The sequence below is a fragment of the Vicinamibacterales bacterium genome, from assembly GCA_035699745.1.
Classification (GTDB): domain Bacteria; phylum Acidobacteriota; class Vicinamibacteria; order Vicinamibacterales; family 2-12-FULL-66-21; genus JAICSD01.
In genome coordinates, this window is the sequence record DASSPH010000044.1 from 1 (window position 1) to 55,964 (window position 55,964).

Below are 55,964 nucleotides of genomic sequence, written 5' to 3' on the forward strand. Positions count from 1 at the left end.
GGGGGTCAGGTCTGCAAACGGGCGCACCGGGGGTCAGGTCTGCAAACGGGCGCACCGGGGGTCAGGTCTGCAGACGGGCGCACCGGGGGTCAGGTCTGCAGACGGGCGGACCGGGGCTCAGGTCTGCAGACGGGCGCACCGGGGGTCAGGTCTGCAGATGGGCCCACCGGGGTCAGGTCTACAAGCGGGCGCACCAGGGAGGAGGCAGGTCTACAAACGGGCGCACCTGGGGGTCAGGTCTACAAAGCAGGCGGGGTCAGGTCTCGAAACGAAGGGGTCAGGGCTGGCTTTCAACCGCTGCAACGACGGTATCGCGCTGGGCGCCCGCCGCATTCGCGCGGACGAGGCGCCCGACGGAACGGGCGGACAGTCCGGCGCACTCCGCGATCTCCTTGATCGAGTACTCCGCGGCGAACGCGTCGATGATTCCGCCGTGCAGACCCGCTCCGCGCGTCAGCGCATCCGCCAGCAGCGTTACCAACGGGGGGGTCCCAATCCGCCGCTCGCGCGCGGGGACCTCTCGTGACGCGCGCCGAGCCTCCGCCGAGAACTGCCGCGCGAATTCGTCACTGCCGATGACGCGCCGATCGCTCCGGACCAGCGCCGCCATCTCCTCGTCGCCCTGGTCATCCACATACTCCAGGAGCCGCGCCAATGAAAGGCGCGTATCGGGATCGATCGCGGTGAGCAGCGACGGGACGTCAACGCACGTTGACGCCGTCCCGCAAAGCGCCGGGTAACTGCTCCATCGCCACCCTCCAGGGTGTGAGACAAGGTGCGCGCGCACGGGATTCAACAGTACGTAGCGGCAGAGACGGACGAGATAGGTGCAGGCCTCGACGATCTGCGCCTTGAAGCGCGCCTGGTAGACGTGTCCCACATGTCCGTGACGTCTGTTCCACCATTGTGCGTAGGTGCCGTTCAGTTGCCGGACGGCGCCCGACAGGTTCGGGCAGCGCGTTCGGAACACGGCGTGATAGTGCGTCGGCATCACGCAGTACAGCCAAAGATCCAGCCGGTAGTTCTCACGCACGTCCGACAGAATCGAGACAAACCGCGCGTAGTCGAGATCGTCGAGAAAGATGCGCATCTTGTTATTGCCGCGCGACATTACGTGGTAGATGAGGCCGGCACGCTGGATGCGGAGAGGTCGAGACATACCGTCCGTCAGTCCAGAATCGCGCCAAGTCGGCTGGCGCAAAATACGCCGCAAATCGAAGGACTCGTCAGCGTCAGCGGCGGAAGCGTCAACCGCAGTCACCCGAGCTGCGGCCCGTTCGCAGACCTGGCACCGATAAGCGCCCGTCCGCAGACCTGGCACCGATAAGCGCCCGTCCGCAGACCTGGCACCGATAAGCGCCCGTCCGCAGACCTGGCACCGGCAGGCGCCCGTTCGCAGACCTGGCACTGGTAGGCGCACGTTCGCAGACCTGGCACCACGGCACCACGGCAGCGGACGGCGCTACGACCGGTGGTAGTAGACGACGGGGCCTGCGTAGAATCCCTTCACGCAGAATGACCGTGAAACTGCTCTATGCCATGTCTTTGAGCCTCCTGTCGTTCGGCGCCGATGCCGAGGCTCAGACGCCGACCCGGTTTCAGGGACGCGTCGTCAGCGGCGCCGGCGAGAGCCCGGTCGCCGGCGCGACCGTATCGATCGTCGGCGTGAACGGGTCCGCGCAGACCGACACGGACGGCCGCTTCGACTGGGCGCCGGCGCCGGCCGTGCCGTTCCAGTTGATCATCGTGCTCCCCGACGGCGCCGTCGCGCAGCCGGTCATCGTCGACGCCCTGCAGGACGGGTCGACGACCATACGCATCAAATCGCTGGCCGACGAGGCCGTCACCGTGCTCGGCGCGGCGCCCAGCATCACGACCGCGCCGGCATCCGCGACCACCGTGCTGTCCGCAACCCAGGTGTCGCAGCGGAATCCTGAAAACCTGATGCAGGCGCTCGAAACGGTGCCCGGACTCAATCAGGTAGCCGAGGGGCACGCGTCGGTTCCCGCGGTGCGCGGGCTCGCGCGCGGCCGGACGTTGTTTCTCATCGACGGCGGCCGCGTGACCGCGGAACGGCGCGTCGGGCCGAGCGGAACCTTCCTGGACCCCTCAGTGATCGAAGGGATCGACATCGCTCGCGGGCCCGGCACCGTCGCCTACGGATCGGACGCGCTGGGGGGCGTCATCTCCGTGCGGACCCGGCAGGCCGCGCCGGGCACGCCGCTGCGGACGACGATCAGCGGCACGTTCGGCACCGGGATCCCCGAAGCGCGGGGCTCCGTGGAAGTCGCGAAGGGGTTCGCGCGGGGCGGGGTGCTGGTCCAGGCGCACGTCCGCAACGCCGAGGACTACGCCGGCCCGGAGACGGACGTCTTCAACTCCGGCTGGGAGGATCAGGGCTTTCTCGTCAATGCCCAGCACACCGTCGGCCGCGGCATCCTGTCCGGCGCCTGGCAGAGCGATTTCGGACGCGACTTCGAGCGGCCGCGCAACAACTCGCGGACGGTGCGCTTCTACTACCCGTTCGAGAACTCGCATCGCTTCACCGCGTCGTACAAGCTGCCCGACGTCGGCGGCTTCCGCCAGGTGGCCTTCACCGGATTTCTCGGCGGCTACGAGCAGCGCACCGATCAGGATCGGTTTCCGACGGCGACGACCGGCCGCAGCATCGAGCGCGCGGACGTGTCAGCCAACGACTTCCACGTCAAGGGCACCGCCGAGCGTCTGGCCGGAGGAGCGCGCATCGAATTCGGCGTCGACGTGAACGGCCGCTTCGGTCTCGAGGCGCTCGACATCACCCAGGCCTACGCCGTCGGCGGCGCGCTCACCACCGACACCACCACCGTCTCCGTCGAGAACGCGCGCCGCGTCGATGCCGGCCTGTACCTGCAAGCCGAAACGGCGCTCGGCCCGATGGCGCGCGTGTCCGGCGGCGTCCGGGCGGATCGGGTGACCACCCGCAACACCGGCGGCTCTTTCGGCGATCGGTCGACGGCGAACACCGCCGGGTCGGGGTTCGGCGCCGTGACGCTCGGACCCTACGAGGGATTCAGCGTCACCGCCCAGCTGTCGCGCGGCTTCCGCGATCCCGTCCTGTCGGACCGCTACTTCCGCGGTCCGTCGGGACGCGGATTCATCACCGGCAATCCGGATCTGGAGCCGGAAACGAGCCTGCAGTTCGATTTCGCGACCCGCTACACCGTCGCGCGCACGCAGGTCGCCGCGTACTTCTACGACTACCGCATCACCGATCTGATCGAGCGATATTCGACCCAGACCGATTTCTTCTTCTTCAGGAACCGCGGGCGCGCGCGGCTGCGCGGGTTCGAGGTCGAGGCGCGGTCCGAGGTCGGGCGCGGGTATTCGATCGAAGCCGGGGCGCAGATCGCGCGCGGACGGGCGCTCGACGACGACGCCAACCTCGATGACGTGTCGCCGGTGACGCTCAGCGGCGCGCTGCGCAAGGAGATCCAGGACCGCGGCTACGCCCAGCTCCGCATCGCCTGGTTCGCGGACGACACGCGGCCCGGGCCGAGCGAGATCGCCGCGCCCGGCGCCACCCTGCTGGACCTCGGCGGCGGCTGGCGGCTCGCCCCGCAAGTGGAGCTGCGGGGATACGCGCGCAACCTGCTGAACGAGACCTACTACGCCAGTCCGGATCCGCGCTTCGTGCCCGCGCCGGGCCGCTCCGCGAGCCTCAGCGCCGTCGTCAGGTTCTAGTCGCGCCCGTCACGTTCCGGCCGCGGACTCGCCGCCCACTGCAGCTTCTCGCGCAGCAGATCGAAATACGATCGCCGCGCCGACTTCACCATGCGCACCGGGCGCGGCGCGCGGCGGACGGTAATCAGATCGTTCTCGTGGAGCTCGAAGCCGCGCTGCCCGTCGAAGGTGACGAACACCTCGTCGCGCGCATCCATGATCGGCCGCACGTGCACCTGGGACGATCCGGGAATGACCACCGGACGATTGGTCAGGGTGTGCGGCGCAATCGGCGTCAGGACCATCGCGTCGACTGCGGGGTGCACGATCGGCCCGCCGGCGGCGAGGTTGTAGGCCGTCGATCCGGTCGGGCTCGCGATGATCAGCCCGTCGGCGCGGAAGCGCGTCACCGGCGCCTCGCCGACGGTGACCGAGATCTCGATGATGCGCGACAGCGCCCCTTTGGTGATGACGATGTCGTTGAGGACGGTGTGGTCGGCGAACACGCCGTGCTGCCGCACCGTCCGCGCCGTCAGCATGCTGCGCGGTTCGAGCGTGGCGCGTCCCTCGAGGGTCGCCTCGAGCGCGTCGTACAGCTCCGGCAGCGTGATCTCGGTGAGGAAACCGAGGCTGCCGTAGTTGACGCCGAGGATCGGCACGTCGACGTCGGCCGCCGCGACGCGCGCCGCCATGCCGATCAGCGTGCCGTCGCCGCCGAGCACGACGATCAGGTCGCACTCGCGCGGCAGGTTGTCGCGCGTCACCGTCGGGCGGTCCGGCGGCACGCCGGCAAGCAGCGCGGTCTCCTCCTCGAATACCGCCCGCACGTCGCGGGCCTCGAGCCACCCCGCCAGCTCGGCGATGACGCCTGACGCCGCGGTGAGCCCGCGCTTCGCCGTCAGGCCGACGCGGGTCATGGGGCAGGGACGCTCGGCGCTCACGGTCAATGCCGCCGGAGATGGAGGAAGAACTCGCGGTTCCCCTCCGTGCCGGTGATGGGCGACTCGGTCATGGCGATGCGGGTCAATCCTAGCGCATCCGCCGCCGCCGACACGTCCTCGACGACGCGCGAGTGCACGGCGGTGTCGCGCACCAGTCCGCCCCTGCCCACCTCCTCGCGGCCGGCCTCGAACTGCGGCTTCACCAGCACGACCAGGTCGGCGCCGCCGGCGAGCAGCGGGACGATCGCCGGCAGCACCTGGCGCACCGAGATGAACGACAGGTCCATCGTCACGATGTCGAAGGCTCGCGCGTCCTCGGGAAGCTGCGCCGGCGTGAGCAGCCGCGCGTTCACCCGCTCGAGCACCGCGACGCGCGGATCCGAGCGAAGACGCCAGTCGAGTTGTCCGTGGCCGACGTCCAGGGCGACGACCCGCCGCGCGCCGCGGCGGAGCAGCACGTCCGTGAAGCCGCCCGTCGATGCGCCGACGTCGAGCGCGAGACGGCCGCGGACGTCGAGGGCGAAGACGTCGAGCGCGTGCGCCAGCTTCACGCCGCCGCGGCCGACGTAGGGGTGGTCCGGTTCGATGAGCGTGATGTCGGCCGTGCCGTCCACCGGCGCGCCCGCCTTCGAGACGACGGCGCCGTTGACGCGCACCCGGCCGGCGAGGATCAGCGCCCGCGCGCGCTCGCGCGAGGCGGCGAGGCCGCGCGCGACCAGAGCGGCGTCGAGGCGCGAAGCGGCCTTCTTCACGACGTCAGTTGGTGCGGCTAATCACCCAGCGGGCGATCGCCGGCAGGTAGCTGTCGCGGAAATCCGCGGCATCCCGCCGCGCGTCGAGCGCGGCGATCGCGCGCTCCACGCAGTCGGCGGCCATTCGGCGGGACGGGTCGAGACCGTACAGAGCCGGGTAGGTCGGCTTGCCGGCGGCGGCGTCCTTGCCGGCGGTCTTGCCGAGCGCCTGGGACGCCCCTTCGACGTCGAGGATGTCGTCGACGATCTGAAACGCGAGCCCGAGCTCGGACGCGTAGCGCTCGATCGCCTGCACCTGCGCGGCCGTCGCGCCGGCCATGATCGCGCCCGCCGCCGCCGACGCGCGGATCAGGGCGCCCGTCTTGCGCGCGTGCATCGCGCGCAGCCCTTCCGCGTCGAACGACGATCCCGATCCCGCCGCCTCGAGATCGATGGCCTGGCCGCCGACCATCCCGCAGGGGCCGGCGGCGTCGGCGACGACGCGGATCGCGTGCAGTTTGCGCGCGGCGAGCGCCGGTTCGGCAGGCTCGCGGGCCATCAGCGCGAACGCTTCGGTGAGCAGTCCGTCGCCGGCGAGAATCGCCTGACCCTCGCCGAAGACGACGTGATTGGTCGGCCGTCCGCGCCGCAGGGTGTCGTCGTCCATTGCCGGCAGGTCGTCGTGCACGAGCGAGTAGGTGTGGATCAGTTCGAGGGCGCAGGCGGCGGGAAGGGACAAGGCGCGGGCCTCGTCCGCATGGAGCCCGTGCGCGCGGCCGGCGGCTTCCGCCGCGGCGAGCGCGAGGATCGGCCGCAGCCGCTTGCCGCCGGCGAAGAGGCTGTACCGCATCGCCTCGCCGACCCGCGCCGGACAGGCGGGCGCGGAGGGCAGGAACCGTTCGAGCGCCGCGTCGACGTCGTTGCGCCGCGCCTCGAGCCAGCCGCGCAGATCGCCGGCCGGGTTCGCCGCGTCGTGCGAAGGGGCGCTCACCGCGATCGGTCGTCGCCGGCAAGCGAGGCCGGCGCCGGCTTGATCTCGCCGCGGTCGTTCAGAATCTCGACGCGCCGCTCGGCTTCCTCCAGCTTGGCATGGCAGAAGCGGGAGAGCGCCACGCCGCGCTCGAACAGCGCCAGCGATTTCTCCAGCGCGAGGTCGCCGTCTTCGAGCGTCTTCACGATCGTCTCGAGCTCCGCGATCGCCGACTCGAAATCCTTGATTGTGGGGTCCATCGTGTCACTCCGGCGAACGCCGTTCGACGGTCGCCGCGATCTCGCCGCTCGCCAGCGTGATTTGCACCGTCTCGCCCGGACTGACGGACGCCGCGCTGCGGACGATCGCCGTCTTGTCGGCGTTCCAGCAGACAGCATAGCCCCGGCCGAGCACCGCGAGGGGGCTGAGATTCTCGAGCCGGCCGGCGAGCGCCCGGAAACGGGCGTCGGCGCGGTGGCGGTCGCGCCCCGCGGCGGCGGTCAATCTGCCGCGGCCGGCGGTCAGGCGCGCGCGCATGGACGCGAGGTGGCGGGCGAGATCGCGCTGCTCGAGGCGCTGCCGCAGCAGCCGGTACGACCGCGCGCGCCCGTCGAGCGAGGCGCGGACCGCATGCCGCAGCGCATGCGTCAGCTCGGCCGCGTGCCGGCCGCGCAGCGCCAGGCGGGCGTGGAATCCGGCCAGTCCGCGGCGGCTGCCGAGCACATGGACGGTGGTCCGGCGCCGCTGCAGGTCGGCTCTCGCCGCTGCGTCGAGCCGGCCGGTCAGCCGCTCGATCCGGCTGCAGAATTCATCCTTCGCCGCCACGACCATCTCGGCGGCGGCCGACGGCGTCGGCGCGCGCAGGTCGGCGACGAAATCCGCGATCGTCACGTCGGTCTCATGCCCCACCGCCGACACCACCGGAACCGGCGAGCGGACGATGGCGCGGGCCACGCGCTCTTCGTTGAAGGCCCAGAGATCCTCGATCGACCCGCCGCCGCGGCCGACGATGATCACGTCCACGCCGGGCTCACGCGCGATCATGCGCAGCGCCGTCGCCACGTCCGCCGCCGCGTCGTCCCCCTGCACCCGCGCCGGACGAATCAGCACGCTCGCGTTGGGGGCCCGGCGCCGCAGCACCTTGAGAATGTCGCGCAGCGCCGCGCCGTCGAGCGAGGTCACGATGCCGATGCGCCGGGGGAGCGCCGGCAGCGGCCGCTTGCGCGCGCGGTCGAAGAGCCCTTCGGCCTGCAGCTTTTTCTTCAATTGATCGAACGCGAGCTGCAGCGCGCCGAGCCCGTGCGGCTCCATGTGCTCGCAGACGATCTGGTATTCCCCCTTCGGCTCGTAGACGCTGAGCCGCCCGCGCGCGACGACGTGCAGGCCGTCTTCGGGCTTGAAGCGCAGGTAGCGCACGGCGGTCCGGAACATCACCGCCTTGATCTGCGCGGCGCCGTCCTTGAGGGTGAAATACATGTGGCCGGTATTCCACACCTTGCAGTTGGAGATCTCCCCTTCGATCCACACCTCGCCGAACGTGCTCTCGACGAGGGCGCGGATGCCGGAGGTCAACTCGCTGACGGTGTAGACGCGGCGGACCGGCGGCGGCGCCGCCTCGCGCACCGGTTCGTCTTCCTCCTCGAACGGGATGTCGAACAGGTCCATTACCGTCCCGCGGTCTGCGGCGCCAGCGCGTCGACGTCGGCGGTGGAGAGCGTCAGCCGCTGGATCGAGGTCGCGCGGCCGGTGGCGAGATCGGCGGTGACGATCACGCCGTTCAGGCGGCCCGGCCCGGTCGCCGACTCGAACTTCGCCGGCAGGCCGGTGACGAACCGCGACAGCGCGATCTCCGTGGTCACGCCGATGATCGAGTCGTGCGGCCCGGTCATGCCCGCGTCGGTGAGATAGGCGGTGCCCTTGGGGAGGATGCGCTCGTCGGCGGTCTGCACGTGCGTGTGGGTGCCGAAGACGCCGGTGACGCGGCCGTCGAGGTGCCAGCCCATGGCGATTTTCTCGGAGGTCGCCTCGGCGTGGAAGTCGACGATGATGACGCGCGCCTTGGCGCGGAGCGCGTCGATCTCCCGCAGCACGACGGCGAACGGATCGTCGAGCGGCTGCATGAAGATCCGCCCCATCACGTTGATGACGCCGATGGCTTCGCCGCTGCGGGTGCGGCCCAGATGGCTGCCGCGGCCGGGCGCGGCGGCGGGGAAGTTCGCCGGGCGCAGCAGCTTCGGCTGCCGCGGGATGTAGTCGAGCACTTCCTTCTTGTCCCAGACGTGGTTGCCGGTGGTCATCGCGTCGACGCCGTAGCCGAGGATCGTGTCGGCGATGTCGCCGGTGATCCCGAAGCCGGCGGCGGCGTTCTCGACGTTGGCGATGACGTAGTCCAGCGATTCGCGCTCGATCAGCGCGGGGATGGCGCGGCGCGCGATCTCGCGTCCGGGTTTGCCGAAGATGTCGCCGACGAACAGGATGCGCATGCTAGCGGATCGGGATGCGGATCTGTGCGCCGCGGCGTTCCTCGATCCGCGGCAGCGTGACGCGCAGCTCGCCGGCATTCAGCGTCGCCGCGGCCCGGCCGGCGTCGAAGGCGCCGTCGACGCGGATGGCGCGCGCGAAGCGCCCGAAGGCGCGCTCGGCCATGTGAAAGCCGGCGTCGGCGTGCTCGCAGGTGTGGGGCAGCTTCTGTCCGGCGATCAGCAGCACGCTGTCGGCGAAGACGATGTCGATGTCCGCGGCGCGGACGCCAGGCACGTCGAGGCGAATCTCGAGGCCGCCGGCGGTCTCGAGCACGTCCATCGGCGGCGTGCATTCCGCCGCGGCCCGGGTCTGCTCGAGCAGGCGACGGAGGTGGGAGGGCAGGTCGCGGCGTTCGACGTAGACGCGGGCCATCCGGCGATTTTAGCACTCGCGGCGGAAGGGCCCGAAAATCAGGGGATAATCGTGATATCTTGATATGAGTGTTAGACACGCATATTACGTGCTTGACAAGTGCTCATAGTGGTCGTATACTTGCGTTCGTGATGATTTCTCTCATGAGGAGGACCCCGATGACACTGGTTCGCTGGAATCCCGCTCGCGAGCTGGCGTCGATGGAAATCGACCGGCTCAACCACATGCTGAACGACTTCTACGGCGTGGGCCGTGCCTGGATGCCCGCGGTGGACATCTTCGAGACGAACGACCACGAGTACGTGCTGAAGGCCGAACTGCCCGACACGAAGCGTGAAGACATCAGCGTCACCTTCGAGAACGGCGTGCTGACGCTCACCGGCGAGCGGAAGGCGGAGTTCGACGCCAACCAGGGCACCTATCACCGCAGCGAGCGCGCCTACGGCCGCTTCAGCCGCTCGTTCACGCTGCCCGCGACGGTCGACGCCAATCGCATCAACGCGAGCTACAAGGATGGCGTGCTGACGATCCGCGTCCCGCAGCGCGAGGAAGCGAAGCCGAAGCAGATCACCGTCGACGTCGACGCGCGGTAACCGAGGTTCGAGCATCGAGCATCGAGGGGCGAGGATCGAGGATCGAGAATCGAGGATCGATCGCCCCTCGAACCTCGCCCCCGAACCTCGCTCCTCGTTCATCGGCCATATACTAGGCCCCATGACTGACGAGTCTCAGGGCGTAGACCCCGTCGCCGAGGCGGCGCCGGATCTGGCTCCGGTGATCACCAGCCGTTTTCTGTTCGTCGACGTCGCGGCGCAACGCGCCAAGCAGTTGCGCCGGGGCGCGCTGCCGCGCGTCGAGCGGCATCCCGCCGGACCGCACAAGCTCGAACGCCTCGCCATGGAGGAAGTCCGGCAGCAGGTCATTCAGTACACCGTGCCGCCCGGGTTCCTCGGCAAGGGCACCGTCTGACCTCATCCGGAACTTCTCGGACTCCCCGGGCGTAACTCGCTCCAGGGGAGTCTGCATGTCTGTCCTGCTCGCAGCCGCCGGGCTCGTCTTCACCGCCGCGGCGATCCTTGTCACCTTGGTCGTCGTGGGTTTCTTCGCGAAGCTCGTGCTGAAGCTGCTGCTGTTGCCGCTGCTGCTCGTGAAGTGGCTGGTGGTGTCGATCGTGATGCTGATCGTCGGGCCGATTCTCTTCGTCGTCGGCACGGTCCTGGCGGTGGTGTTCGGCGTCGTGCTCGCGGTTCCCCTGCTGCCGCTGGTTGCGGTCGCCGCGCTGATCTGGCTGCTCGTGCGGCCTCGGCGTCCGGCCGTGGCCTGACGCCCGGGCTCAGCCCACGGTCGGCGGACGCGGCATCGGCAGGCGCGATTCGATCGCCTGCGCCGCGCGGAACAGCGAGGGTTCGTCGAACGGGCGCGCCGTCAACTGCAGTCCCACCGGCAGCCGCTCCGGCGTCAGTCCGCACGGCACGCTGATCGCCGGCAGGCCGGCGAGATTCGCCGCCGCCGTGAACACGTCCGCCAGGTACATCTGCAGCGGGTCTTCCGTCCGTTCTCCCAACCTGAACGCCGTCGTCGGCGACGTCGGCAGCGCGACGGCGTCGACCTCGGCGAACGCGCGATCGTAGTCCTGCCGGATGAGCGCGCGCACCTGCTGCGCTTTCACGTAATACGCGTCGTAATACCCGGCGCTCAGCACGAAGGTGCCGATCATGATGCGCCGCTTCACCTCCGCGCCGAACCGCGCGCGGCTCCGATAGTAGACGTCGTGCAGCGTGGCGCTGTCGGCCCGGGTGCCGTAGCGGACGCCGTCGAAGCGCGCCAGGTTCGAGCTGGCTTCGGCATTGGCGACCAGGTAATAGACGGGGATGGCCAGCGACGCGTGCGGCAGCGTGACGTCCCGCACCACGGCGCCTGCCGCTTCCAGCGCGCGTACGCCGGCGTCGAACGCGCCGCGCACGCCCGGCTCGACCCCCTGCGCGAGCAGCGCGCTTGGGACGCCGACGCGCAGTCCGCTCAGATCGCCGTCCAGGCGCTCGGCATAGTCGGGCACCGGATTCGCGGCAGTGGTCGAGTCCCGCGGATCCGCGCCGGCGATGACGCCGAACAGCGCGGCGAGATCACGCGTCGAGCGCGCCATCGGACCGATCTGATCGAGCGACGAGCCGAAGGCGATGAGCCCGTAGCGTGAGACGCGGCCGTAGGTCGGTTTCAACCCGAGCACGCCGCAGAGCGCCGCCGGCTGGCGGATCGAGCCGCCGGTCTCGGATCCCAGCGCCAGCGGCACCATCCCTGCCGCGACCGCCACGGCGGACCCGCCGCTCGATCCGCCCGGAATGCGATCGTCCGCCCAGGGATTGCGCGTCGGTCCGAACGCGGAGTGCTCGGTCGACGAGCCCATCGCGAACTCGTCGCAGTTGGTCTTGCCGATCACCACGGCTCCGGCACGTTCCAGCCGCTCGACGACGGCGGCGGAGTACGGGGGCACGTAGCTCTCGAGCACGCGCGAGGCCGCGGTCGTGCGAACGCCGGCGGTGCAGATGTTGTCCTTGAGCGCGACCGGCACGCCCAGCAGCGGCGCGTTTGCCGGACGATCGCGGTCCAGCGCCTCCGCCCGAGCCAGCGCCCCGGCTTCATCCACGTGCAGGAACGCGTGCAGCCGTGCATCGGTTCGTGCGATTCTGGCCAGTGCGTCGCGGCAGACCTCAACCGCGGACAGGGTGCCGGCCGCGACAGCGGCGCGAATCTCGCAAGCGTTGTCCGGCAGGCTCACGAGCCGATCACCCGCGGCACCTTGAACAGGCCCGCGGCGCGGTCGGCGGCGGGGGCCTGGCTGAGGACGAGGTCACGGTCGAGCGATTGGACCGGGACGTCTTCGCGCATGCGCGGCGCGGCGGCCGCGGCGGGTGCCGCAGCCGGGGACGTGTCGACCTGCTGAACCTGGTCGGCATAGGCGAGAATCGCCGTCAGCTGCTGCGCGAAGCGCGCCGTTTCCTCGGCGGTCAGCTCGAGGCGCGCCAGCGTCGCGATCCGCTCGACGTCGGCGGAGGTGAGGATATCGGACATGCCCAGCAATTCTATCCGGCCCGCCGCGGTCGCGGGCACGTGGTATCCGGGCAGCGCGGGCGCGCTCGTGCGCGACGTCGATGAGTATGTCGCGGCAGCGGGCGCCGCGCCGCGCGGCACCGTCCACGGGATCATCGCGCCGCACGCCGGCCTGATGTTCTCGGGACCGGTCGGCGCTCATGCGTACAAGGCCGCCGCCGCCGCCGGCCCCTTCGACACCGTCGTCCTGCTGGGCCCGTCGCATTTCGTCGGCTTCGACGGGATCGCGGTGTATCCGTCCGGCGCGTTCGACACGCCAATCGGCCCGGCTCCCATCGACGCCGCCCTGGCGCAGGAGATCCTCGACGCGTCTCCGGTGGTGCAGGCGCTGCCGCAGGCGCACGGCCGCGAGCATTCGCTCGAGATGCAGCTGCCGTTCGTGCGAAGGCTGCTGCCGGACGCGGCCATCGTGCCGCTGCTGATGGCGTATCAGACCCGCGAGACGATCGAGGCCTGCGCCGACGTGCTGGCACGGATCGGCGCCGGCCGGCGCGTACTGCTCGTCGCCAGCACCGATCTCTCGCACTACCTGCCGGCGCGCGCCGCGATGGAACACGACGCGCGGGTGCAGGACTGCGTCCGCGCGTTCGATCCCGAGCGGCTCCTCGGTCTCTTCGAGCAGTATCCGGAAGGGGAGCGCGGGCGTTTCGTGGCCTGCGGCGGCGGACCGGCGATCGCCGTGATGCTGGCGGCGCGATCGCGCGGCGCGCGGGAGGGGCGCGTCCTGAAATACATGCACTCGGGGGAGATCTCCGGCGACAACAGCGGCGTCGTCGGCTATCTCGCCGCCGCCATGGGGACGTTCAGCGATGTTCACTGAGACGCAGCAGCGCACGCTCGTCGACATCGCGCGCGATGCGGTCCGCGCCGGTGTCGCCGGGCGCCAACCGGACGTGCCCGCAGGGACGGACTATCCCGAAGCGACCGGCGCATTCGTCACGCTGAAGAAGCGCGGCGAGCTGCGCGGCTGCATCGGCACCCTGGAGTGCCGGCGCCCGCTGGCGGAGGAAGTGGCGCGGGTGGCGGTGAGCGCCGCGCTGGAGGATCCGCGGTTTCCTCCGGTGCGTCCCTCGGAGCTCGACGAGCTGGACGTCGAGGTCTCGGTGCTCGGGCCGCTCGAGCCGATCGACCCGTCCGATCCGGCCGCGATCGAGATCGGCCGCCACGGCCTGGTCGTCGAATACGGCGCCCGGCGCGGACTGCTCCTGCCGCAGGTCGCGACGGAGTGGAACATGGATCGCGAGACCTTCCTCGCGCAGACCTGCAACAAGGCCGGTCTGCCGCGCGACTGCTGGCGGCGCGGCGCGACCGTCTACCGCTTCGCCGCCGTCGTCTTCGGCGGCTGAAGCAGGCGCCGCAGCGCGTCGAGGTTCATCCTGTCCAGCGGATCGACGTCGCTGGCGCGGCGCGTCGCCGCGGTGTCGACCTTGGGCGTCTCCAGCAGCATCGGCAGCTTCGCGAAGCGCGGATCGTTGAGGATGCGCCGGAAGGGGTCGAGGCCGAGGCAGCCCTTGCCGATGTGCTCGTGCCGATCGACCCGGCTGCCGCACGGCTTCTTCGAGTCGTTGAGGTGAAACGCTTTCAGGCGGGCGAGCCCGACGATGCGGCCGAACTGGCGGAAGGTCTCGTCGTATCCGGCGGCGCTGGTGATGTCGTAGCCGGCGGCAATGAGGTGACACGTGTCGAGACACACGCCGATGCGGCGCGAGCCGTGCAGCCGCTCGATGATCTCGGCGAGGTGCTCGAACCGGTGCCCGAGATTCGTCCCCTGACCAGCGGTGTGCTCGAGCAGGATGCGGGTGCGCGCGTCGGGACGCGCGTCGAGGATTCGCGCCAGGCCGTCGGCAATCAGCCGCAGCCCCTCGGCTTCCGTGCCGGAGGTGAAGGCCCCGGGGTGCATCACGAGGCCGTCGAGGCCGAGCGCCTCGGCGCGGTCGAGCTCGTCGCACAGCGACTCGATCGAGCGGGCGCGCAGCGCCGGATCGGCGGCGGCGAGATTGATCAAATAGCTGTTGTGCGCGACGACCGGCTTGATGCCCGTCTGCCGCACGCGCCGCTTGAACAGGGCGATCTCGTCGGGCGGCAGCGCCCGCGCCCGCCACTGGCCGGCCGACTTGGTGAAGATCTGCAGCGCCGTACAGCCGCTCGCCTCGGCTCGGTCGACCGCGCGGGGCAGGCCGCCGGCGATGGACAGGTGTGCGCCCAGACGCGGCATCGATAAATGCTACCCTGTGATTTCCATGCGCAAGATGCTTCCGGTCGCGCTCGCCGCGCTGGCGCTGTTCGCGGTGCGGCCGCTGCCGCTCCAGGCGTGGGGCTTCAACGGCCACCGCTTCATCACCGATCGCGCCATTGAACTGTTGCCTGCGGAGATTCGTCCGTTCTTCCAGGCGAACCGCGTGGCGCTCGTCGAGCACTCCATCGACCCCGACACCTACCGGACGATGGGCTTCACCGAGGAACCGCCGCGCCACTTCCTCGACATGGATGCGTACGGGCCGTTCCCGTTCGCCAACCTGCCGCGCGACTACAACGAAGCGGTCGCGGTTCGCGGCCGGGACTTCGTGATCAAGAACGGCACGGTGCCGTGGCGGACGGAAGAGGTCTACGGCATGCTGCGCACCGCGTTCAAGGACCTGCCGACCGCCCCCTACGCGCGCGACAACGTGAAGCTGTTCTCGTCCGTGCTGTCGCATTACGTCGGCGACTCGCATCAGCCGTTCCATGCCGCGGTCAACTACGACGGGCAATTGACGAACCAGCACGGCATCCACTCGCGCTTCGAGACCGAGCTTTTCGACCGCTACCGCGATCGCCTGCGAGTCACTCCCGCGCCCGCCGCGCCGGTGGCGGACGTGCGGGCCTTCATGTTCACCACGCTGAGCGACAGCTTTCAGCTGGTGGACGCGATCCTCGCGGCCGATCTCGCCGCCGTCAACGGACGCACCCACTACGACGACGGCTACTTCGCGCAGATGTTCGAGAAGACGGGGCCGATCATGGAGAAGCGCTTGTCCGGCGCCGTCACCGCCGTCGCCTCGCTGATCACGTCGGCGTGGATCGAGGCCGGCCGTCCGGCGCTCCCGGTCGCGGCGCCGCCGCGTGCGCCGCGTCCGATCAAGCGTTAGTGGACGTCTTTCTCATCCCCGTCGGGGCCGAGCGCTACGAGCTCTATTGCGAGGAGCCTGACGAGCCCGAAGAGGCCGCGGCCGACCAGGCCCCGGGATTCTTCCGTCGCACCTGGCTCCGCATCCGCCAGCAGCTCGACGAGGCCGAGCGCGCCCGCGACCGCGACCACGGCGCCGCTCCGCACGAGGACGCGCCGGCGGGGTTTCTCGCGCGCCTGAAGGCGCGAACGCTCCGCTGGGCCGCCGGGTGGATCGCCGAGCAGCGGCTGCTCTGGCAGTTGCGCGGGAAGGACGCCGCCTGCCTGGTGCATCCCGAGGATGTCCCCGAGCCGCAGGCGCGCGAGCTGCTCAAGCGATCGCTGCAGCGCGACTGGGAGCGGCATCGCTTCTGGCTCGTCATCGACAGCATCGGGCTGATCGGTTCCGCGGCGCTGGTGCTCGTGCCCGGCCCCAACGTGCTCGGCTACTACTTCCTGGTGCGGACCGTCGGTCACTACTTCTCGCTGCGAGGCGCGCGCCAGGGGCTGGCATGTGTGACCTGGTCGGTGCGCGCCGACCCCGATCTGGCGGCGCTGCGGGGGATGGCGGACGAACCGCCGGACGATCGCGAGGATCGGGTCCGCGCGATCGGCGAACGTCTCGGCCTCGAACGGTTCGCTCGCTTCTTCCAGCGATCGGCCATCAAATGAATCCCGCCGGTCCGCTATACTTCCGCCGTTGAAGCTCAGCGAGATCGCGTCGCGGCTCGAATGCCGGCTCGACGGCGATGGTGACGTCGAGATCCGCCGCATTGCCGCCCTCGAGGAGGCCGGGCCGGGGGATCTGACGTTCTTCGTCAATCCGAAGTACGCGGCGCACGTCCGCGGGACCCGGGCGTCCGCGGTGATTCTGGCGGATCGCGCCGACGCGTCGCCGCCGCCGGGCGTCGCGCTGCTGCGGACCGCGAACCCGTATCTGGCGTTCGCGCGCGCCGCGGAGATGTTCGCGCCGCCGCCGGCGATTCCTCCAGGCGTGCACCGGCTCGCCAGCATCGATCCGAGCGCGATCGTCGCGCCGGACGCGGCGATCGGCGCGTTCGTCACCGTCGGCGCGCGCGCCCGCATCGGCGCGCGCACCATGCTGTTTCCTCACGTCACCATCGGCGACGCGGCGGTGATTGGCGACGACTGCCTGCTGCACGCGCGCGTCTCGATTCGCGAGCGCGTCGTCCTCGGCGATCGCGTCGTCGTCCAGGATGGCGCGGTCATCGGCAGCGACGGATTCGGGTTCGCCCGGACCGAACAGGGCGCGCATCACAAGATCCCGCAGACCGGCGGCGTGGTCGTGGAAGACGACGTCGAGATCGGCGCCAATACGACCATCGATCGGCCGGCGGTCGGCGAGACCCGCATCGGCGCGGGTACGAAAATCGACAACCTGGTCCAGGTGGCCCACGGCGTGAAGCTGGGGAAGCAGGTGCTGCTCGCGGCGCAGGTCGGCATCGCCGGCAGCACCAGGATCGACGATCGCGTCACGCTCGCCGGACAGGTCGGTGTCGCCGGGCATCTCACGATCGGCGCCGGCGTCACGGCGACCGCGCAGACCGGCATTCCCAACTCGGTCGAGCCCGGGAAGCTGATCTCCGGCTACCCGGCGATCGACAACCGCGACTGGCTGAAGTCCTCGGCGGTCTTCCGGCGGCTGCCGGAATTGAAGAAGGCCGTCGCCGATCTGCAGCGCCGTCTCGACGCGCTCGAAGAGCGTCTTGGCGAATAGCCGCGGTCCGGCCGGACTTGGGATCCCAGCGTGGGATAATCCTCGGGATGTCTTTTCCGCACCGTTTCAGGCGCGTGTGCGCAGCCGCTGCGGCTGGGCTGACCATCCTGCTCGCGCCCGCCAGCCAGGCGGCCGTCCGGCCGCCGAAGCTCGATTACACGATGACGACGCTGGCCAATGGCATGAAGGTGGTGCTGCTGGAAGACCACTCGACGCCGATCGTGCACCTGCAGATGTGGTACCACGTCGGTTCGAAGAACGAGCGCCCCGGCCGGACCGGCTTCGCGCACCTGTTCGAGCACATGATGTTCAAGGGCTCCAAGAACGTCGAGCCCGAGGGGCATCCTTCGTACATCTCGAGCGTGGGCGGGCAGAGCAACGCCTTCACCAACGAGGACGCGACGGTGTTCTGGGAGACCGTGCCGGCGCAATACCTCCCCCTCGTCCTCTGGCTGGAGGCGGATCGGCTGGCGGCGCTGCGCATCGACGAGGCGGTGTTCAGGACCGAGCGCGAAGTGGTGAAGGAAGAGCGGCGGATGCGCATCGAGAACCAGCCCTACGGCCGGCTGCAGGAGATCCTCGCGGAGCACGCGTTCACCGCGCACCCGTACAAGCATCCGGTGATCGGCAGCATGAAGGATCTCGAAGCGGCGTCGATCGAGGACGTGCGCGAGTTCTTCCAGACCTACTACGTGCCGGCGAACGCCACCGCCGTCCTGGTCGGAGACTTCGACTCGAAGGAGGCGCTGGCGCTCGTCACGCAGTACCTCGGCCGGGTGCCGAAGTCCGACAGGCCCGTGCCCCGCGACATTCCCCGGGAACCGAAGCAGATCAAGGAGCGCCGCGTCACCGTCAACGAGGAATGGCCGCTGCCCGCCGTGATCGTGGCGCATCACATCACGCATGACGGGCATCCGGATTCCTATCCGCTGCACATCGCGTCGAAGATTCTCTCGGACGGGCAGAGCTCGCGCATTTACCGCAAGCTGGTATACGAGAAGGGGCTCGCGCTGGCCGCGTTCGGCGGCGGCAACATCATCGAGGATCCGAACCTGTTCTTCGCGGTCGCCATCGTGCAGCCGGGGAAGACGACCGACGAGACGGCCAGCGCGCTGATCGCCGAGCTCGATCGGCTGCGCGACGAGCCGATCTCGGCGAACGAACTCCAGCAGGCGAAGAACCAGTTCGCACGCGATTACATCCTCGGGCGCGAGTCGGTGCAGAGCAAGGCGGACCAGCTCGGGCACGCGGCGGTGATTCACGACGACATCAAGACCGCGGACGGAGAGTTCGACATCTTCCTCGGACTGACGGCCGCGGACGTGCAGCGCGTGGCGCGGACCTACTTCACCCCCGAGAACCGGATCGTGCTGACGATCCTGCCGAAGGGGTCGAACGGAGGCCGGCGGTGAGGGCGGGCGCCGCGCTCGTCGCCTCGCTCCTCGCGCTCAGCCCGTCGACCGCCCCGGCACAGACCCGCAGCTGGCCTTCGGAGCGTCCACCACGCCCGATTGCGGCGCGGGAGGTGAAGTTCCCGCCGTACGCGGTGAAGACGCTCGCCAACGGGCTGCAGGTCATCGCCGTGTCGCATCACGAGCAGCCGGCCGTCAGCGTCCGGCTGATCGTCCGCGCCGGCGCGGCGCAGGATCCGGCGGACAAGCCGGGCGTGGCGTTTCTCGCGGCCACGCTGCTCGACCAGGGGACGACGACGAAGACGGCGGAGCAGATCGCCAATGCGATCGATTCGATCGGCGGCGCCATGGGGACCGGGGCCGGCACCGATCTCAGCTTCATCAACGCGGTGGTGATGAAGGACAGCCTGAACTTCGCGCTCGACATGGTCGCCGACGTCGCGCAGCGGCCGGCGTTCGCGCCGGAGGAGATCGAGCGCCAGCGGCAGCAGTCGTTGTCGGGGATGCAGGTCAGCTACGAGGATCCCGAATTCCTCGCCAACGCCGTGTTCGACCGCCTGGTCTACGGCTTTCATCCCTACGGACGGCCGCAGTCGGGCACGCCGCAGAGCATTGCCGCGCTGACGCGCGAGGATCTGCTGGCCTTTCACCGGAAATGGTTCGGCGCCAACAACGCCATCCTGGCCATCGTCGGCGACGTGACCGCCGAGGAGGCGTTCGCCGGCGCCGAACGCGCGTTCGGCAAGTGGGTGAAGGCCGAGACCGAGGTGGTGAAGAGCGTCGCGCCGCCGCCGCCGACCCGCCGGCTCGTGATCATCGACCGGCCCGGGGCGGTGCAGACCGAGATCCGCGCCGGCAACCTCGCGATTCCGCGCAAGCACGACGACTTCATGGCGCTCGACCTCGCCTCCAAGGTGCTCGGCGGAGAAGGGGCGAACCGGCTCTTCCGCGTGCTGCGCACCGAGCGCGGGCTGACCTATGGCGCGTCCGCCGACTTCAACGCGTTGAAGCAGTCGGGCGACCTGGTGGCGCAGACCAACACCAGGTCGGAGACCACCGGCCAGACGCTGCGCCTGATCGTGGACGAGATCTGGAAGATTCAGCGCGACCGCGTCGGCGAGCGCGAGCTGGAAGGGGCGCAGGAGTATCTCACCGGTTCCTTCCCGCTCACCATCGAGACGCCCAGCCAGATCGCGCTGCAGGTGCTCAACGCGGTGTTCTTCGGACTGGACATGAACGACCTGCAGACCTACCGCGAGCGGGTTACCGCGGTGCGCGTGGAGGACGTCCAGCGCGTCGCGCGTGCCTACCTGCATCCCGACCGGCTGACGATCGTGCTGGTCGGCGACGCGGCGGCGATCACCAGGCAGCTTCCCGGCGTCGGCTTCGACACGTTCGAGGTCATTCCGCTCGCCGACCTGGATCTGGTGTCGCCCGACTTGCGCCGGAAGGCTGCGGCCGCCGGCGGGAAGGCGCCTGCGTCCGATCGAGGAGGCCTGCTGCAGGTCAGTCACGTCGGCAATCAGGCGGACGCCGCCAGGTTGCTGCTGAACAAAGCGGTGGCCGCCAAGGGCGGCCTGCAGAAGCTGAAGGCCGTCAAGACCGTCCGGGTCGAAGGCACGATGACCTACGCGACGGCGGCAAAGCCGTTGACCTTCAACTTCCTCAATTTCATCGAGTACCCGGGGCGCTTCCGCGTCGACGCCGACACCCCGGCGGGGCGGGTGACGCAGGTGTTTGCCGACGGCAAGTACTGGGTTCACGATTCGCAGCGCGGCGCCGAGGAGCTCGACGCGGGCGAGAGCGGACCGATCCGCGCGGCGGTCGAGCGTGACGTCGTCCGGGTGCTGATCGGCGCCGCGGAAGGGACGCTCATCGTCCGTGAAGTCGACGCCGAGGACCCGCAGTGGGGCGCGATCGAGATCAGCGGCGGCGGGATGGCGCCGCTGGTCGTGTCGATCAACCGCACCAACGGGTTGATCGAGAAGTCCCGCTACGACTCTGGCGCGGACGGCCGGAGCGAAGAGGTGTACAGCGACTACCGGAACGTCAGCGGCATCCAGGTGCCGTTCCACACGGTCGTGCGCCGCGGCCGCCTCTCGCCGATCGAGCGCGACATCAAGACCATCCGCTTCAACGTGCCGCTGGCGCCGGCGCTGTTTCACCGACCGGGCTAGCGCCGCGTGCCCGATCGCCTGCGCGTGATGATCTCGTGCGGCGAGCCCTCCGGCGATCTGTACGCCGGCGCGCTCGCGTCCGAGATTCTCGCCCTGGAGCCCGGCGCGGTCATCACCGGATTCGGCAGCGAGCGTCTCCGCGCCGCCGGCGCGTCGCTCATCCGCGACTTCCGCGGGCTGTCGGTGACCGGCCTGACCGAGGCGCTCCGCGTGATCCCGCGGTCGTGGCAGAACTACCGCGCGCTGGTCGGCGCCGCCGAGGCGGATCCGCCGGACGTCTTCGTGCCGATCGATTTCCCGGACTTCAACTTCTTCGTCGCGCGGGCGCTGCACAAGCGGGGCATTCCGGTGGTGTACTACATCAGCCCGCAGCTCTGGGCGTGGCGGCGCGGCCGGCTGAAGACGATGAAGCGCGTCGCCGACCGCGTGCTGGTGATCTTTCCCTTCGAGAAGCCGTTCTACGACGCCGCCGGCGTCCCCGCGACTTTCGTCGGTCACCCGCTGCTCGAGCTGACCGGACCTGCGGTCGCGCGCGAGGCGTTTCTGGGCGCGCACGGGCTCGATCCGGCGCGGCCGGTCGTCGCCCTGCTGCCCGGCAGCCGCCGCAACGAACTGCGCGCCATCCTGCCCGACATGACGCGGGCGGCGGCACTCGTGAACGCCAGGCTGCCCGGCGTCCAGTTCGTCATCGCCCGCGCGCCGCACCTGGACGACGATCTGTTCGAGCCGTTGAGCGATCTGATCGGCGTGGAGTCGGCGATTGTCGAAGGGCAGACCGATGCGGTGCTGGCCAGCGCCGACGTCGCGATCGTGGCGTCGGGGACGGTGACGGTGCAGGCGGCGCTCCACGGCTGCCCGATGGTGGTGGTGTATCGCGTCGGACCCCTGACGTATACGCTCGGGAAGCCGCTGGTGCACGTCGACACGTATGCGATGGTGAATCTCATCGCGGGCAGGCGCGTCGTACCCGAGCTGATCCAGGACGCGTTCACCCCGCAAGCGGTAGCATCCGAGGCGCTGCGCGTCCTCACGGATCCGGCGCATGCCGCGAAGGTGAAGGCGGATCTCGCGGCGGTGCGCGCCAGGCTCGGATCCGCGGGTGCGAGCCGCCGGGCGGCGGAAGCGGTCATCGAGGCGGCCAGGGCCGGCGCCGCGGCCCGCCGTCAATGACTGCTACACTGCCCTGATGCGTCGTCTTCTCATCGTTGCTGCGCTGCTGCTCGCGGCGCCCGCGGGGCTCCGCGCCACGGTCGTCATTCCCATCGAGTTCCGCGAGCTCGTGACCACCACGCCGATCATCGTGCACGGCCATGTCACCGACGTCCGCGCCGCGTTCGTCGACGGCCGCCGTTCCGTGGATACCTTCGTCACCGTCGCGGCCGACGAATACCTCAAGGGGGATCTCGGCGACTACGTCACGTTCCGCGTGCCCGGCGGCGAGCTCGGTCGCTACCGGACGATCTTCCTCGGCGCCCCCGAGTTTCGCGTCGGCGAAGAAGTCGTGCTGTTCCTGAAGACCCTTCCGGGACAGGCGCCGTTCGTTGCCGGTCTGAACCAGGGGGCCTATCGCATCGTCGAGAACGCGCAGACGCGGCAGCGCATGGTGACGTCGCCGGTGGTGATGTCGCGCGACGGCGTCGAGTCCGAGCCGGTGGTGCGCGGCGCCGCCGCCCGCCGGCCGATCGCCTACGAGGCCTTCCGCGACATCGTTCGCGGCGTGCTCGCGAAGGGCGCCGCGAAATGACCCGCCGTCCCGCCGCACTCCTGATCGCCGTCGCGCTGGCGGTCGCCGCCTTTTCGACCGATGCCCTCGCGTATCTGAAGCTCGGCGTCCGGCAGGGCGGGCGGCTCATCACCCTGAAGTTCAACACGCTGCCGGTCCGCTACTTCGTGACCAACCGCGACGTGCCCGGCGTGACCGCGGCGCAGCTGCGCGACGCCGCCGGACGCGCGTTCGCGGCGTGGGCGGCGGTGCCGAACGTGCGGCTCTCGTCGGAGTTCGTCGGGTTCACCGGCGCGGCCCCGCTCACCGGCGACAGCGCCAACGTGCTCGGGTTCACCGCCCGCCCCGACCTCGATCGCGTGCTCGGCTCGACGTCGTTCACGGTCGATTCGGTGAGCGGCGAGATCGTCGAGTCCGACATCTTCTTCAACTCGCTGTTCGCCTGGTCGGCGGCGAGCGGCGGCGAGCCCGGCCGGCAGGACATCGAGTCGATCGTGCTGCACGAGGTCGGCCACATGCTCGGCCTCGGCCATTCGATGCTCGGCGAAACCGAGTTGATCGGCACCGGCCGGCGCGTCATCTCGGCCGAAGCGGTGATGTTCCCGATTGCCTTCTCGGCCGGCGTCGTCAACCGCGCGCCGAGAGCCGACGACATGGCCGGCATCGCCGACATCTATGGCACGGACGTGTTCCGCACGTCGGCCGGCAGCATCGCCGGCCGCGTGACGAAGAACGGCACCGGCGTGCTCGGCGCGCACGTGGTCGCCTTCAGTCCCGCGACCGGCAAGCTGGTCGGCGGCTTCTCGCTCTCGCAGGACGGGTCGTTCGTCATCGGCGCGCTTGAAGCGGGGACGTACGTGCTCCGGGCGGAACCGCTGGACGATGGCGACGTGACGAGCTTTCTCGAATCGTCGCTGACGGTGGACGCCGATTTCAAGCCGGCGTTCTACGAGCGCCTGGTCACCGTGCCGCGCGGCGGCACGTCACGCAGTGTCGAGATCAAGGTGGTGGCGAAGTGAATCGGCTTCGCGCCATCGCCGCAGCCGCTCTTCTGTTCCCGGCATCGGCGGCGGCACAATCAGTGGAAATCAGCGGCGGCGTCGCATGGACGGGCGGCTACGAGGCGGGCAGCCGCAATGCGACGGAGACGGCGAACTCGAGCACGGGCGGCTCCCCGATCACGCTCTTCACGTCCAGTTCGCGGGTGAAATCCGTCGCCGGCGTGGATGCACGGGTGGGCGTGAACTTCGGATCGCGCGTCGGCGTCGAAGGGCTGTTCCAGTTCTTCCAGCCGGAGCTTCGGGTGACGCTGGGAAGCGACTTCGAGAACGCGCTGCCCGAGCAGGCGGTCGGCAGCGCTTCGACTTACCTGTTCGGCGGATCGCTGGTGTATCACTTCGGCTCCGGCCGGATCGTGCCGTTCCTGCTCGGCGGGGGCGCGTACCTGCGCCAGCTCGACGAGGACAACGCGCAAGTGACCACGGGCAATGAAGTGCACGGCGGCGGCGGTGTGAAGATCTGGCTCGGCTCGGGCGCGCCCCGGTTCGGCGTCCGCGTCGACGCGCAGGCATCGGTCCGCAGCACGAGTCCCGGATTCGAGAGCACACGCCGCGTCCTGCCTGCGGTCAACGCCGGATTGATTTACCGCTTCTAAATCTCCGTCCTCGAGGTGGTGTCATCGCCCGGCAGCGTCGGGTTGTCGCGGCTGCGATCCTTCCGTGCGCCGCTGCCGATGCCGCCGTTGTCGACCGTCGAGTTATCGGACGTGCGCTCCTCGTCGAGCCGCGTCGGATCCTGATGCCGCGGATGACGGTTGACGAGCGGCTCCTGCCGGCCGGGATCGGTCGGACGTCGTGTATCGGTCATGGCGTTACCCCGCGTGCGCGCCGGGCTTCGACTCGCCGCGCTCCGGAACGTCCTTCTGGTTTTCGACTTCTTCGTCGAGCGGACGGTTGGTGATGCCGGTCCTGCCGCGCTCCGTATAGTTGGTCTCCGGGCGCGGCGCCGGCGCGTCGTCGCGATCGCCTTCCGCCTTCTCCATGTTCGACGACCGCGTCGGGATGTCCTGGTCTGCCATGTGTGTGCCTCCGAGGGTCAACTTTCAAGTTGCGTACCGCTGCGATACAGTCCGGCTGATGGACCGTCCGGCTGGCGCCGCGTCGATTGCGCTGCGCGACGTGCGCGTGTCGCGCGGCGCGGCGGGCGTGGTGCTCGACCGGCTCACGCTCGAGATTGCCGCGGGCGAGACGGTGGCGCTGGTCGGCCGCAGCGGCGCCGGCAAGAGCACGATCCTCAAGACGATCAACGGATTGATCGTTCCCGAGTCCGGCTCCGTCACCGTCGAAGGGCGGAGCACGCGGGAGTGGAACCCGTTCGAGCTGCGGCGCCGCATTGGATACGTGCTGCAGGAAATCGCGCTGTTCCCGCACCTGACCGTCGAAGAGAACGTCGCGGTCGTGCCGCGGCTGCTCGGGTGGGACGCGGCGCGGATCGCGGAGCGCTGCGACGAGATGCTCCGTCTCGTCGGCCTGCCGCCCGAGACCTACGCGCGGCGGCCGGCGCTCGAGCTGTCGGGGGGACAACGCCAGCGCGTCGGCGTCGCCCGCGCGCTCGCCGCCGATCCGCCGATTCTGCTGATGGACGAACCGTTCGGCGCGCTCGACCCGGTGACGCGCGCGGAACTGCACGCGGAATTCCGCCGCATCCAGGCGGCGCTCGGCAGGACGGTGGTGATCGTCACGCACGACATGGCTGAGGCGTTCGCGCTGGCGACGCGCGTCGGCGTGCTGGACGCGGGCCGCATCGCCGAGATCGACGAGCCCCGCACGCTGGCCCGTTCCACCAATCCGCGCGTCACCCCGCTGCTCGCGCCGCTGCTCGAGGCGCGGGCGCTGCTGCCATGACGCTGCTGCGATTCCTCGCCGCCCATCGGGCCGAGTTCGTCGGCCTGCTGCTCCAGCACCTGGTCCTCGTCGGCGCCTCCACCGCCGCGGCCATTGCGATCGGCGTCCCGGTCGGCATCCTGGCGGCGCGGCGTCCGCGCCTGGGCGCGCCGGTGGTCTGGCTCGCCAACGTCGTGCAGACGATTCCGAGCCTCGCCATGTTCGGGTTCATGCTGCCGCTGCCGATCGTCGGCGGCCTCGGCGCCCGCGTCGCCATCGTCGTCCTGATCCTGTATGCGCTCCTGCCAATCGTGAGGACGACGGTGGCCGGAGTGCGCGGCGTGGAGCGCTCTCTCGTGGAGGCGGGCACCGCGCTGGGGATGACGCCGGGCCAGCTGCTGCGCCAGGTCGAGCTGCCGCTGGCGCTGCCGTCGATCGTGGCGGGCATCCGGGTTGCCGCCGTCATCGGCGTCGGCACCGCGACGATCGCCGCCGCTGTCGGCGCCGGCGGGCTCGGCGAATACATCTTCCGCGGTCTGTCGATGGTCGATCCCACGGTGATTCTGGCCGGCGCGGTGCCGGCGGCCGCGCTGGCCTTGATCGTCGACGGCCTGCTGCTCGCGGCCGAACGCGGCTTCAGCCGCCGCCGGGGACGATCCGTGCTCGCCATCGCGGCGACGGCGGCCGCAATCCTCGTCGCGGCTGCGGTCTGGGTCCGCGCCTCCAGCGCCGGCAGTGCCATTCGCGTCGGATCGAAGAACTTCACGGAACAGATCATTCTCGGCGAGCTGCTCGCGCAGGAGATCGAGCGGGACGGCACCCGGGTCGAACGTCGCCTGAATCTCGGCGGCACGTTCATCTGCGATCGCGCGCTTCGCTCCGGCGACATCGATCTCTACGTCGAGTACACCGGGACGGCGGATGCCGCCCTGTTCAAGCACGCCGTCGACACCGATCCCGCCCGCGTCCGCGAACGCGTCCGGCAGGCATATGCATCGGCCGGGGTGACGATGCTGCCGGCGCTCGGCTTCGAGAACACGTTCGCGATTCTGGTGCGCGGCGACGACGCGCGGCGGCTCGGCTTGCGCACGATCGACGACGCGGCGCCGCACGCGCCGCGGTGGCAGGCGGGCTTCGGCTACGAGTTCCTGCAGCGCGCCGACGGGTATCCGGGGCTCGCCGGGCGCTACGGCCTGCGGTTCGGCGCGCCGCCGCGAGCGATGGATCTCTCGCTGATCTACCGCGCGCTGGCCCAGCGTCAGGTGGATCTGGTGGCCGGCGACGCGACCAGCGGTCTGATCGCCGCCTACGACCTGGTCATGCTCGAGGACAACCGCCGCTACTTTCCGCCCTACGACGCGGTTCCGGTTGCGCGCAGCGCGACGCTGCTGCGGCACCCGGCGGTGCGCGCCGCGGTGGAGCGGCTTGCCGGGCGCATCTCCATGGCGGACATGCGACTCATGAATCAGGCGGTCGACGCCGGACGGCAGGACCCGGCGGCGGTGGCCCGGGCGTTCCTCGCGCGGCTTGAACGGGACCGTCGGAGTAAGGGATGATCCACAGATGGTCTCGCAGAACTCGTTCCAGACACGGTCGTCGCTGAACGTCGGCGGCCAGCGCTTCGCCTATTTCAGTCTGCCGGCGCTGGAGAAGGCCGGTTACAGCGGTCTGGCGCGGCTGCCGTACTCGCTGAAGATCCTCCTCGAGAACCTGCTCCGGCGCGAGGACGGCCGCTTCGTCGATCGCGACGACATCGCGACGCTCGCGGGCTGGGACGTCACCTCGAAGGCTGCCCGGGAGATCGCGTTCATGCCGGCGCGGGTCCTGCTGCAGGACTTCACCGGCGTGCCCGCGGTGGTCGACCTGGCGGCGATGCGCGACGGGGTCATCCGGCTCGGCGGCGATCCCGGGAAGGTGAACCCGCTGCAGCCCGTCGAGCTGGTCATCGACCATTCGGTGCAGGTCGATCACTTCGCCGAACGGAACGCGTTCGAGCTGAACGCCGAGCTGGAGTTCTCGCGCAACCGCGAGCGCTACACCTTCCTGCGATGGGGGCAGACGGCGTTCGACAACTTCAAGGTGGTGCCGCCCGACACCGGCATCGTCCACCAGGTGAACCTGGAGTATCTGGCGCGCGTGGTGTTCAGCGAGCAGGCGGACGGCGAGCGGCTGGCGTACCCCGACACGCTGGTCGGCACCGACTCGCACACCACGATGGTCAACGGGCTCGGCGTCGTCGGCTGGGGTGTCGGCGGGATCGAGGCGGAGGCGGCGATGCTCGGGCAGCCGATCTCCATGCTGATTCCCGAAGTGATCGGCTTTCGGCTGACCAACCGGCTGCCTGAAGGGGCGACGGCGACGGACCTGGTGCTGACGATTACCGAACGGCTGCGCAAGCTGGGAGTCGTCGGCAAGTTCGTCGAGTTCTACGGGCCGGGGCTGGAGTTCCTGACCATTGCCGATCGCGCGACGCTGGGCAACATGTCGCCGGAGTACGGCGCCACCATCGCGATCTGTCCGATCGACGACATGACGCTCGACTACCTGCGGCTCACCGCGCGCGACGAGTCGCGGGTGAAGCTGGTCGAGGCGTATGCGAAGGAGCAGGGGCTGTTCCGGACGCCGGCGTCGCCGGATCCCGTCTACACGCTCTCGACCGAGCTCGATCTGTCGACGATCGAGCCGAGCCTGGCCGGGCCGAAGCGGCCGCAGGACCGCGTGTCCCTCAACCAGGCGAAGGTGAAGTTCAACCAGGCGCTCGAAGTGATGCTCGCGGAGCGCAAGCCGAAGCCGGTGAAGGACAAGCCCGGCGAGGCGACGCAGCCGCACGAAACGATGGCGGTGGCCACAGCGGTCGCCGACGATTCTTCCGCGGTCCCGGGGATGGAAGGCTTGTCGCACGGCTCGGTGGTCATCGCGGCGATCACGAGCTGCACGAACACCTCGAACCCGAGCGTCATGATCGGCGCCGGGCTGCTGGCGCGGAATGCCGTGCGGCGCGGGCTCACGTCGAAGCCCTGGGTGAAGACGAGCCTTGCGCCCGGGTCGCTCGTCGTCACCGAGTATCTGCGCCACGCCGGGCTGCTCGAGCCGCTGGCGGAGCTTGGCTTCAATCTCGTGGGCTACGGCTGCACGACGTGCATCGGCAACAGCGGACCGCTGCCTGAGCCGACGTCGTCGATCGTCAAGGATCGCAATCTGGTGGTCGCCTCCGTGCTCTCGGGCAACCGTAATTTCGAGGGCCGGATCCAGTCGCAGGTGCGGGCCAACTACCTCGCGTCGCCGCCGCTCGTCGTCGCCTACGCGATCGCGGGAAAGATGCAGATCGATCTCACCTGCGAGCCGCTCGGGACCGACCCCGACGGGACGCCGGTGTATCTGCGCGACATCTGGCCGGCCGAGCGCGAGATCCAGGAAGCGATGCTGCAGTCGGTGCGGCGCGACATGTTCCGCGACCAGTACGCGCACGTGTTCGAAGGGGATCGCCGCTGGCAGTCGCTGCCGGTGCCGCAAGGGGAGCGGTTCAACTGGGACGAGTCGTCGACCTACATCCGCAACCCGCCGTTCTTCGAAGGGGTCACGCTGGATCCGGCGCCGCCGGCCGATCTGCGCGGCGCGCGCGTCCTCGCGCTGCTCGGCGACAGCGTCACCACGGATCACATCTCGCCGGCCGGATCGATCCCGGCCGACAGTCCGGCCGGGAAGTACCTGATCGCGCACGGCGTCGCCCCGCGCGACTTCAACTCGTACGGCGCGCGCCGCGGCAATCACGAGGTGATGATGCGCGGCACCTTCGCCAACATCCGCCTGCGCAACCAACTGGCTCCCGGCACGGAGGGAGGCTGGACCGTGACGCTGCCGGGGGACGAGGTGGCGACCATCTACGACGCGTCGGTGCGCTACCGCCAGGCCGGCGTGCCGCTGATGGTGATCGCGGGCAAGGAATACGGGTCCGGCTCGTCGCGCGACTGGGCGGCCAAGGGGACGCTGCTGCTCGGCGTGAAGGCCGTCCTCGCCGAAAGCTTCGAGCGCATCCACCGCAGCAACCTGGTGAACATGGGGGTGCTGCCGCTCGAGTTCAAGGCCGGACAGAACGCCTCGGCCCTGAAGCTCACCGGCCGCGAGTCGTACGACATCCTCGGGATCGTGACGATGACGCACGCGGGGACCGTCACGGTCCGCGCGACCGGTCCCGATGGCACCATCAACGAGTTCACCGCGACGGTGCGGATCGACACGCCCGAGGAACTGGTGGCGTACCGGAACGGCGGGATTCTGCCGTACGTCCTGCGCCAGCTCGTCGCGACGTAATCGGTTCGAACCGCGCTGCCGGTTTTGCCCCCTCCTATAATCGGAGAGTGACCTCCGCCGAGATCAAGTCGCGCGCCGCCGAGCTGGGGTTCGATCTCTGCGGCATCGCGGCGGCCACCGACTACAAGGAGCTCGGCTTCCTTCGCGAGTGGATCGCGCGCGGGTATGCGGGGGAGATGGGCTACCTGGCTCGTTCCGCCGAACGCCGTGCGGACGTCCGCGCGGTCGTGCCCTCGGCCGCGTCCGTCATCTCCCTGGGCACGGTCTACGACACCGACCGGCCGTACTCGACCGAGATCGCCGGCACATCCGCCGCCCTGATCGCGCGCTACGCCTGGGGCGAGGACTATCACGACGTCATCCAGCAGAGGATGGATGCGCTGCTCGCGTGGATGCGAGAGCGCGCGGGGAGCGCGTTCGAGGCGCGGGCCTACGTCGACACCGGCCCCGTGCAGGAGCGCGTCTACGCGCAGTACGCCGGGCTGGGATGGATCGGGAAGAACACCTGTCTGATCAATCCGGAACTGGGGTCGTGGCTCTTCCTCTCGGAGATCATCTGCAGCCTGGACCTCGAGCCCGACGCGCCTGCACTCGACCAGTGCGGCAGCTGCACGCTGTGCATCGATTCGTGCCCCACGGACGCGATCGCTGCGCCCTACGTCGTCGACGCGACGCGGTGCCTCTCCTATCTCACGATCGAGCTGAAAGGGGAGATTCCGATCGATCAGCGCGAGTCGCTGGGCAATCACGCCTACGGATGTGACGTGTGCCAGGAGGTGTGTCCGTGGAACGCGCAGCCGGCGGGCGAGGACGCCGCCGGCAGTCCGTGGCTGCCGCGTGCGGCGTTCGACGGGCGCTCGCTCGCCGGGCTGTGGCGCACGCCCGATGCGGAGTTGCGCGCCGCGATGAAGAAGAGCGCGATGACCCGGGCGGGGGTCCGCCGACTGCGGCGGAACGTGGCGGTCTGTGCCGGCGCGTCGGGCGACGCCGATGCGCTCACGGCGCTGCGCGAAGTGCGCGAGCCGACCTGCGACGATCCGATGGTGGCGGAGCACATCCACTGGGCGCTGGAGCTGGCGGATGGCTAAGAGGCCCGCCGCGCCGACGCCTCCCGCGAAGGTGGGGCCGCCGGTGTCCGAGATGATTCCGCCGCGGCCGACGATCGACAAGGTCCGCCAGACGGCCAGGGGATGCCGCGCGTGCCACCTGTATCGCAACGCGACCCAGACGGTGTTCGGCGAGGGGCCGCGCAAGGCCGAGGTGATGCTGGTCGGGGAGCAGCCGGGGGACGCGGAGGATCTGGCCGGGCATCCATTCGTCGGGCCGGCGGGCAAGCTGCTGGATCGCGCGCTGGCCGAGGCGGGGATCGATCGCGGGACCGTGTACGTGACCAATGTGGTGAAGCACTTCAAGTTCGAGCCGCGCGGCAAGCGGCGCATCCACGCCAAGCCGAACGGCGCGGAAATTGCGGCCTGCCGTCCGTGGCTGGAAACGGAAATCGCGCTGGTCAAGCCGCGCGTGCTGGTCTGCCTCGGCGCGACCGCGGCGCAGGCGCTGCTGGGCAAGGCCTTCAAGGTCTCGCAGCAGCGCGGCCGGTTCGTCGACTCTCCGCTGGCGCCGCGCGTCACCGCCACCGTTCATCCCTCGTCCATCCTGCGCGCGCCGGACGACGAGAGCCGTCACGCCGAGATGGCGCGGTTCATCGCCGACCTTCGCCGCGCGGCGGCCGAGCTGCACTGATTTCAGGAGTGTCTCGATGCAGGAAACGTTTCGCACCGCCCTGTTGCTCTCGATGCCGCAGATGCAGGACCCGAATTTTTCCCGGACGGTGGTCCTGCTCTGCGACTACGGCCCCGACGGGGCGTTCGGCCTGGTGCTGAACCGGCCGACCGACATGCCTGCGAGCGCGATGGTCCGCCTCGAGCCGCCGATCGTCGGCGGCAACGACATGCCGCTGTGGATCGGCGGTCCGGTCGAGCCGCAGCGCGGCTGGATTCTGCTCAACGAGGAGCCGGCGTCGCCGGAGTTCAAGTTCATCCGCGACGGGCTGTATCTCTCGACGTCACAGGTGCTGCTGCGCGACGTGCTGCAGGCGCGTCCCGCGCCGCGCGCGCGCGTACTCGCCGGCTACGCCGGGTGGGGTCCGGGCCAGCTCGATGACGAGCTCGCGCAGTCCGCCTGGCTGATGGGGGACGTCGATCTCGACATCGTCTTCGACACCGCGCCGGACGTGATGTGGGAATCGGCGATCCGCCGCCTCGGCGCCGATCCGGCCGCGCTCACGACCAGTCACGGCGTGCATTGATCGTCCGGCGGTGGCCCGTGCATTGCAGCCGTCCTCCCGGACCATGAACGCACGAGGAGGATACATGCCAGAGGAACGTCATCCGCTCCACGACCTGTTCGAGGATCAGATCAAGGATCTCTACAGCGCCGAGAACCAGATCATCAAGGCGCTGCCGAAAATGGCGAAGAACGCCACCAATCCGCAGCTGCGGGCCGCGTTCGAGCGCCATCTCGACGAGACGCGCAATCAGGCGGGGCGGCTGGAGCAGATTGCCGACGAGCTCGACTTCTCACCCAAGGGCAAGAAGTGCGCGGGGATGGAAGGATTGCTCGAAGAGGGCAAGGAAGTGATGAGCGAGTTCGACGAAGACACCCTCGACGCGGCGATGATCGGCGCGGCGCAGAAGGTCGAACACTACGAGATCGCCGCCTACGGCACCGCACGCGCGCACGCCGAGCTGCTCGGCTACACCCGCGCCGCTCGCCTGCTGCAGCAGACGCTCGACGAGGAAGGACGCACCGACAAGAAGCTCTCCCAGCTCGCCGAATCGGTCGTCAACGTGGAGGCGTTGCAGGAAGCGTAGCAATCACTTCGAGAGCACTTCGGCGAAGAAGTCGAGTGCTCTCGGGTCCCGCGACTGTCCGAGCCAGAACATCGCCTGCTTCCGCACCGCGGGGTTCTGGTTCGACTTCGCCACCTTGATCAGCAGCGGAATTCCTTCGTCCTTCGGCAGCTGACTCAGCGCGAAGACGGCGCGCTTCTTCACGTCCGTATCCGGATCGTTCTCGATCGAGGCGGTGATCTCGGCGGCGGCGCGCTGGCCGGCCTTCTGCGCCAGCCAGAAGATCGCCTCGCCGCGCACTTTGGCGCTCGCGTCCTGCCGGGCGAACCGCACCAGTTCCGGCACCGCCTGGGCGTCGGCCCCCTGCGAGAGCCCGAACATCGCGCTCTTCCGGACCTCCTCGCTGGGATCGTCGCGCGCGATCTTCTTCACCGCCTCGAATCCGCGCGCGCCGCGCGTGCTGCCCAGCCAGAACGTCACCTTCCTGCGCACGAACTCGGGACTGGACGGCGCGCCGAATCTCTCCAGCGCCGCGTCCGCCGCGTCGTCGCGGTGCATCGCGATGGCGCTGAGGGCGGTCTCGGTGAGCCGATCCGATCGGACGTCGGCGCGCGTCACGAACGTCGACAGCAGACGGACGGAGTCGGGGCCGGTCACCCCCTCCAGCCAGGTCACCGCGCGTCCGCCCGCGTCCAGCTCGCAGTCGGGCGACACGATCCGCATCCGCTGCACCGCCTTGTCCTCGACGCGATAGAGGACGACGACGCTGTCGGGACCTTCGAGCCGTACCGGACTCTGCAGCTGCGCCGGTTGATCGGGACTCCGCCGCGTGGACGCCGGCGAACCCGATTCGAGCGTGCAGGTGGCAATCCGCCCGTTGGTGAAGACGATGCCGTCCGAGATCCACGTGTCGCCGCTGCAGCAGCGGCGTCCCTCCGTGCGGTTCACGGCGGGGACGGCGTATCCGATCCAGGCGGGCTCCGGCTGCGCCGCGACGAGGCGCCTGAACGTGGCGTCGAGCGCCGAGCCGGCCGACTGCGTGACGACGCGGCCGTTGGTGATCCGCGGGACCGCGGTGCTGGCTCCCTGCGCCGGCGCCGGACCCGTCCCGCCGCCCTGGATGCGGGCGGACGGGGCGGCGCTGCCGCAGATCGAGAGGGCCAGGCAACCGACGACGAACGCTGCCGCTCTCATGATGGACCCCTTACTTGTTCAGCAGCTCGATCAGGTAGTCGGTCGCGACCTTCGACCGCATGTTCGAGAGCCGCGACACCATTTCCTTCTTCATCACCGGATCGGACTCCTTCCTCGCCAGCGCGACGAGTCCTTCGGCGTTGTTGGACTGGAACAGGCCGTTGATCACCGCCTTGCGGATCGCCGGGTCCTTGTCGCTGTTGTAGATCTCCACGAGGATGTCGCCGGTCCGCTTGCTGCCCATGACGCCCAGATTGCGGACGGCCAGGAGGCGCAGCTCGGGATCGCGCTCGTTGCGGGCCAGCTCGCTCAGCCGCGTCAGGCTGCCGCCGGTGAAGAGGGCGCGGATGATCTGCTTCTTGACGTCGAGCGTCGTTTCTTTCTGATACATCGCCCACAGCTCGTCGTGCGCGCCCATGTTCCCGAGCTGCTGCACGGCGGTGGCGCGCAGCTCGGCGTTCTGCTCGCTCTGCGCCGCGGTGACCAGGCGGTCCTTCTCGCCGGCCTGCATGAAGCCCATGAGAATCCGCTTCTTGACGTCGATGTCGCTGGTGGCGCTGTAGATGTCGGCGAGCGCGGCCCGGCTCTCACGGCCGCCGTGGACCGAGAGGTAGCGGATGGCGCGGATCTGCAGGTCCGGGTTTCCGGCGCCCTTGGCGATGTTGACGAGAATCTCGCGCGCTTTCGGCGAGTTGCTCTGCGCCAGGACGAAGAGCGCCTGCGACTTCAGCCGCGGCGAGCCGGTACCCTGCAGCACCTTCTGCAGCATCGGGATGGCTTCCTCCGGCGCGGTGTTCTGCAGCGCGTTGAGCGCCATGACCTTGATCTCTTCGTCGCTCTCGGCGGCGGGGTTCGGCGTCTGTCCGCCGGCGCGTTTCACCTCGATTTCGAGCGCGCGCGCATCGTTGAGATAGCGGCTCTTCGGATACTCCTTCACGAGCGTGCCGATCGTGTTGAGCGCTTCGGGGCGCTGGCCGAGCTTGTTCTGCGCGTAGGCCTTCCAGTAGAGCGCGGCGTCGGCGCGCGTCCCCTTCATCTCGATCACGCGATCGAAGCTGGAGATCGCCCGGTCCCAGCGGGCGCTGTCGAGGGCCTGCTGGCCGGCGTCGTAGGCGGAGTATTCACGCTCCCGCTCGCGCTGGGCGCGCTCCTTCTCCCGCGCCGCCTCCTCGCGCTCCCGCTCCACCCGCGCCAGCTCGCGCTCCCGCTCGCTCTGCTGATCGGCGTAGGCCATGGCCGCGGCCTGGATGGCGGCCGGCTCCAACGCCGCGCGATCGACCGTCGCGGGCTGCGCGGTCACGGCGCCGCCGATCGTATAGGTGGACTGCGCCGCCGCCGGGACGGCCGCAGCGAGCGCCGCCGCCATCGTCATTGTCAGGATCTGTGTCTTCATATGCATCGCTCTCACTGGGGAAACTGCGGACTGTCTATGAACCGAGCGTGGATCCGGCCGTCAGCTGCCGCGTCTCGGCCCGCTGCCGGTCGCGCACCTGGGACGACACCACGCGCACCTTGAAGAGGAGCTCCTTCGACTCGATGCGGCGCCGCACCATGTCGAGGTCCTCCTGGGTCACCGTCGATGGACTGGCCGCGACGTCGACGAGCACGCGCTCCAGCTCGTCGAGGACCGAGGCCATCGCCGCGTCGCCCGTCGACAACGCGGTCTGCCGATACAGCCGGTTGGCCGAGACCAGCTGCTCGGCGCGCGACTGCTCCAGCGAGATGTCGACGCTCCCGCCCGAATCGTCGTTGAGCGGCGCGCTCACGAGCTCCACCAGCACCATCTGGGATCGATCGAGGTGCTCGCCGAGATCCACGAGCAGGATGCGCTCGCGCACTTTCTCGGCGCTCTGCACGATCTGCGACGCCGCTGCCGGCGCCGCCTGCCGCGTCATGCGGCCGGCCATGAACGCCGCGCCGATCAGCATGACGATGCCGGCGGTGAAGGCGAGCCGCGCCGGCGAGAGCACGAACCAGGCGAGCATCCCCGGGAGCGACGCCCGGCGCGGCGCCGGCAGCGCCGGCTCCAGCCGCGCCCAGGCGATCCGCTCGAAGCCCGGCGCCGCTTCGACCGCCGGCGCGCTGTCGACGAATGCCATCACCCGCTGCAGCTTCGCGTAGCTGGCCTGGCAGTGGGCGCACGACGCGAGGTGGGCGCCGGCATTCGCCTCCTCCGCCGGCGTCATTTCGCCGTAGTAGTGCAGGACCAGGTCGTCGTCGTTCAGGTGCAGCGTGGTGGACATGGCTAACTCTCGACAAACGGTTCCAGCGCCAGGCGCATCTTGCGCACGGCCCGGAAGATGCTGTGCTTCGCGGCGTTGGCCTTGAGGCCGAGCGCCCCGCTGATCTCCTCGATCGACTGCCCTTCGAAGTGGCGCAGCACGAACGCGGCGCGCTCCATCGCGGTCAGCTCCTCCATCGCGCGGCCGACGCGCTCCTGGACTTCGCTGCTCAACATGAGGCGCTCCGGGGAGGGATCGACGCGGTGTTCGTCCACGCTGTCGAGCGTCTCGAGATCCGCTGCGTCATGCCCCGCCTCCTGGTGTTTCCGGCTCCGAATCAGGTCGATCGAACAGTTCACGCAGATCCGATGGAGCCACGTGCCGAAATTGGCGCGCGACTCGAAGCGTCCGAGCTGCCGGTACGCCTTCAGGAAGGTCTCCTGGACCACGTCCTCGGCGTCCTGCGGATTACCGGTCATCCGGTGCGCCAGCCGGTAGACCGCCCGGCTGTGCCGGTCGACCAGCGCCCGGAAGGCCTCGCTGTCTCCGTCCCGCGCCAGGGCCACGGCGGCGGCGTCCGTATGCGGCATCCGAGTGATTAGACGGGGTTTGCGGGAAGCGGTTAGGCTTTACGCCTTATCCGGGTTGGGGCGGTCGTCGTCGGCGGGTCCGGGGACGGCGGCCGAATGGACCTGATCCAGCACGGCGCGTACGCGCGCAATTTCTGCGTGCAATGCCTCTATACATCCTTCCTGCGTTTCGTGTGGGGCGTCTGCGGGGACCCCGCAAAAAGGACAGGTGGACATCCAGGTTCTCTCGGACTCGACAGGGTACGCAGACCTGGACTGCAACCACGGTACCCTTTACAGCGCCGCCAGCGTGCGCGCCAGTCCCTCGGTCAGCGGAGTCATCCGTAGACCCAGATCCGCTTCCGCCGGGCTGCTGTCCAGCGACCAGTCGTGCTGGAAGATCTGCACCACGCCGCGGTCGAGCAGCGGCGGCCGCCGGCGCAGCGACGCGTACGCCTCGTTCGCGATTGCCGCCGCGACGGCCAGCGCGGCCGGCATCCGCCGCGGCAGGGCGCGGCCGAGCGCGTCCCGCAGGAACTCGTAAATCGAGCGCTGCGGGGCGTTGACCCCGCCGGCGACGTATTCCCGTCCCGGAGACGGATGGGTGAGGGCGGCGACGTGCGCCTCTGCGACGTCGTCCACGAAGGCGAACGACCACAGGCGCTCCGGGCCGATCGCCGCGGCCAGACGCCCGCGCAGGTGATCGCGCATGAGCCGCCCGACGAGATCGCCTTCGGTCGCCGGCCCCGGACCGTAGATCACACCGGGATACAGCGTGACCACCGGCACGCCTTCCGCGGCCGCGCGCCGCGCCACGTCGCGGGCCGCCACCTTCGTGCGCTGGTAGTGATTCGCCGTGAGGACCTGCGGGCTGTCGGCGGGCGGCAGCGCCAGGAACGAGGACGTGTAGACGACGCGCGGGATCTGCAGTTCGCGGGCGGCGGAAAGCACCGACTGGAGCCCGCCGACATTGATCGCGTCGAACTCGGACGGATCCCGGCGCCACCGCGCCACCAGCGCCGCCGTGTGGCAGATCGCATCCGCCTCTGCCGCGGCGGCCGTCACGGCGCGAGTGTCGCGAACGTCGCCCCGGAGCATCCGGCCGGGCAGCGCCGCGAGGGGAGCCTGACGCGCGAACACGATCGGTTCGTGTCCGCCGCGCGCCAGCGCCCGCACGATCGCCGACCCCAGATATCCGGTGCCGCCTGTGACCAGCACCCGCATGTCGGCAGATTACCCGATTGTCGCCCCTCGATGGCCCGATCACCCGATGACCCGATCACCCGATCACCCGATGGCCCGATCACCCGATGGCCCGATCACCCGATGGCCCGATCACCCGATATAGACTTAAGCTCCTGATGTTCCGCCAGAAAACGGGCTCCGTCGTCTGCGCCTCGTGCGGCTCGCTGGTCGGGGTGAACGACGACAAGTGCTACACCTGCGGGCGGCGCAATCCCGGCCTGTGGGGCTTCGGTCCCGTGCTGCGGCGGTTCGGCAACGATCTCGGCTTCGTCTCGCTGATTCTCTACGGCTCGATTGCCGTGTATTTCCTTTCGCTGGTGCTGACGGTTCTCGCGGGCGGAAACCTGCTCGGCGGCAGCGCGTTCTCGATTCTCGGCCCCGCCCCTGGAATCAACTATCTCCTCGGCGCGTCCGGGGCGCGGCCGGTGTTCTACGACGGGCGGTGGTGGACGCTCCTCAGCGCCGGCTGGCTGCACGCCGGCGCGCTCCACATCCTCTTCAACATGATGTGGGTGCGCGATCTCGGACCCGCCGTGGCCGAGATGTACGGCGCCGCGCGGATGGTGATCATCTACACCATCGGATGCATCGGCGGGTTTCTGCTGACGTCGCTGCTGGGCGCCTATTTCCCGTTCATCCCGTTCCTGTCCGGGGCGTACCAGTCGGTCGGCGCGTCCGCGCCCATCTTCGGCCTGCTCGGCGCGCTGGTTCACTACGGACGCCGCGGCGGCAGCAGTCTGGTGGGGTCGACGGCGTTGAACTTCGCGATCACGGCCGGCATCTTCGGTCTGATCATGCCCGGGATCGACAACTCCGCTCACCTCGGCGGCTTCATCGGCGGGTATCTCGCCAGCATGTGGCTCGATCCATTGAAGCCGGAGCGCATGGATCACTTCATCATCGCCGCGCTGTGCCTGCTGGCGACCGCTCTGGCCGTGATCGCCTCGATCGGCAGCACGGTGCTGCGAGTCCTCGCCTCGAATGCGTAAACCGGTCGTCGTCATCACCGGGGCCGGCGGCGAGATCGGCCACGGCCTCATCAACCGGCTTGCCGAGCGCGGCGACCGGCGCATCGTCACCATCGACGTCTCGCGTCTGGACGACTCGATCGCCCGGAAGGTCGATCGCGAGATCACGGGCTCGATCACGGACGTCGCGCTGCTCGAGCGGCTCATGGCGGAGTTCGAGGTGGACCTGATCTTCCATCTCGCCGCGCTGCTGTCGACCCGATCCGAGTTCACGCCCGTCGCCGCGCACCAGGTCAACGTCGAGGGCACGCTGCACCTGCTCGAATTCGCGCAGCACGAAGCGGAATCGCACGGCCGCCCCGTCGTCTTTCTGTATCCGTCGTCGATTGCCGCGTACGGATTGCCGGATCTCGCCACCAAGAACAGCGCCGGGAAGGTCAAGGAAGACGACTACCTGCATCCGACGACGATGTACGGGTGCAACAAGCTGTATTGCGAGATGCTGGGCAATTACTACGCGCGGCACTACAAACAGCTGGCGGCGGAGGTGGCGAGCGGGAAGGTGGATTTCCGGTGCGTGCGGTTCCCGGGACTGATCTCCGCGGTGACGGTGCCGTCGGGAGGGACGTCCGACTACGCGCCCGAGATGATTCACGCCGCGGCGAAAGGGGAGCCGTACGGCTGTTTCGTCCGGCCCGACACGCGGATTCCATTCATGGCCATGCCGGACGGCGTGGACGCGCTGCTGACGCTCGCCGCCGCGCCGCGCGACCGCCTGCAGCGGACCGCCTACAACGTGGGCGCATTCAGTCCGGCGGCGGAAGAGATCCGCGGCGTGGTCACCCGGGCGTTCCCGAATGCCGCGGTCTCGTGGAGCCCGGATCGCAAGCGCCAGGCGATCGTCGATTCATGGCCGGCGGACGTCGACGACGCTGCCGCACGCCGCGACTGGGGCTTCGCCCCCCGCTACGACTTCGCGCGCGCGTTCAGCGAGTATCTGATTCCGACGATCAGGAAGCGGTACGCGTAGGTCCTGTCCGCCGGCCGCTTATCGGGCCGGGATCCACTCCGGCGGCGGATGAATGGTTGGCAGCGGGGTCGGACCGGGATCGGGGCGGCCGCTGCCCTCGAGGCGGCTGACCGCGCGGACCGTCATGTCGTGATCGCACGTGATCTGGCAGGACAGGCGCACCCCGACGTGGCCGCGCGCGGCGAGCACCTGCTTCTCCGCGACCGTCATCCGGTCGGGCTCTCCGTCGAGAAACTGGACGCGGCACGTCGTACACCGGGCGTTGCCGCCGCAGGCGTGGAGCACGTCGACCTTGGCGTCCTGCTCGATCGCGAGCACGAGCCGCTTGCCGGCTTCGACGTCCACCGGCGCATGACCTTCAACCGTCAATCTGGGCATCCGCCGATCATATCGGACTCCCGCGACAACCCGCGAACCGTCAGCGCAAGCGACCGCCAAGCGGAGAGCGGCGGGCGGGTGCGGCCCGCCTTTCTTCACGCCGCCTTCGAGGCGTGCAGCTCCGCCGCCCGGCGCAGCGCGGACGCGATGTCCGGACAGATGTTCTCGTCCCCGAGGTGCGCGTGGAAACGGGCCTGCGTCATCACGGCGGCCGGCTGATCGCGCGCGCCGCAGACGATCAGCGTCCGCCCCGTCGCCCGCAGGCGATCCGCGAGATCCTCGAGCGCGCGCAGCCCCGTGCCGTCGATCGCCGTCATGTAGCGCAGACGCAGAATGACGATGTCCGGCAGCGCGTCGAGCTGCGCGGTGATCACCCCGAGGTTGTCGGCCGCGCCGAACAGGAACGGCCCCTGGATCTTGAACACGCTGAGATACGTCGGGATCGACTTGTCGTGGAGGCCGTGCACCCGCGCCGTCTCGAGGAACTTCGGCGTGACCTTGGATACCGTCGTCGTCACGGCGACGCGGCGGATGAACGTCAGCGCCGCCAGGGTCATGCCGACCTCGACGGCCAGCGTGAGATCGGCGAATACCGTCAGCGCGAACGTGACCGCCCAGACGGCGATGTCGGTCTTGGTCAGCCGCAGCACCTTCGGGATCTCGTGCCACTCGCCCATGTTCCACGACACCATGAGCAGAATCGCCGCGAGCACGGGCATCGGAATGAACCTCGCCAGCGGCGCGGCGACGAGCAGCACGACGAGCAGTGTCACGGCGTGGAGCATGCCGGACACCGGGGTCCGCGCGCCGGAGCGGATGTTGGTCGCGGTACGGGCGATGGCGCCCGTCGCGGGCAGGCCGCCGAACAGCGGCGAGGCGATGTTGGCGATCCCCTGCGCCACCAGTTCGGTGTTCGGATTGTGGCGGTCGCCGCCCATGCGATCGGCGACGACGGCGGAGAGCAATGATTCGATCGCGCCGAGCAGCGCGACCGTGATCGCCGGCCGGATCAACGCGGGGATGAGGGCTGCCTGGAACTCGGGAATTTCCAGGCGAGGCAGGCCGGACGGGATCCCGCCGAACCGGCTGCCCACGGTCTCGATGCCGGCGCCGGTCAGCAGCGCCGCCGCCGTGCCGAGGACGAGCGCGACGATCGCGCCCGGAACCCTCGGCAGCCAGCGCCGCAACAGGATCATTCCGGCCAGCGAGACGACGCCGAAGGCGGCGGCAGCCGGCGAGAACGTGCCGGCGCTCCCGACCAGCGTCTCGATCCGCGCCGCGAACTCGGACGGCACGCTCGCGATCTGCAGGCCGAAGAAGTCCCGGATTTGCGTGCTCGCGATCAGCACGGCGATGCCGTTGGTGAAGCCGATCACGACCGGCCGCGGCAGGTACTTGACCGCGGTCCCCATGCCGGTGACGCCGAGCGCGACCAGGATCACGCCCGCCATCATCGTCACCATGAACAGTCCGTTGACGCCGTGGGTGGTGACGATGCCGGCGATGACGACGACGAAGGCGCCGGTGGGCCCGCCGATCTGGAAGCGCGAACCGCCGAACGCGGAGATGAGGAAGCCGGTGACGATGGCGCAGTAAATGCCGGCTTCAGGGGGGAGCCCCGAGGCGATCGCGAAGGCCATCGCCAGCGGCAGCGCTACCAGGCCGACCGTGACGCCCGCGCCGATATCCGCGGCGAACGTCGGCCAGGAATAGACGCGCAGCGCCCGCACGGAGGCGGGCATCCAACGAGAACGCGAGTGGCGCATGTACGAAATCGGGGGAGACCTCGATTGTACCACGGCATCGCGTATGCATCGCGATCGGGCGATGGAGATGAACAGCATCCGGCGGGTGCTGCTGCACGGCAGCAGCGATGAAGCGTTCGACGCGTCGGCGCGGTTCGCGGCGCGGCTGGTGGAAAAGTTCGGCGCGGAGCTGCACGTCGTCTACATCGTCGAGCAGCCGTTGTCGGCGGGATGGACGGCAGAGATGGCGGCCGACAAGCTGCCCGAACTGCATCAGGGGATCGAGGCCGAGGCGCGCGAACGGCTCGCACGGCTGCTGCCGGCGGGACAGGACTCGGTCGTCGTCGCCATCCGCACCGGCGACGCGGCGGACGAGCTGATCCGTTACACGACGGAGAACCTGATCGACCTCGCGATCGTTCAGGGCGGCGACCGGCACGTCCACGCGCTGCTCGACAAAGGGCGCTGCGCGCTCCTGGTTCTGCGGAAGTAGCCGGCGGAGCCTGCGCCGCCGGCGAAGCCGGAGCTTGCGGGATATCCTCAGCTGGTGATTTCCGCCGACACGCTGCTGACCGCGTACGCCAGCGGCTGGTTTCCCATGGCCTACGCGCCCGGCGACATCCGCTGGTACTCGCCCGATCCGCGCGGGATCATTCCGCTCGACGCCTTCCACGCCCCGCGCCGGCTGGCGCGGACGGTACGGCAGTCGCGCTTCGAGGTGCGAGTGGACTCCGACTTCCGCGGCGTCATCAGCGCATGCGCGTCGCGCCGCGACGCCGACGGCAACTGGATAGACGACGAGATCCTCGAAAGCTACTGCGCGCTGCACGACGTCGGCTTCGCCCACTCGGTCGAGACCTGGCAGGACGGCGCGCTGGTCGGCGGGCTGTACGGCGTGGCGCTGAAAGGGGCGTTCTTCGGCGAATCGATGTTCCACCGCGAGCGCGACGCCTCCAAGGTGGCGCTGAGCGCGCTGGTCGATCGCCTGCGCGCGCGCGGCTTCGTGCTGCTCGACACCCAGTGGGTGACCGACCACCTGCTGCAGTTCGGCGCGATCGAGATACCGCGCCGCCGCTACCTGCGACTGCTCGATCAGGCGCTGCGCGTCGACGCGGCGTTCTGACGGCCGCGCGGCTCAGTGGACGGTGTAAGGCTCGCTGAGGGTGAAGGGGGCGATCTTGACGTCGAACGCCTCGCCGCTCGCATTGACCATCTGGTAGGTGCCTTCCATCACGCCGAAGGGCGTGGCGAGCGGACATCCCGAGGTATAGGTGAACGAGTCTCCCGGCGCGAGGACCGGCTGCTTGCCGACCACCCCGGGTCCGCGCACCTCCTCGACACGCCCGGTCCCGTCGGTGATGATCCAGTGGCGGGTGAGCAGCTGCGCGGTTTCCGTGCCCTCGTTGGAGATCGTGATCGTGTAGAGGAAGAACCATTGATTCTGCGAGGGCTGGGATCGCTCCGGCGCATACTCGGATTCCACGTAAACCTTGATGCCCCGGGTGATCGCCTCGGACGTGAACATGAAGCCATGATAGTTTGGAAATTTGGGAATTTGGAAATTTGGGAATCTCGCCTGACGCCGGGCTCTGCGCGACGTGCGCGCATGCCAGGGCGATCGTCAGCGACCGCGGTTCGATCTTCCTTTCCTGCCTGAGATCGAAGACCGATCCGCGGTTTCCGCGCTATCCGCGCCTGCCGGTGGTCGCGTGTATTGGCTATGATGAGAAGTCATGCACACCATCCAGCCCGCGAGATTGAGGGCGGGCGTCTCCACGGCGGACATTCCCGACCACAGCCGTGACGGCGCGGCGGCGCACGACGATCGGCTGATCCGAGGCCGCGCGCTGATCTTCTGGGATCCCGCCAGTCCCACGCCGAAGAAGCGCGACGCGATCGATACCGATCAGATCACGCCCGCCGCCGACTGCGTGTCGGAGAGTCTCGAGACGCTGGACGAGCGCTGGAAGGCGGGATCGTTCCGCTACCTGATGCCGGATTTCCGCGCCCGCGTGCATCGCGGCGAGACGTTCGTCATTGCCGGCGACCGCTTCGCGATCGGATCCTCGCGCGAGATGAGCCCGGCCGGTTTGAAAGGGGTCGCCGAGGAAGCCGGCCTGCAGATGGTGGTGGTCTGCGGCCACAACATGGGCGACATCTTCCGCCGCAACGCCTTCAACCTCGGCCTGCACGTCGTGCAGAGTCCGGACGCGGTCGCCGACGCGCAGGACGGCGACGAGCTCACGTTCGATCCGCTGACCCGCCGGCTCGCGAACGTGACCCGGGGAAAGACCTACGAGCCGGTCCCGCTCTCCCCGAAGGAAGAGGAGATCCGCCGCGGCGGCGGCATCTTCGAGGTGGGCCGCCGCGAGTTCCGCGCGTCGGTGGCGACGGCGCCGTCGATCGACTGGGCCGATCCCGACGCCGCGCGCGGCATGACGACGACAGAGCAGATCGTCTGGGCGCACCGCGTCGACAAGGATCTGAAGCCGTCGGATCTCAGGCCGGGCACCACGCTGCGGGTGTATGCCGATCTGCTGCCGGCGTCCGACGGCACGGCTCCGTTCGCCATCCATACGTTCAACCAGATCACGGGCGGGAACACCATCTACCCGCGGCAGGCGGCCATCGCCAACGATCACTTCGTCTTCACCGGCAGCGCCGTGGACGACAAACAGACCGGCATCGGCCGCGAGTTCGCGCGCCGGCAGGCGATGGTGAAGCCGTACTACGCGACGCCGGGCGACGGCATCTTCCACTTCTATTTTCCCGAACAGGGGCTGGTGATGCCGGGACAGTTCATTCCCGGCGCCGATTCGCACAGCCGCGCCTACGGCGCCTACGGCGCCGTCGGCATCGGCGTCGGATCGACGACGCTCGGGTTCGGCTGGGCGACCGGCTACATCTATTTCACGCTCGCCAGGGCGCGCCGCGTCCGCTTCGACGGACGCCTGCAGCCGTGGGTCAGCGGCAAGGACATCGTCCTCGAGCTGCTGCGCCGCTGGGGCGCGAAGCAGTCGCAGGGCATGTCAGTGGAGCTGGTCGACGCCAATCGGCAACTGCCGATCGCGTATCGCAACACGATCGCCAACATGATGGCGGAGGCCGAGGCGTTGAACGGGATCTTCGCGCCCGACGAGACGACCTGCGAGTGGTTCCGGCAGAAGGGGCTCACCGCGCTGCCGTATCCGCCGATCGCGCCCGGGAGCGAGGCGCGCTACGAGATCGACGAAGCGTTCGATCTGTCCGCGGTGCGGCCGATGATCGCCAAGCCGTTCAGCCCCGGCAACGCGTTTCCCGCCGAGGAGGTCGCCCGCGAGCGCATCACCTTCGACAAGGCGATGATCGGCTCGTGCACGAACGGGAGCTATGACGACCTGCTGCAGGCGGCGCTCGTCATGCGCGCGGCACGCCGGACGGGGGCCACCAGAGTGGATCGCGAGTTCCGCATCTTCCCGGGCTCGGGAGGCGTCGGACGTCAGATCGAGCAGCCCGACCCGCGCCTGGGCGGCGAGTCGATCGCGCAGGTGTTCCGGGCGGCCGGCGGAGAGATCCGGCAATCCTGGTGCGGCCCGTGCTTCGGCCAGGGACCGGACGCGCTGACCGCCGGCCAGCGCGCCATCACCTCGTTCAACCGCAACTGGCAGAACCGCATGGGGCTCGGCGGCGAAGGCTATCTCGCCAGCCCCGCGGTCGTCGCCGCGTCCGCGCTCGTCGGCTACATGGCACCGCCAAGCGAGCTGGGACTCACCTGGGACCCCGACCAGTTCGGAGCCTAGTGGATTTGGAAATTCGGAAATGTTGGAATTTGGAAATCTGACGGTGCCAGATTTCCCGATTTCCAAATTTCCAGATTTCCAGATTTCCAAATTTCCAAATGGCGTCAGCCCCAGCGCTGTGGATCGTCCGGATTGATCCCCAACGCCAGCTTGCCGAGCAGTTCGTGGGTGAGTGAGGAATTCGCCGGGTGGAAGCGGCCGCAGCGCGCGTCGCGGAACAGGCGCTCCATCTCGCTCTTCTTGAACATGCCGAATCCGCCGGACACGTCGAGCGCGGTGTCGGCGATCTTGTAGGCCGTCTCGACGGCGTTGTACTTCGCCGCCACGATCTTGATCGGCCAGTCGGGATGCTGCACGCCGTTGGACCAGTCCTGCGTCACCGATTCGAGCTGCGCGCCGATCGCTTCCAGGCCGATCACCATGTCGGCGATCCCGGTCTGCACGTGCGGGTGGTGCGCCATCGAGCGCGTCATCGCGAGCGAGCCCTTGCTCTTGACCTGCTCGATCGAGAGCTCCAGCATCCGCCTGGCGAGCCCGTAATAGATGTTGCCGAACCCCATCAGCGCCCAGGCGAAGATCGACAGCACGAAGTAATCGGCCCCGGCGAGTCCGGCCGGGACGACGCGCGCGATGTACTTGTCGGGCACGAACGCCCCCTCGAGCACGGTGTCGTCGCTGCGCGTCGCGCGCATGCCCATCACGTCCCACGTTTCCTTGATGGTGACGCCGGGCGTGTTCCGCGGCAGGAAGCCGTGGACCACTTTCGGGTTCTGCGGGTCGCTCGCGTCGAGGCCGTGGACGCCGAGGCGGGTCCACACCGGCGTCAGGCTGCCGAACGACTTCCGCCCGGTGAACTTGTAGCCGCCGGGGACTTTCTCGGCCTTCGTGACCGACATCACGATCGACGTCTCGTTGCCGCTCTCGGCGTGGCCGGCGGCGAAGACTTCACCCGCGCCGGCGTCTTCGAGGATGAAGCCGACCGACTTGTCGCCTGCGCGCCAGCTGTCGGCCGCGGTGCCGACCCAGTAGTGGTGCATGTTGAGGCACAGGGCCGTCGCGGGCGCGTAGCTGGCCAGCCGCCGCGCCTCCCGCGTGTACTGGTTCAGCGTGTAGCCCATCCCGCCGAACTCCTTCGGCAGCGTGAGCTTCAGGTAGCCCGCCGCCTTGAGCTCGTCGAAGTCCTCCTGGCAGAACCGGTTGTCGCGATCGTAGCCGGCGGCGCGCTGCCGGCAGCTCTCGAGGAGCGTGTCCGTGAGAATGGAACCCGACGTGACCGCCATGAATGCCTCCTGATCCCTGAAAACGTAAGGCGCGCATGATATACGACAAGCGGTTCGGCGGTACGGCGGCGCACAGGTTTTGGATTGCCGCGACACCTTCGTAAGCGGCCGGTGACGGTTTCGTCGCCAACCCGCTGGAAGTCCCGCGATCCGCGGGCGGACGCGCCAGTCGACCGCTGGCACGACGGTTGCCCCGCCGGTCGCCGTGAAAGTCTGTCCGACGTGCGGGCGTGCGATTGCGGACTCCGTCAGCGTCTGCGAGTCCTGCGAGGCATGGGCGGCCGCCCTCGTAGAGCCGCCTGCGGATGAGCCGGGCGAGCGCGCCTCGCCCCCCGAGGCGGCCGCCGCAAGTGCGCTCGTGCCCGTCGCCACGACACCGCCCGCCGCGCGAACCGCCATCTCGCGGCGCCAGATCACGTTCATCGCCGCCGGCATCGCCGCCGCCGCATTGACGGGACTCGCGATGTCCAGCCGCGGCGGACCGGCGTCGGGTGCTGCTGCCGCCGCGGGCGCTCCGGCCGCGGACGCCAGAACGGCACCCGCGGCCGCCCCGGCGCCGACAGTCGCTCGCCCCGTTCAGACGTGGAGCACGGAGAACCAGGCGACGTGGCTCGGCGGCCGCCGCCGCGGCGCTGCCTTCGAACTGGCGTCCGAGAACGTCGTCAAGACGTGGTTCGGCCCGGCGCGCGCGTCGCTCGTCGTCCGGTGCGCGGCACAGCAGGTCGAGGCGTTCGTCGTCACGCGCTCGCCGATGAAGATCGTGCCCGCGGTCGACGGCAAGAGCGTGACGATCAGCGTGGACGGCGAACCGGCGCGGACGGAACGCTGGACCGACTCGGACGACCACACGGCCGTCTTCGCGCCCGATCCCGCCGCGTTCGTGCAGCGGCTGCGGCAGGCGCGCACCTTCGATTTCGGCTACAGCCCGCACAACTCGAGCGACGTCGTCGCCCAGTTCCACGTGTCCGGAATTGAGGGGCTGATGGCGGCGGCGAGGGAGTGCGGTAGCCGATGACCGCAGTCCACCGGGCCGCCGACCGGTCGCCGCTACCCGCTACCCGCTGACCGCTCGCCGCTCTCGGCCACGCGCGCCGGCATGCGCTCAGCGGCGGCCGCGCACGAACGCGCGCCAGGCCTCGAGCGTCAGGGGCCTGGCGGGCCTGATGGCCGGCCTCCTCCTGGAGAATCCCTCTTCGGGCATCACCCCGGCGGTGGTGTCCCACAGCGTGTTGTCCCGCCAGATGGCGCCGGGGAACGGACCATCGATCACGGCCGCCGGGCCGCCCCCCTGAATGACGTTGTGGGCGATCGTGGTGCGGGTCGCGCCGAGACCCCGGTCCCGCCTGGTCATGAAGAGATTGCGTTCGTTGTTCACGAGCACGTTGGACGTGATGTACGTGTCGTCCGGGCGGTCGTGGCTGGTCAGGGGCGCGCCGTCGGCGACCTCCGCGCCGCCGTTGCCGATCTGGATCGCTCCGGTGTTCCCTTCGAGGTAGTTCTCCGAGATGCGGTTGCGGTCGCCGAAGACGCGGATGCCGTCCGTGCCCCGCAGGTAGTTGCGGCGGACGATGTTCTCGTTGCCGTGGCGCAGCGTCAGCTGCGCCCCGCGCGAGTCGAGCAGCGTGTTGTCCTGGATCACGTTCGCGCCCGACTTGATCGACAGCATCTCGTTCTCGCCGACGCACCGGACGAACAGGTTGTGCTCGATGATGCCGAGCCCCTTCGACATGCTCAGCCCGCTCAGCCCGAACCGGATCGTTTCGGCGCCGTTGACGCCGGGGCTGTCGAAGTCGTGGAAGTAGTTGTGATGGATGCGCACGCGCTGCGCCACCTGGCTGCCTTCGCCGCGCACGTCGATCATGTTTCCGGGCGTCCGCTTGTTGCGGAACTCGCTGCGGTCGATCTCGGCGTCATGTCCCGCCACGGTGAGATACGCGCCGTCCCCCGCGGCCTCGAACACGTTGCGCGTGAACCGGATGTGGGTGGCGCCGGGGCGGATGTGCGTCTGGCCCGACGCGTGGGTGAACACGAAGCCGTCGATGACGACGTGGGAAGCGGGACTTACGACGTCGAATCCCCCGGCGCCGGTGATGGTGACGCCGCCCGCGGTTTCGGCGGCGATGCGGACGACCTTCCCGGGCGTGCCCTGCGCCTTCACGGTGATCGGCGCCGTGGTCCGGTAGGTCCCGTTCTTCACCGTGATCACGTCGCCCGGCCTGGCGTCGTCAATCCGCGCCTGGAGGGCAGCCAGCGAATCGACGCGGGCCGCGTCAGTGAACCAGACGGCGAGGAGGAGGAATCCTGCGAAATGCCGCATGTCGCGTATCTTAATTCCGTGCACGTCCGGTTGCCCGCGCGGCGGGGGATCGGGGATCGGGGATCGGGGATTGGCGATCGGGGTAGGCTATAGCTGGCCGTGTCCCGATTGTCCGCCCTGCTCGCGCTCGCCGTTGTCGCGCTGACCGCGCACCATCCCCACGCGCAGTCGCGCCCGGTGGCGGGGATGGTGATCGCGCGGACGATGGTGGTGCCGGCCGGCACCTACCCGCTGGCCTCCGCCGATCTCGATCATCCTGCGATCACCATCCGCGGCTCGAACCTGACGGTGGACTTCAGGGACGTCGTGCTGCGCGGCGCCGCCGCGGACGCGGACCCCGACAGCTTCACCGGGCTCGCCGTGCTGGTCGACGGCGGCGAGAACGTCACCATCAGGAACCTGCGCGCGCACGGCTACAAGATCGGCGTGCTCGCGCGGGGCAGCCGCAACCTGCACATCACGCACGCCGACCTGAGCTACAACTGGAAGCCGCGCCTCTACAGCCTCGTCGAGCACGAGAGCCTGCTCGACTGGATGTCGTATCACCACAACGACAAGGACGAGTGGCTGCAGAGCGGCGCCGGGATCTACCTGGCCGATTCCCCCGGCGCCGAAATCGACCACACGACGATCGTGCAGGGGCAGAACGGCCTGATGCTGGCGCGGTCGGACAACGCGAAAGTCTGGAACAACACCTTCTCGTTCCTCTCCGGCCTCGGCATCGCGCTGTACCGCGCCAGCGGCAACACCATCATGCACAACAAAGTGGACTGGTGCGTGCGCGGCTACAGCCACACCTTCTACAACCGCGGCCAGGACTCCGCCGGCATCCTGCTCTACGAACAGAGCCACAAGAATCTCGTCGCCTTCAACTCGGTGACGCACGGCGGCGACGGCCTCTTCCTCTGGGCGGGGCAGTCGACGATGGACACGGGCCAGGGGGGGGCCAACGACAATCTGTTCTACGACAACGATTTCAGTTTCGCCCCGGCCAACGGCATCGAAGCCACGTTCAGCCGCAACATCTTCTACGGCAACCGCGTCGAAGAGTGCTGGCACGGCGTGTGGGGCGGCTACAGCTTCGACTCGTGGTTCGTCGCCAACCGCTTCGCCCGCAACACGGAAGCGATCGCGATCGAGCACGGCCAGGACAACAAGATCACCGAGAACCGCTTCGAGGGGGACGAGACCGCGATCCGGCTGTGGCGCAACGCGGCGCAGGACCCCGACTGGGGCTACCCGAAGCACCGCGACACCCGCAGCCGCGATTACGTCATCAACGGCAACACCTTCGTCGCCAATCACACCGCGCTGAAGATCAGCGAGACGCAGAACGTCCGGATTCTCACCAACAGCTTCGAACGCGTGCAGACGCTGGCGATGCTGACCGGCGACACGCGCAATCTCGGCATCGGCGACGAGGTCACGGTGCCGCTGCGGCCGCGGCCGACGCTCGACGTCACGCTGCCGAAGCCGCTGCCCGGCGGCATGGACGCGAAGATTCCGGAAGCCGAGCGGCGCGGGCGCGAAGCGATCATCGTCGACGAGTGGGGGCCGTACGACTGGAAGTCGCCGAAGCTCTGGCCGCAGGGGCGCTCCGACGCCACGCCGCTGAAGCTGCGCGTGCTCGGACCGCCAGGCGAGTGGAAAGTCGCGTCGCTCCGCGGCGCGTCGCTCGACGCCGCGTCCGGCCGCGTTCCGGGCGTCGTCACGCTGACCCCCGCGCCCGGCCCCGTCGTCGACTATGACGTGCAGTTGACCTACCTCGGCGCCGCGGTGGTGAGTCCGCGCGGCCGGACGGTCGCCGCGGGGGCGCCGTACGCGTTCGGCTACCGCCGCTTCTTCGTGCCGGCGGCATGGCAGGTCCGCTACTTCACGTTCGACGAGGCGTCGCGGCCGGACCGGAACCCCGACGGATTCGCGCGCGTGCTCGCGGGCGCGCCGGCGAAGTCGGACACCCGCGACCGCCTGGACTACATGTCGGGCGGCGTCATCGCCGAGGGCCTGCCGCGCGATCGCGTCGCGCTCGTCGCCGAGGCGCAGATCGATCTGCCGCCCGGCGCCTACACGGTGCGGACGATCTCGGACGACGGCGTGCGGGTGTGGATGGACGAGGAACGGATCGTGGATCGCTGGACGCCGCACGAGTCGGCGATCGACACCGTGCCGATCACCGGCGGCCGGCGCCGTTTCAAGGTGGAATACTTCGAGATCGGCGGGTTCGCCGAGCTCCGATTCGAGATACTGAGGCGATAAATGAACTGGCTGAGTCCCGAAATCCTGATTGCCCTCGCGACGCTCACCTTCCTCGAGATCGTCCTCGGCGTCGACAACATCATCTTCATCTCGATCCTCTCCGCGAAGCTGCCGGCCGATCAGCAGCAGAGAGCCCGGCGCCTCGGGCTGCTGCTGGCGATGGGGACGCGCATCCTGCTGCTGTTCTCGCTGTCCTGGGTGATCAGGCTGACCGCGCCGCTCTTCACCGTCATCGGTCAGGCGATCTCGGGGCGCGACATGATCCTGATCCTCGGCGGGCTGTTCCTGCTCGGCAAGAGCACGCACGAGATTCACGAGCGGCTGGAGGGGGAGGAGGGGCACGGATCGGCGAAAACGGCGGCCTCGTTCGCGTCGGTGCTGGTGCAGATCGCGCTGCTCGACATCGTGTTCTCGCTCGACTCGGTCATCACCGCGGTCGGCATGGTCGACGAGGTGGCGGTGATGGTGATCGCGGTGGTGATCTCCGTCGCCATCATGATGCTGGCGGCCGAGCCGATCAGCGCGTTCGTGCACCGGCATCCGACCGTGAAGATGCTCGCCCTCAGCTTCCTGCTGCTGATCGGCATGTCGCTGGTCGCGGAGGGCTTCGATCATCACATTCCGAAGGGCTACGTCTATTTCGCGATGGGATTCTCGGTATTCGTGGAAGCGATAAATCTGCGCGTTCGCAGGAAGGCGGAGCCGGTGCATCTGCGCGAGGCCTACGTCCCCGACCCTGAAACGGCCGGGGGATCCAAGGCGTCTTAGCGGGATATCCGGTTCTTGATCCGAGGAGATACCTGAATGCGCAGATCGCTTGTCACCGCCGTGGCCGCCGCGGCGTTCGTTGCCCCCATCCTGGCCCAATCCGCTCCGACCACCCAGCCGCCGGCCGGCCCGGCGCCCGCCGGCCAGCAACCCGCGGCCGCGTCCCAGGCTCAGCCGCAGCGTCCGCCTCAGCCGCCGCTCGGTCCGAACGAGTGGGCGATCGACGGCAGCCACTCGGCCGCGAATTTCAGCGTGCGCCACAACGTCGTCTCGACCGTCCGCGGCACGCTGGGCGCCATCAGCGGCAAGATCGAGTACGACGGCAAGGACGTGACGTCGGTCAAGGCGGACGTGTCCATCGACATGACGAAGATCGACACGCAGAACGAGCGGCGCGACAACCATCTCCGCAGCCCCGACTTCTTCGACGTGGCCAACCATCCGCACCTGACGTTCAGGTCGAAGCGCGTCGAGACCGCCGGCGCGGGCAGGTTCAAGCTGGTGGGCGATCTGACGATCCGCGGCAACACCAAGGAGGTCGTGCTGGACGTCGACGGCCCGGCGCCGACCGTGCAGACCGCCGGCCGCAACGGCGGCGTCACCCTGCTCACCGGCGCGTCGGCGACGACGAAGATCAGCCGCAAGGAATTCGGCGTGCTGTGGAACAATATGATCGAAGCCATGCCGGTCGTCGGCGACGAGGTCAACATCACCATCGATCTCGAGCTGCGGCGCAACGCGCCGGTCGGCAAGTAAGGACAGGTTCTGCTGATTCTTCAGGTGCTCGCGGTTCTGGCGGGGCTGGCGGTGGCCGGCGCGCCGGAGCCGCGCGCGCTGCAGGTGCTGCCGCTCGCGGCGCCCCCTTCGTACGTGCCCGAGCGCGTCTACGACACGCGCCGCAGCGCCTTCGGTGATTTCGAGGCGATGCTCGCCGACCTGTCGCAGGCAGACGCGATCATGGTCGGCGAGCAGCACGACGATCCCAATACGCACCGCCTCGAACTCGCCATCCTCGAAGGGCTGCTGCGCCGCGGCGTGCCGGTCGTTCTCTCGCTGGAGATGTTCGAGCGCGACGTCCAGCCGCTCCTCGATCGCTATCTCGCCGGGGAGATCGCCGAACCGGAGTTCCTCGCGGGATCGCGGCCATGGCCGCGCTATGCGACCGACTACCGGCCGCTGGTCGAGCTCGCACGCGCCCGCAGGCTGCGCGTGGTCGCCGCGAACGTCCCCCGGCGGATGGCGTCGGACGTGAGCAAGACAGGGCTGTCCGCGATCGGCGGCGGATCGCCGGACCGCGCGTTCGCCGCCAGGGACCTCGAGTGCCCGCCGTCCGGGCGCTACTTCGATCGCTTCGCCGAAGCGATGGGCGGCCACCAGGCGGCGACCCCCAACTTCTACTACGCGCAGTGCGTGAAGGACGAGACGATGGGCGAGTCGATCGCCGAGGCGGCGGCGAAGAGCGCCGGCCGGGTCACGATCGTTCACATGAACGGGGCGTTCCACAGCGATTTCAGCGACGGGGCCGCGCACAGCGCGCGCCGCCGCATGCCGGGCCGCCGCGTCGCCGTCGTCTCGGTGCTGCCGGTGTCCGATCTCGACGCGCTGCAGCCGTCGGCTGACGACCTCAAACGCGCGGACTTCCTCGTCTACACGGTCGGCGCGAAAAAGTAAGCGCGCCCGAACCTCGAACCTCGAACCTCGAGCCTCGATCAGCGCAGCCGCTCGGGCATCTCCGCAATCACATACGCCATCACCGCGATCGCCGCCGAGGCGCGCGACACATCCATCGGATCGATCTTGTCGACCGTGTCCGCCGGGGTGTGATGGATCAGGAAATAGTCCCCTTCCGATTCGAGCGACATCGCGGGAATGCCGGCGTGCTGCACGCTCGGACCGATGTCCGCGCCGCCGCCGTTCGCGCCGATGCGATCCACCTGGATGCCGGCGAGCAGCCCGGCGATCTCACGCACCCGCGCGCGGCCGCCGTCGCTGCCGCTGAACCCGAACCCGCTCGGTTTGAAGACGCCGCCGTCGGACTCGAGCATCATCACGTGGTTGCCCAGCTCGGAGAGGTGTCGATCGCGGTATCCCTGTCCGCCGCGGCCGCCGTTTTCCTCGTTGGTCCACAGCACGACGCGCACGGTGCGGCGGGGGCGCAGATTCAGCTTCTTCATCAGGCGGAGCGCTTCCCACGTCACGATGCATCCGCCGCCGTCGTCGGTCGCGCCGGTGCCGACGTCCCACGAGTCGAAGTGCCCGCCGATGACGACGACCTCGTCGGGCCGCTCGCGCCCGCGGATCTCGCCGACGACGTTGGCGGAGTCGGCCTCGCCGAGCAGCCGCGCTTCCATCTTGAGCCGCAGGCGCACCGTCGTGCCGCGATCCGACATGCGCTGCAGGCGCGCCGCGTCTTCGACGGTGATCGCCGCGGCCGGGATCTGCGGCTGGCCGTCGGCGTAGACGAGCGCGCCGGTGTGCGGCGTGCGCAGGCCGGCCGGCCCGACGCTGCGAACCAGCATCGCGGCGGCGCCGAGCGCTCCCGCGCGCGACGGCCCTTCCGCCCTGAACCGCACCGTCTCGCCATAGGTGGTGAACGGCACGTTGAAGAGCACGATCCGCCCCTTCACGCGATCGCGCGCCGCGTCGAGCTGCTCGAAGCTGCGCACCACGAGCAGGTCCGCCTCGATGCCGTCGGCGGGGGTCCCGACGCTGTTGCCCAGGCCGAGCATGACGAGCGGCTGCGGGATGGGGCCGGCGATCTCGAGACTCTCGCGGCCGCGGACCCAGTGCGGCACCTTCACCGGCTCGAGGTGCACGTTCTCGAGACCGTCGCGCTTCATCTCGTCGACGGCCCAGGCGATCGCGGCCTCGAGGTTGGGGGAGCCGCTCAATCGCGGGCCGAAGGTGTCGCCGAGATAGGCGAGCCGCTGCCATCCGGCGTCGGACCCGAGCGCTTCGCCGATCAGGCGGCTCGCCGGGTCGCGGTACGGCGCGAGCCACGCGGGGGCCGCGCGCTTTGGCACGTCGCCGGCCGGCGGCGGAAACTGGAGACACACGAGGAGCGCAAGGGCGATCGGACGAAGCAGCGGCATGTAGGGCATTCTATGTGCGATGCGAGGCGGCCTGTGATGCGGATGCTCGCGGCGGCGGTGGCATGCGCGCTCGCGCCGTCACTGGCGCAGGCGGCGAACGTGCTCGACCTCCGTGCGACCCCCACGCTGGCGGGGGCGCGCCTGCGCATCGCGGTGAAGCAGCCGGACGGCGCCGCGAACCTCCGCCGGTTCGCGGCCGTTCACGAGCATCCGATGCACCTGTTCGTGGTCGGAGACGGTCTGGAGTTCTTCGCGCACGAGCATCCGGTGCAGCAGGCCGACGGCGTCTTCATGGTCGACGTGAGGCTGCCGCGTCCGGGGCCCTATATGGCGATCGTCGAGTTCCAGCCGGAGGGCGGGGCGCCGCAGATGGTGCACCAGGCGTTCACGACCGGGTCCGCGTTCGGCCGCGCCGCGCGGCCGGCGCTCGATCCGGAGCCGAAGGCCGCCGACGGCATGCGCGTCTCGCTCGACGCGGCGGGGTTGAAAGCCGGCGAGCGCCGGCTGGTTACGGTGCGGATCGAAGATGCGGCCACCAGC

General features: G+C 69.4%; 57 protein-coding genes (1 of these 57 running past the window's edge). 33 read left to right on the plus strand and 24 right to left on the minus strand.

Annotated features, from left to right (window positions below; all coding sequences use genetic code 11):
• Positions 1–277: 277 nt before the first annotated feature.
• Positions 278–1,261: a transposase gene (locus VFK57_09090; protein HET7695848.1), complete on the minus strand. Its 984-nt coding sequence runs from the start codon at positions 1,259–1,261 to the stop codon at positions 278–280.
• 254 nt (positions 1,262–1,515) lie between these two features.
• Between VFK57_09090 and VFK57_09095 the strand changes: the two genes are divergently transcribed.
• Positions 1,516–3,720, plus strand: coding sequence for a TonB-dependent receptor (locus VFK57_09095; protein ID HET7695849.1), 2,205 nt, complete (start codon positions 1,516–1,518; stop codon positions 3,718–3,720).
• Here VFK57_09095 and VFK57_09100 read toward each other — a convergent pair.
• The 7 genes from VFK57_09100 to VFK57_09130 are packed head-to-tail and all read right to left on the minus strand — an operon-like array spanning position 3,717 to position 9,236.
• Positions 3,717–4,616, minus strand: coding sequence for an NAD(+)/NADH kinase (locus tag VFK57_09100; GenBank protein ID HET7695850.1), 900 nt, complete (start codon positions 4,614–4,616; stop codon positions 3,717–3,719). The two genes, VFK57_09095 and VFK57_09100, sit on opposite strands and share 4 nt — an antisense overlap.
• A gap of 26 nt (positions 4,617–4,642) precedes the next feature.
• Positions 4,643–5,392: a TlyA family RNA methyltransferase gene (locus VFK57_09105; GenBank protein HET7695851.1), complete on the minus strand. Its 750-nt coding sequence runs from the start codon at positions 5,390–5,392 to the stop codon at positions 4,643–4,645.
• Between the two features lie 4 nt (positions 5,393–5,396).
• On the minus strand, positions 5,397–6,362 hold the full coding sequence (locus VFK57_09110) for a farnesyl diphosphate synthase (protein HET7695852.1): 966 nt from the start codon (positions 6,360–6,362) through the stop codon (positions 5,397–5,399).
• Positions 6,359–6,601, minus strand: a complete 243-nt coding sequence (gene xseB / locus VFK57_09115; protein HET7695853.1) for an exodeoxyribonuclease VII small subunit — start codon at positions 6,599–6,601, stop codon at positions 6,359–6,361. The genes VFK57_09110 and xseB overlap by 4 nt, the downstream gene beginning before the upstream one ends.
• 4 nt (positions 6,602–6,605) lie before the next feature.
• Complete coding sequence (gene xseA / locus VFK57_09120) at positions 6,606–8,006, minus strand: exodeoxyribonuclease VII large subunit (protein ID HET7695854.1); 1,401 nt, start codon at positions 8,004–8,006, stop codon at positions 6,606–6,608.
• Positions 8,006–8,824, minus strand: coding sequence for a TIGR00282 family metallophosphoesterase (locus VFK57_09125; GenBank protein ID HET7695855.1), 819 nt, complete (start codon positions 8,822–8,824; stop codon positions 8,006–8,008). The genes xseA and VFK57_09125 overlap by 1 nt, the downstream gene beginning before the upstream one ends.
• Before the next feature lies 1 nt (position 8,825).
• Positions 8,826–9,236 carry an Hsp20/alpha crystallin family protein gene (locus tag VFK57_09130; GenBank protein ID HET7695856.1) on the minus strand — a complete coding sequence of 137 codons (411 nt, stop codon included), beginning with the start codon at positions 9,234–9,236 and terminating at the stop codon, positions 8,826–8,828.
• Between the two features lie 158 nt (positions 9,237–9,394).
• On the opposite strand from VFK57_09130, the gene VFK57_09135 reads away from it, so the two are divergent.
• The 3 genes from VFK57_09135 (at position 9,395) to VFK57_09145 (ending at position 10,560) form a co-directional block, all read left to right on the plus strand.
• Entirely contained in the window at positions 9,395–9,829 is a 435-nt protein-coding gene (locus tag VFK57_09135; GenBank protein ID HET7695857.1) for an Hsp20/alpha crystallin family protein, read from the plus strand.
• Positions 9,830–9,950: 121 nt separating this feature from the next.
• Positions 9,951–10,205 carry a DNA-directed RNA polymerase subunit omega gene (locus tag VFK57_09140; protein HET7695858.1) on the plus strand — a complete coding sequence of 85 codons (255 nt, stop codon included), beginning with the start codon at positions 9,951–9,953 and terminating at the stop codon, positions 10,203–10,205.
• 55 nt (positions 10,206–10,260) lie between these two features.
• Positions 10,261–10,560: a hypothetical protein gene (locus VFK57_09145; GenBank protein ID HET7695859.1), complete on the plus strand. Its 300-nt coding sequence runs from the start codon at positions 10,261–10,263 to the stop codon at positions 10,558–10,560.
• A 9-nt stretch (positions 10,561–10,569) separates the two neighbouring features.
• On the opposite strand, the gene gatA is transcribed toward VFK57_09145, so the two are convergent.
• Together gatA and gatC are read right to left on the minus strand one after the other, a co-directional pair.
• The gene (gene gatA / locus VFK57_09150) at positions 10,570–12,012 is read right to left on the minus strand and encodes an Asp-tRNA(Asn)/Glu-tRNA(Gln) amidotransferase subunit GatA (GenBank protein HET7695860.1); all 1,443 of its coding nucleotides are present in this window, start codon (positions 12,010–12,012) and stop codon (positions 10,570–10,572) included.
• Positions 12,009–12,305: an Asp-tRNA(Asn)/Glu-tRNA(Gln) amidotransferase subunit GatC gene (gatC, locus tag VFK57_09155; GenBank protein HET7695861.1), complete on the minus strand. Its 297-nt coding sequence runs from the start codon at positions 12,303–12,305 to the stop codon at positions 12,009–12,011. Before gatC ends, gatA begins: the two co-directional genes overlap by 4 nt.
• Between gatC and amrB the strand changes: the two genes are divergently transcribed.
• Both amrB and amrA read left to right on the plus strand, forming a co-directional pair.
• On the plus strand, positions 12,304–13,164 hold the full coding sequence (gene amrB, locus VFK57_09160; protein ID HET7695862.1) for an AmmeMemoRadiSam system protein B: 861 nt from the start codon (positions 12,304–12,306) through the stop codon (positions 13,162–13,164). The two genes, gatC and amrB, sit on opposite strands and share 2 nt — an antisense overlap.
• A complete protein-coding gene (gene amrA, locus VFK57_09165; protein HET7695863.1) occupies positions 13,154–13,690 on the plus strand; it encodes an AmmeMemoRadiSam system protein A in 537 nt (178 codons plus the stop codon). Before amrB ends, amrA begins: the two co-directional genes overlap by 11 nt.
• Here amrA and VFK57_09170 read toward each other — a convergent pair.
• On the minus strand, positions 13,657–14,559 hold the full coding sequence (locus tag VFK57_09170; protein HET7695864.1) for a deoxyribonuclease IV: 903 nt from the start codon (positions 14,557–14,559) through the stop codon (positions 13,657–13,659). The two genes, amrA and VFK57_09170, sit on opposite strands and share 34 nt — an antisense overlap.
• A gap of 25 nt (positions 14,560–14,584) precedes the next feature.
• On the opposite strand from VFK57_09170, the gene VFK57_09175 reads away from it, so the two are divergent.
• From VFK57_09175 to VFK57_09215, 9 genes are read left to right on the plus strand one after another with little or no spacing between them, the layout of a single operon-like run.
• On the plus strand, positions 14,585–15,472 hold the full coding sequence (locus VFK57_09175) for a hypothetical protein (GenBank protein ID HET7695865.1): 888 nt from the start codon (positions 14,585–14,587) through the stop codon (positions 15,470–15,472).
• Positions 15,472–16,161 (plus strand): hypothetical protein, encoded by a 690-nt coding sequence (locus VFK57_09180; GenBank protein HET7695866.1) that lies wholly within the window; start codon positions 15,472–15,474, stop codon positions 16,159–16,161. Before VFK57_09175 ends, VFK57_09180 begins: the two co-directional genes overlap by 1 nt.
• Before the next feature lie 28 nt (positions 16,162–16,189).
• Positions 16,190–17,227 (plus strand): UDP-3-O-(3-hydroxymyristoyl)glucosamine N-acyltransferase, encoded by a 1,038-nt coding sequence (gene lpxD / locus VFK57_09185; protein HET7695867.1) that lies wholly within the window; start codon positions 16,190–16,192, stop codon positions 17,225–17,227.
• Between the two features lie 47 nt (positions 17,228–17,274).
• The gene (locus tag VFK57_09190) at positions 17,275–18,639 is read left to right on the plus strand and encodes a pitrilysin family protein (GenBank protein ID HET7695868.1); all 1,365 of its coding nucleotides are present in this window, start codon (positions 17,275–17,277) and stop codon (positions 18,637–18,639) included.
• Positions 18,636–20,816: a pitrilysin family protein gene (locus tag VFK57_09195; protein HET7695869.1), complete on the plus strand. Its 2,181-nt coding sequence runs from the start codon at positions 18,636–18,638 to the stop codon at positions 20,814–20,816. The genes VFK57_09190 and VFK57_09195 overlap by 4 nt, the downstream gene beginning before the upstream one ends.
• A 6-nt stretch (positions 20,817–20,822) precedes the next feature.
• Positions 20,823–21,986, plus strand: coding sequence for a lipid-A-disaccharide synthase (lpxB, locus tag VFK57_09200; GenBank protein HET7695870.1), 1,164 nt, complete (start codon positions 20,823–20,825; stop codon positions 21,984–21,986).
• Positions 21,987–22,002: 16 nt separating this feature from the next.
• Positions 22,003–22,560 (plus strand): hypothetical protein, encoded by a 558-nt coding sequence (locus tag VFK57_09205; GenBank protein HET7695871.1) that lies wholly within the window; start codon positions 22,003–22,005, stop codon positions 22,558–22,560.
• Complete coding sequence (locus tag VFK57_09210) at positions 22,557–23,558, plus strand: matrixin family metalloprotease (GenBank protein ID HET7695872.1); 1,002 nt, start codon at positions 22,557–22,559, stop codon at positions 23,556–23,558. Before VFK57_09205 ends, VFK57_09210 begins: the two co-directional genes overlap by 4 nt.
• Entirely contained in the window at positions 23,555–24,193 is a 639-nt protein-coding gene (locus VFK57_09215; GenBank protein HET7695873.1) for an outer membrane beta-barrel protein, read from the plus strand. Before VFK57_09210 ends, VFK57_09215 begins: the two co-directional genes overlap by 4 nt.
• Here the strand turns inward: VFK57_09215 and VFK57_09220 are convergent.
• Both VFK57_09220 and VFK57_09225 read right to left on the minus strand, forming a co-directional pair.
• Positions 24,190–24,405, minus strand: a complete 216-nt coding sequence (locus VFK57_09220) for a hypothetical protein (GenBank protein HET7695874.1) — start codon at positions 24,403–24,405, stop codon at positions 24,190–24,192. The genes VFK57_09215 and VFK57_09220 overlap by 4 nt on opposite strands.
• A 4-nt stretch (positions 24,406–24,409) precedes the next feature.
• Positions 24,410–24,616 (minus strand): hypothetical protein, encoded by a 207-nt coding sequence (locus tag VFK57_09225; protein HET7695875.1) that lies wholly within the window; start codon positions 24,614–24,616, stop codon positions 24,410–24,412.
• 58 nt (positions 24,617–24,674) lie between these two features.
• Here VFK57_09225 and VFK57_09230 point away from each other — a divergent pair, with 58 nt between their 5' ends.
• The 7 genes from VFK57_09230 to VFK57_09260 all read left to right on the plus strand — a co-directional run bounded on the left by VFK57_09230 (position 24,675) and on the right by VFK57_09260 (position 32,602).
• Entirely contained in the window at positions 24,675–25,442 is a 768-nt protein-coding gene (locus VFK57_09230; protein ID HET7695876.1) for an ATP-binding cassette domain-containing protein, read from the plus strand.
• On the plus strand, positions 25,439–26,977 hold the full coding sequence (locus VFK57_09235) for an ABC transporter permease/substrate-binding protein (protein HET7695877.1): 1,539 nt from the start codon (positions 25,439–25,441) through the stop codon (positions 26,975–26,977). Before VFK57_09230 ends, VFK57_09235 begins: the two co-directional genes overlap by 4 nt.
• 7 nt (positions 26,978–26,984) lie before the next feature.
• Positions 26,985–29,732 carry an aconitate hydratase AcnA gene (gene acnA, locus VFK57_09240; GenBank protein ID HET7695878.1) on the plus strand — a complete coding sequence of 916 codons (2,748 nt, stop codon included), beginning with the start codon at positions 26,985–26,987 and terminating at the stop codon, positions 29,730–29,732.
• A 47-nt stretch (positions 29,733–29,779) separates the two neighbouring features.
• Entirely contained in the window at positions 29,780–30,820 is a 1,041-nt protein-coding gene (queG, locus tag VFK57_09245; GenBank protein ID HET7695879.1) for a tRNA epoxyqueuosine(34) reductase QueG, read from the plus strand.
• A complete protein-coding gene (locus tag VFK57_09250; GenBank protein HET7695880.1) occupies positions 30,813–31,472 on the plus strand; it encodes a UdgX family uracil-DNA binding protein in 660 nt (219 codons plus the stop codon). The genes queG and VFK57_09250 overlap by 8 nt, the downstream gene beginning before the upstream one ends.
• A gap of 16 nt (positions 31,473–31,488) precedes the next feature.
• Positions 31,489–32,037 (plus strand): YqgE/AlgH family protein, encoded by a 549-nt coding sequence (locus VFK57_09255; protein HET7695881.1) that lies wholly within the window; start codon positions 31,489–31,491, stop codon positions 32,035–32,037.
• Between the two features lie 64 nt (positions 32,038–32,101).
• Entirely contained in the window at positions 32,102–32,602 is a 501-nt protein-coding gene (locus VFK57_09260) for a ferritin-like domain-containing protein (GenBank protein HET7695882.1), read from the plus strand.
• 3 nt (positions 32,603–32,605) lie between these two features.
• Here the strand turns inward: VFK57_09260 and VFK57_09265 are convergent, their stop codons facing one another.
• The 5 genes from VFK57_09265 to VFK57_09285 form a co-directional block, all read right to left on the minus strand.
• Positions 32,606–33,775 (minus strand): HEAT repeat domain-containing protein, encoded by a 1,170-nt coding sequence (locus VFK57_09265; GenBank protein ID HET7695883.1) that lies wholly within the window; start codon positions 33,773–33,775, stop codon positions 32,606–32,608.
• Between the two features lie 10 nt (positions 33,776–33,785).
• On the minus strand, positions 33,786–35,168 hold the full coding sequence (locus VFK57_09270; protein ID HET7695884.1) for a HEAT repeat domain-containing protein: 1,383 nt from the start codon (positions 35,166–35,168) through the stop codon (positions 33,786–33,788).
• A 34-nt stretch (positions 35,169–35,202) separates the two neighbouring features.
• Complete coding sequence (locus VFK57_09275) at positions 35,203–36,018, minus strand: hypothetical protein (protein HET7695885.1); 816 nt, start codon at positions 36,016–36,018, stop codon at positions 35,203–35,205.
• Positions 36,019–36,020: 2 nt separating this feature from the next.
• A complete protein-coding gene (locus tag VFK57_09280) occupies positions 36,021–36,587 on the minus strand; it encodes a sigma-70 family RNA polymerase sigma factor (protein HET7695886.1) in 567 nt (188 codons plus the stop codon).
• A 273-nt stretch (positions 36,588–36,860) separates the two neighbouring features.
• A complete protein-coding gene (locus VFK57_09285) occupies positions 36,861–37,790 on the minus strand; it encodes an NAD-dependent epimerase/dehydratase family protein (protein ID HET7695887.1) in 930 nt (309 codons plus the stop codon).
• A 137-nt stretch (positions 37,791–37,927) separates the two neighbouring features.
• Between VFK57_09285 and VFK57_09290 the strand changes: the two genes are divergently transcribed.
• Positions 37,928–38,800 (plus strand): rhomboid family intramembrane serine protease, encoded by an 873-nt coding sequence (locus tag VFK57_09290; protein HET7695888.1) that lies wholly within the window; start codon positions 37,928–37,930, stop codon positions 38,798–38,800.
• Positions 38,793–39,809, plus strand: coding sequence for an NAD-dependent epimerase/dehydratase family protein (locus VFK57_09295; GenBank protein ID HET7695889.1), 1,017 nt, complete (start codon positions 38,793–38,795; stop codon positions 39,807–39,809). Before VFK57_09290 ends, VFK57_09295 begins: the two co-directional genes overlap by 8 nt.
• A gap of 18 nt (positions 39,810–39,827) precedes the next feature.
• Here VFK57_09295 and VFK57_09300 read toward each other — a convergent pair whose 3' ends face one another.
• Positions 39,828–40,187, minus strand: a complete 360-nt coding sequence (locus tag VFK57_09300) for a 2Fe-2S iron-sulfur cluster-binding protein (GenBank protein HET7695890.1) — start codon at positions 40,185–40,187, stop codon at positions 39,828–39,830.
• Between the two features lie 95 nt (positions 40,188–40,282).
• Positions 40,283–41,929, minus strand: coding sequence for a SulP family inorganic anion transporter (locus tag VFK57_09305; protein HET7695891.1), 1,647 nt, complete (start codon positions 41,927–41,929; stop codon positions 40,283–40,285).
• A gap of 67 nt (positions 41,930–41,996) precedes the next feature.
• Here VFK57_09305 and VFK57_09310 point away from each other — a divergent pair, with 67 nt between their 5' ends.
• Positions 41,997–42,425, plus strand: a complete 429-nt coding sequence (locus VFK57_09310) for a universal stress protein (GenBank protein ID HET7695892.1) — start codon at positions 41,997–41,999, stop codon at positions 42,423–42,425.
• Positions 42,426–42,479: 54 nt separating this feature from the next.
• Positions 42,480–43,055, plus strand: a complete 576-nt coding sequence (gene aat / locus VFK57_09315; protein HET7695893.1) for a leucyl/phenylalanyl-tRNA--protein transferase — start codon at positions 42,480–42,482, stop codon at positions 43,053–43,055.
• A 12-nt stretch (positions 43,056–43,067) separates the two neighbouring features.
• Here the strand turns inward: aat and apaG are convergent, their stop codons facing one another.
• Positions 43,068–43,457 carry a Co2+/Mg2+ efflux protein ApaG gene (gene apaG, locus VFK57_09320; protein HET7695894.1) on the minus strand — a complete coding sequence of 130 codons (390 nt, stop codon included), beginning with the start codon at positions 43,455–43,457 and terminating at the stop codon, positions 43,068–43,070.
• A gap of 208 nt (positions 43,458–43,665) precedes the next feature.
• On the opposite strand from apaG, the gene VFK57_09325 reads away from it, so the two are divergent.
• Positions 43,666–45,711, plus strand: coding sequence for an aconitase family protein (locus VFK57_09325; protein HET7695895.1), 2,046 nt, complete (start codon positions 43,666–43,668; stop codon positions 45,709–45,711).
• Between the two features lie 104 nt (positions 45,712–45,815).
• Here the strand turns inward: VFK57_09325 and VFK57_09330 are convergent, their stop codons facing one another.
• Complete coding sequence (locus VFK57_09330; protein HET7695896.1) at positions 45,816–46,991, minus strand: acyl-CoA dehydrogenase family protein; 1,176 nt, start codon at positions 46,989–46,991, stop codon at positions 45,816–45,818.
• A gap of 358 nt (positions 46,992–47,349) precedes the next feature.
• Between VFK57_09330 and VFK57_09335 the strand changes: the two genes are divergently transcribed.
• Entirely contained in the window at positions 47,350–48,006 is a 657-nt protein-coding gene (locus VFK57_09335) for a hypothetical protein (protein HET7695897.1), read from the plus strand.
• A gap of 87 nt (positions 48,007–48,093) precedes the next feature.
• Here VFK57_09335 and VFK57_09340 read toward each other — a convergent pair whose 3' ends face one another.
• A complete protein-coding gene (locus VFK57_09340) occupies positions 48,094–49,308 on the minus strand; it encodes a polysaccharide lyase 6 family protein (protein ID HET7695898.1) in 1,215 nt (404 codons plus the stop codon).
• Between the two features lie 99 nt (positions 49,309–49,407).
• Between VFK57_09340 and VFK57_09345 the strand changes: the two genes are divergently transcribed.
• The 4 genes from VFK57_09345 to VFK57_09360 are packed head-to-tail and all read left to right on the plus strand — an operon-like array spanning position 49,408 to position 54,003.
• The gene (locus VFK57_09345; protein HET7695899.1) at positions 49,408–51,564 is read left to right on the plus strand and encodes a right-handed parallel beta-helix repeat-containing protein; all 2,157 of its coding nucleotides are present in this window, start codon (positions 49,408–49,410) and stop codon (positions 51,562–51,564) included.
• Complete coding sequence (locus tag VFK57_09350; GenBank protein HET7695900.1) at positions 51,565–52,332, plus strand: TerC family protein; 768 nt, start codon at positions 51,565–51,567, stop codon at positions 52,330–52,332.
• A 36-nt stretch (positions 52,333–52,368) separates the two neighbouring features.
• On the plus strand, positions 52,369–53,088 hold the full coding sequence (locus VFK57_09355) for a YceI family protein (protein HET7695901.1): 720 nt from the start codon (positions 52,369–52,371) through the stop codon (positions 53,086–53,088).
• A 24-nt stretch (positions 53,089–53,112) separates the two neighbouring features.
• The gene (locus VFK57_09360; GenBank protein ID HET7695902.1) at positions 53,113–54,003 is read left to right on the plus strand and encodes a ChaN family lipoprotein; all 891 of its coding nucleotides are present in this window, start codon (positions 53,113–53,115) and stop codon (positions 54,001–54,003) included.
• A gap of 38 nt (positions 54,004–54,041) precedes the next feature.
• Here the strand turns inward: VFK57_09360 and VFK57_09365 are convergent, their stop codons facing one another.
• Positions 54,042–55,424, minus strand: a complete 1,383-nt coding sequence (locus tag VFK57_09365; protein ID HET7695903.1) for a M20/M25/M40 family metallo-hydrolase — start codon at positions 55,422–55,424, stop codon at positions 54,042–54,044.
• A gap of 36 nt (positions 55,425–55,460) precedes the next feature.
• On the opposite strand from VFK57_09365, the gene VFK57_09370 reads away from it, so the two are divergent.
• Positions 55,461–55,964: the 5' portion of a hypothetical protein gene (locus VFK57_09370; GenBank protein ID HET7695904.1), read on the plus strand. 225 nt of this gene lie beyond the right edge of the window; only the first 504 of its 729 coding nucleotides appear in the window; the start codon lies at positions 55,461–55,463; its stop codon lies beyond the right edge, outside the window.

Excerpts from the sequence above, each read along its gene's own strand:
- gatC (HET7695861.1), bottom strand. The coding sequence starts at position 12,305 with ATGTCCGATATCCTCACCTCCGCCGACGTCGAGCGGATCGCGACGCTG.
- VFK57_09190 (HET7695868.1), top strand. The coding sequence starts at position 17,275 with ATGTCTTTTCCGCACCGTTTCAGGCGCGTGTGCGCAGCCGCTGCGGCT.
- VFK57_09280 (HET7695886.1), bottom strand. The coding sequence starts at position 36,587 with ATGCCGCATACGGACGCCGCCGCCGTGGCCCTGGCGCGGGACGGAGAC.
- VFK57_09300 (HET7695890.1), bottom strand. The coding sequence starts at position 40,187 with ATGCCCAGATTGACGGTTGAAGGTCATGCGCCGGTGGACGTCGAAGCC.
- xseB (HET7695853.1), bottom strand. The coding sequence starts at position 6,601 with ATGGACCCCACAATCAAGGATTTCGAGTCGGCGATCGCGGAGCTCGAG.
- VFK57_09170 (HET7695864.1), bottom strand. The coding sequence starts at position 14,559 with ATGCCGCGTCTGGGCGCACACCTGTCCATCGCCGGCGGCCTGCCCCGC.
- VFK57_09230 (HET7695876.1), top strand. The coding sequence starts at position 24,675 with ATGGACCGTCCGGCTGGCGCCGCGTCGATTGCGCTGCGCGACGTGCGC.
- VFK57_09310 (HET7695892.1), top strand. The coding sequence starts at position 41,997 with ATGCATCGCGATCGGGCGATGGAGATGAACAGCATCCGGCGGGTGCTG.
- VFK57_09140 (HET7695858.1), top strand. The coding sequence starts at position 9,951 with ATGACTGACGAGTCTCAGGGCGTAGACCCCGTCGCCGAGGCGGCGCCG.
- VFK57_09135 (HET7695857.1), top strand. The coding sequence starts at position 9,395 with ATGACACTGGTTCGCTGGAATCCCGCTCGCGAGCTGGCGTCGATGGAA.
- VFK57_09130 (HET7695856.1), bottom strand. The coding sequence starts at position 9,236 with ATGGCCCGCGTCTACGTCGAACGCCGCGACCTGCCCTCCCACCTCCGT.
- VFK57_09145 (HET7695859.1), top strand. The coding sequence starts at position 10,261 with ATGTCTGTCCTGCTCGCAGCCGCCGGGCTCGTCTTCACCGCCGCGGCG.
- VFK57_09305 (HET7695891.1), bottom strand. The coding sequence starts at position 41,929 with ATGCCCGCCTCCGTGCGGGCGCTGCGCGTCTATTCCTGGCCGACGTTC.
- xseA (HET7695854.1), bottom strand. The coding sequence starts at position 8,006 with ATGGACCTGTTCGACATCCCGTTCGAGGAGGAAGACGAACCGGTGCGC.
- VFK57_09175 (HET7695865.1), top strand. The coding sequence starts at position 14,585 with ATGCGCAAGATGCTTCCGGTCGCGCTCGCCGCGCTGGCGCTGTTCGCG.
- acnA (HET7695878.1), top strand. The coding sequence starts at position 26,985 with ATGGTCTCGCAGAACTCGTTCCAGACACGGTCGTCGCTGAACGTCGGC.
- VFK57_09220 (HET7695874.1), bottom strand. The coding sequence starts at position 24,405 with ATGACCGATACACGACGTCCGACCGATCCCGGCCGGCAGGAGCCGCTC.
- VFK57_09210 (HET7695872.1), top strand. The coding sequence starts at position 22,557 with ATGACCCGCCGTCCCGCCGCACTCCTGATCGCCGTCGCGCTGGCGGTC.
- amrB (HET7695862.1), top strand. The coding sequence starts at position 12,304 with ATGCCCAGCAATTCTATCCGGCCCGCCGCGGTCGCGGGCACGTGGTAT.
- VFK57_09095 (HET7695849.1), top strand. The coding sequence starts at position 1,516 with ATGACCGTGAAACTGCTCTATGCCATGTCTTTGAGCCTCCTGTCGTTC.
- VFK57_09260 (HET7695882.1), top strand. The coding sequence starts at position 32,102 with ATGCCAGAGGAACGTCATCCGCTCCACGACCTGTTCGAGGATCAGATC.
- VFK57_09265 (HET7695883.1), bottom strand. The coding sequence starts at position 33,775 with ATGAGAGCGGCAGCGTTCGTCGTCGGTTGCCTGGCCCTCTCGATCTGC.
- VFK57_09325 (HET7695895.1), top strand. The coding sequence starts at position 43,666 with ATGCACACCATCCAGCCCGCGAGATTGAGGGCGGGCGTCTCCACGGCG.
- VFK57_09295 (HET7695889.1), top strand. The coding sequence starts at position 38,793 with ATGCGTAAACCGGTCGTCGTCATCACCGGGGCCGGCGGCGAGATCGGC.
- VFK57_09255 (HET7695881.1), top strand. The coding sequence starts at position 31,489 with ATGCAGGAAACGTTTCGCACCGCCCTGTTGCTCTCGATGCCGCAGATG.
- VFK57_09100 (HET7695850.1), bottom strand. The coding sequence starts at position 4,616 with ATGACCCGCGTCGGCCTGACGGCGAAGCGCGGGCTCACCGCGGCGTCA.
- apaG (HET7695894.1), bottom strand. The coding sequence starts at position 43,457 with ATGTTCACGTCCGAGGCGATCACCCGGGGCATCAAGGTTTACGTGGAA.
- VFK57_09225 (HET7695875.1), bottom strand. The coding sequence starts at position 24,616 with ATGGCAGACCAGGACATCCCGACGCGGTCGTCGAACATGGAGAAGGCG.
- VFK57_09235 (HET7695877.1), top strand. The coding sequence starts at position 25,439 with ATGACGCTGCTGCGATTCCTCGCCGCCCATCGGGCCGAGTTCGTCGGC.
- VFK57_09290 (HET7695888.1), top strand. The coding sequence starts at position 37,928 with ATGTTCCGCCAGAAAACGGGCTCCGTCGTCTGCGCCTCGTGCGGCTCG.
- amrA (HET7695863.1), top strand. The coding sequence starts at position 13,154 with ATGTTCACTGAGACGCAGCAGCGCACGCTCGTCGACATCGCGCGCGAT.
- VFK57_09330 (HET7695896.1), bottom strand. The coding sequence starts at position 46,991 with ATGGCGGTCACGTCGGGTTCCATTCTCACGGACACGCTCCTCGAGAGC.
- VFK57_09205 (HET7695871.1), top strand. The coding sequence starts at position 22,003 with ATGCGTCGTCTTCTCATCGTTGCTGCGCTGCTGCTCGCGGCGCCCGCG.
- VFK57_09365 (HET7695903.1), bottom strand. The coding sequence starts at position 55,424 with ATGCCGCTGCTTCGTCCGATCGCCCTTGCGCTCCTCGTGTGTCTCCAG.
- VFK57_09275 (HET7695885.1), bottom strand. The coding sequence starts at position 36,018 with ATGTCCACCACGCTGCACCTGAACGACGACGACCTGGTCCTGCACTAC.
- VFK57_09285 (HET7695887.1), bottom strand. The coding sequence starts at position 37,790 with ATGCGGGTGCTGGTCACAGGCGGCACCGGATATCTGGGGTCGGCGATC.
- VFK57_09340 (HET7695898.1), bottom strand. The coding sequence starts at position 49,308 with ATGCGGCATTTCGCAGGATTCCTCCTCCTCGCCGTCTGGTTCACTGAC.
- VFK57_09350 (HET7695900.1), top strand. The coding sequence starts at position 51,565 with ATGAACTGGCTGAGTCCCGAAATCCTGATTGCCCTCGCGACGCTCACC.
- VFK57_09250 (HET7695880.1), top strand. The coding sequence starts at position 30,813 with ATGGCTAAGAGGCCCGCCGCGCCGACGCCTCCCGCGAAGGTGGGGCCG.
- VFK57_09125 (HET7695855.1), bottom strand. The coding sequence starts at position 8,824 with ATGCGCATCCTGTTCGTCGGCGACATCTTCGGCAAACCCGGACGCGAG.
- VFK57_09270 (HET7695884.1), bottom strand. The coding sequence starts at position 35,168 with ATGAAGACACAGATCCTGACAATGACGATGGCGGCGGCGCTCGCTGCG.
- VFK57_09355 (HET7695901.1), top strand. The coding sequence starts at position 52,369 with ATGCGCAGATCGCTTGTCACCGCCGTGGCCGCCGCGGCGTTCGTTGCC.